48 protein-coding genes, 1 tRNA gene and 3 pseudogenes (2 of these 52 cut by a window edge) are annotated in these 57,671 nt (G+C 40.5%); 34 read left to right on the forward strand and 18 right to left on the reverse strand.

Features of this window, described 5'->3' with window-relative positions:
- The 5 genes and pseudogenes from benA to AC2SLL_RS00255 all read right to left on the reverse strand — a co-directional run.
- Window positions 1-412: the 5' end (the start) of a benzoate 1,2-dioxygenase large subunit gene (gene benA, locus AC2SLL_RS00235; RefSeq protein WP_486529667.1), read on the reverse strand. It extends 962 nt beyond the left edge of the window; the window shows 412 of its 1,374 coding nt (coding positions 1-412); it begins with the start codon at window positions 410-412; the stop codon falls past the left edge of the window.
- A gap of 245 nt (window positions 413-657) precedes the next feature.
- Window positions 658-1,587, reverse strand: a complete 930-nt coding sequence (gene catA / locus AC2SLL_RS00240; protein WP_486529668.1) for a catechol 1,2-dioxygenase — start codon at window positions 1,585-1,587, stop codon at window positions 658-660.
- Window positions 1,588-1,816: 229 nt separating this feature from the next.
- On the reverse strand, window positions 1,817-2,107 hold the full coding sequence (gene catC, locus AC2SLL_RS00245) for a muconolactone Delta-isomerase (RefSeq protein ID WP_486529669.1): 291 nt from the start codon (window positions 2,105-2,107) through the stop codon (window positions 1,817-1,819).
- 91 nt (window positions 2,108-2,198) lie between these two features.
- Window positions 2,199-2,510: pseudogene (locus AC2SLL_RS00250) on the reverse strand (enolase C-terminal domain-like protein); the annotation flags it as partial.
- A gap of 54 nt (window positions 2,511-2,564) precedes the next feature.
- Window positions 2,565-2,729 (reverse strand): annotated as a pseudogene (locus tag AC2SLL_RS00255) (hypothetical protein); the annotation flags it as partial.
- Between the two features lie 176 nt (window positions 2,730-2,905).
- Here AC2SLL_RS00255 and AC2SLL_RS00260 point away from each other — a divergent pair.
- From AC2SLL_RS00260 to AC2SLL_RS00305, 10 genes are all read left to right on the forward strand, one after another.
- A complete protein-coding gene (locus AC2SLL_RS00260; RefSeq protein WP_486529670.1) occupies window positions 2,906-3,823 on the forward strand; it encodes a LysR family transcriptional regulator in 918 nt (305 codons plus the stop codon).
- Window positions 3,824-4,198: 375 nt separating this feature from the next.
- Complete coding sequence (locus AC2SLL_RS00265) at window positions 4,199-4,858, forward strand: IS1595 family transposase (protein ID WP_486529671.1); 660 nt, start codon at window positions 4,199-4,201, stop codon at window positions 4,856-4,858.
- Window positions 4,859-5,355: 497 nt separating this feature from the next.
- Entirely contained in the window at window positions 5,356-6,642 is a 1,287-nt protein-coding gene (locus AC2SLL_RS00270) for a molybdopterin molybdotransferase MoeA (protein WP_486529672.1), read from the forward strand.
- Between the two features lie 459 nt (window positions 6,643-7,101).
- Window positions 7,102-8,145, forward strand: a complete 1,044-nt coding sequence (gene moaA / locus AC2SLL_RS00275; protein ID WP_486529900.1) for a GTP 3',8-cyclase MoaA — start codon at window positions 7,102-7,104, stop codon at window positions 8,143-8,145.
- Window positions 8,146-8,314: 169 nt separating this feature from the next.
- Window positions 8,315-8,848, forward strand: a complete 534-nt coding sequence (gene moaB, locus AC2SLL_RS00280) for a molybdenum cofactor biosynthesis protein B (protein ID WP_486529673.1) — start codon at window positions 8,315-8,317, stop codon at window positions 8,846-8,848.
- Window positions 8,849-8,862: 14 nt separating this feature from the next.
- Window positions 8,863-9,633, forward strand: a complete 771-nt coding sequence (gene mobA / locus AC2SLL_RS00285; RefSeq protein WP_486529674.1) for a molybdenum cofactor guanylyltransferase — start codon at window positions 8,863-8,865, stop codon at window positions 9,631-9,633.
- Between the two features lie 178 nt (window positions 9,634-9,811).
- Window positions 9,812-10,351 carry a cyclic pyranopterin monophosphate synthase MoaC gene (gene moaC, locus AC2SLL_RS00290; RefSeq protein ID WP_486529901.1) on the forward strand — a complete coding sequence of 180 codons (540 nt, stop codon included), beginning with the start codon at window positions 9,812-9,814 and terminating at the stop codon, window positions 10,349-10,351.
- A 26-nt stretch (window positions 10,352-10,377) separates the two neighbouring features.
- Window positions 10,378-10,620, forward strand: coding sequence for a molybdopterin converting factor subunit 1 (gene moaD / locus AC2SLL_RS00295; RefSeq protein ID WP_486529675.1), 243 nt, complete (start codon window positions 10,378-10,380; stop codon window positions 10,618-10,620).
- A 70-nt stretch (window positions 10,621-10,690) separates the two neighbouring features.
- Window positions 10,691-11,248, forward strand: a complete 558-nt coding sequence (locus AC2SLL_RS00300; protein ID WP_486529676.1) for a molybdenum cofactor biosynthesis protein MoaE — start codon at window positions 10,691-10,693, stop codon at window positions 11,246-11,248.
- A 161-nt stretch (window positions 11,249-11,409) separates the two neighbouring features.
- Entirely contained in the window at window positions 11,410-12,309 is a 900-nt protein-coding gene (locus AC2SLL_RS00305; protein WP_486529677.1) for a HesA/MoeB/ThiF family protein, read from the forward strand.
- Window positions 12,310-12,399: 90 nt separating this feature from the next.
- Here AC2SLL_RS00305 and modB read toward each other — a convergent pair whose 3' ends face one another.
- The 3 genes from modB to AC2SLL_RS00320 form a co-directional block, all read right to left on the reverse strand.
- Window positions 12,400-13,104 (reverse strand): molybdate ABC transporter permease subunit, encoded by a 705-nt coding sequence (modB, locus tag AC2SLL_RS00310; RefSeq protein WP_486529678.1) that lies wholly within the window; start codon window positions 13,102-13,104, stop codon window positions 12,400-12,402.
- A gap of 355 nt (window positions 13,105-13,459) precedes the next feature.
- Window positions 13,460-14,350: a molybdate ABC transporter substrate-binding protein gene (gene modA, locus AC2SLL_RS00315; RefSeq protein WP_486529679.1), complete on the reverse strand. Its 891-nt coding sequence runs from the start codon at window positions 14,348-14,350 to the stop codon at window positions 13,460-13,462.
- Between the two features lie 209 nt (window positions 14,351-14,559).
- Entirely contained in the window at window positions 14,560-15,348 is a 789-nt protein-coding gene (locus AC2SLL_RS00320) for an IclR family transcriptional regulator domain-containing protein (protein WP_486529680.1), read from the reverse strand.
- Between the two features lie 67 nt (window positions 15,349-15,415).
- Between AC2SLL_RS00320 and AC2SLL_RS00325 the strand changes: the two genes are divergently transcribed.
- The 8 genes from AC2SLL_RS00325 (at window position 15,416) to AC2SLL_RS00360 (ending at window position 24,636) form a co-directional block, all read left to right on the forward strand.
- A complete protein-coding gene (locus tag AC2SLL_RS00325; RefSeq protein WP_486529681.1) occupies window positions 15,416-16,789 on the forward strand; it encodes a lyase family protein in 1,374 nt (457 codons plus the stop codon).
- A 491-nt stretch (window positions 16,790-17,280) separates the two neighbouring features.
- On the forward strand, window positions 17,281-18,348 hold the full coding sequence (locus AC2SLL_RS00330) for a TRAP transporter substrate-binding protein (RefSeq protein WP_486529682.1): 1,068 nt from the start codon (window positions 17,281-17,283) through the stop codon (window positions 18,346-18,348).
- Window positions 18,349-18,717: 369 nt separating this feature from the next.
- Window positions 18,718-19,890, forward strand: coding sequence for a bifunctional 3-oxoadipate enol-lactonase/4-carboxymuconolactone decarboxylase PcaDC (gene pcaDC, locus AC2SLL_RS00335; protein ID WP_486529683.1), 1,173 nt, complete (start codon window positions 18,718-18,720; stop codon window positions 19,888-19,890).
- Between the two features lie 55 nt (window positions 19,891-19,945).
- Entirely contained in the window at window positions 19,946-20,674 is a 729-nt protein-coding gene (pcaH, locus tag AC2SLL_RS00340; RefSeq protein WP_486529684.1) for a protocatechuate 3,4-dioxygenase subunit beta, read from the forward strand.
- 3 nt (window positions 20,675-20,677) lie between these two features.
- Complete coding sequence (gene pcaG / locus AC2SLL_RS00345) at window positions 20,678-21,301, forward strand: protocatechuate 3,4-dioxygenase subunit alpha (RefSeq protein WP_486529685.1); 624 nt, start codon at window positions 20,678-20,680, stop codon at window positions 21,299-21,301.
- 79 nt (window positions 21,302-21,380) lie between these two features.
- A complete protein-coding gene (pobA, locus tag AC2SLL_RS00350; protein WP_486529686.1) occupies window positions 21,381-22,571 on the forward strand; it encodes a 4-hydroxybenzoate 3-monooxygenase in 1,191 nt (396 codons plus the stop codon).
- Window positions 22,572-22,645: 74 nt separating this feature from the next.
- Window positions 22,646-23,503 (forward strand): LysR substrate-binding domain-containing protein, encoded by an 858-nt coding sequence (locus AC2SLL_RS00355; protein WP_486529687.1) that lies wholly within the window; start codon window positions 22,646-22,648, stop codon window positions 23,501-23,503.
- A gap of 104 nt (window positions 23,504-23,607) precedes the next feature.
- A complete protein-coding gene (locus tag AC2SLL_RS00360; RefSeq protein WP_486529688.1) occupies window positions 23,608-24,636 on the forward strand; it encodes an ornithine cyclodeaminase family protein in 1,029 nt (342 codons plus the stop codon).
- Between the two features lie 327 nt (window positions 24,637-24,963).
- Here AC2SLL_RS00360 and AC2SLL_RS00365 read toward each other — a convergent pair whose 3' ends face one another.
- Complete coding sequence (locus AC2SLL_RS00365; RefSeq protein ID WP_486529689.1) at window positions 24,964-26,148, reverse strand: sugar transporter; 1,185 nt, start codon at window positions 26,146-26,148, stop codon at window positions 24,964-24,966.
- 260 nt (window positions 26,149-26,408) lie between these two features.
- On the opposite strand from AC2SLL_RS00365, the gene AC2SLL_RS00370 reads away from it, so the two are divergent.
- The 5 genes and pseudogenes from AC2SLL_RS00370 (at window position 26,409) to AC2SLL_RS00390 (ending at window position 29,865) form a co-directional block, all read left to right on the forward strand.
- Window positions 26,409-27,617 (forward strand): polymorphic toxin-type HINT domain-containing protein, encoded by a 1,209-nt coding sequence (locus tag AC2SLL_RS00370; protein WP_486529690.1) that lies wholly within the window; start codon window positions 26,409-26,411, stop codon window positions 27,615-27,617.
- Between the two features lie 16 nt (window positions 27,618-27,633).
- Complete coding sequence (locus tag AC2SLL_RS00375; protein ID WP_486529691.1) at window positions 27,634-28,278, forward strand: hypothetical protein; 645 nt, start codon at window positions 27,634-27,636, stop codon at window positions 28,276-28,278.
- 453 nt (window positions 28,279-28,731) lie between these two features.
- Window positions 28,732-28,917, forward strand: a pseudogene (locus AC2SLL_RS00380) (toxin C-terminal domain-containing protein); the annotation flags it as partial.
- On the forward strand, window positions 28,917-29,456 hold the full coding sequence (locus AC2SLL_RS00385; RefSeq protein ID WP_486529692.1) for a hypothetical protein: 540 nt from the start codon (window positions 28,917-28,919) through the stop codon (window positions 29,454-29,456). The pseudogene AC2SLL_RS00380 and the gene AC2SLL_RS00385, both read left to right, overlap by 1 nt.
- Before the next feature lie 19 nt (window positions 29,457-29,475).
- The gene (locus AC2SLL_RS00390) at window positions 29,476-29,865 is read left to right on the forward strand and encodes a hypothetical protein (protein WP_486529693.1); all 390 of its coding nucleotides are present in this window, start codon (window positions 29,476-29,478) and stop codon (window positions 29,863-29,865) included.
- 225 nt (window positions 29,866-30,090) lie between these two features.
- On the opposite strand, the gene AC2SLL_RS00395 is transcribed toward AC2SLL_RS00390, so the two are convergent.
- From AC2SLL_RS00395 to betB, 4 genes are all read right to left on the reverse strand, one after another.
- A tRNA-Val gene (locus tag AC2SLL_RS00395) sits at window positions 30,091-30,167 on the reverse strand.
- Between the two features lie 83 nt (window positions 30,168-30,250).
- Complete coding sequence (gene betT / locus AC2SLL_RS00400) at window positions 30,251-32,263, reverse strand: choline BCCT transporter BetT (RefSeq protein WP_486529694.1); 2,013 nt, start codon at window positions 32,261-32,263, stop codon at window positions 30,251-30,253.
- Between the two features lie 176 nt (window positions 32,264-32,439).
- Window positions 32,440-34,143: a choline dehydrogenase gene (gene betA, locus AC2SLL_RS00405; protein ID WP_486529695.1), complete on the reverse strand. Its 1,704-nt coding sequence runs from the start codon at window positions 34,141-34,143 to the stop codon at window positions 32,440-32,442.
- A 124-nt stretch (window positions 34,144-34,267) separates the two neighbouring features.
- The gene (gene betB, locus AC2SLL_RS00410) at window positions 34,268-35,770 is read right to left on the reverse strand and encodes a betaine-aldehyde dehydrogenase (protein ID WP_486529696.1); all 1,503 of its coding nucleotides are present in this window, start codon (window positions 35,768-35,770) and stop codon (window positions 34,268-34,270) included.
- Window positions 35,771-36,362: 592 nt separating this feature from the next.
- Between betB and AC2SLL_RS00415 the strand changes: the two genes are divergently transcribed.
- From AC2SLL_RS00415 to AC2SLL_RS00425, 3 genes are all read left to right on the forward strand, one after another.
- Window positions 36,363-37,109, forward strand: a complete 747-nt coding sequence (locus tag AC2SLL_RS00415; protein WP_486529697.1) for a hypothetical protein — start codon at window positions 36,363-36,365, stop codon at window positions 37,107-37,109.
- 694 nt (window positions 37,110-37,803) lie between these two features.
- A complete protein-coding gene (metE, locus tag AC2SLL_RS00420; protein ID WP_486529698.1) occupies window positions 37,804-40,152 on the forward strand; it encodes a 5-methyltetrahydropteroyltriglutamate--homocysteine S-methyltransferase in 2,349 nt (782 codons plus the stop codon).
- A gap of 369 nt (window positions 40,153-40,521) precedes the next feature.
- Window positions 40,522-42,393, forward strand: coding sequence for a calcium-binding protein (locus AC2SLL_RS00425; protein WP_486529699.1), 1,872 nt, complete (start codon window positions 40,522-40,524; stop codon window positions 42,391-42,393).
- A 319-nt stretch (window positions 42,394-42,712) separates the two neighbouring features.
- Here the strand turns inward: AC2SLL_RS00425 and AC2SLL_RS00430 are convergent, their stop codons facing one another.
- From AC2SLL_RS00430 to AC2SLL_RS00445, 4 genes are all read right to left on the reverse strand, one after another.
- Complete coding sequence (locus AC2SLL_RS00430) at window positions 42,713-43,285, reverse strand: DUF3124 domain-containing protein (RefSeq protein ID WP_486529700.1); 573 nt, start codon at window positions 43,283-43,285, stop codon at window positions 42,713-42,715.
- A 65-nt stretch (window positions 43,286-43,350) separates the two neighbouring features.
- Entirely contained in the window at window positions 43,351-44,676 is a 1,326-nt protein-coding gene (locus AC2SLL_RS00435; protein ID WP_486529701.1) for a TrkH family potassium uptake protein, read from the reverse strand.
- A 135-nt stretch (window positions 44,677-44,811) separates the two neighbouring features.
- On the reverse strand, window positions 44,812-45,468 hold the full coding sequence (locus tag AC2SLL_RS00440) for a potassium channel family protein (RefSeq protein ID WP_486529702.1): 657 nt from the start codon (window positions 45,466-45,468) through the stop codon (window positions 44,812-44,814).
- Window positions 45,469-46,240: 772 nt separating this feature from the next.
- Complete coding sequence (locus tag AC2SLL_RS00445; RefSeq protein ID WP_486529703.1) at window positions 46,241-47,983, reverse strand: proline--tRNA ligase; 1,743 nt, start codon at window positions 47,981-47,983, stop codon at window positions 46,241-46,243.
- Between the two features lie 373 nt (window positions 47,984-48,356).
- Between AC2SLL_RS00445 and AC2SLL_RS00450 the strand changes: the two genes are divergently transcribed.
- Entirely contained in the window at window positions 48,357-49,088 is a 732-nt protein-coding gene (locus tag AC2SLL_RS00450) for a DUF4230 domain-containing protein (RefSeq protein WP_486529704.1), read from the forward strand.
- Between the two features lie 252 nt (window positions 49,089-49,340).
- Here AC2SLL_RS00450 and AC2SLL_RS00455 read toward each other — a convergent pair whose 3' ends face one another.
- Window positions 49,341-50,975 carry a cryptochrome/photolyase family protein gene (locus tag AC2SLL_RS00455; protein WP_486529705.1) on the reverse strand — a complete coding sequence of 545 codons (1,635 nt, stop codon included), beginning with the start codon at window positions 50,973-50,975 and terminating at the stop codon, window positions 49,341-49,343.
- Between the two features lie 157 nt (window positions 50,976-51,132).
- Between AC2SLL_RS00455 and AC2SLL_RS00460 the strand changes: the two genes are divergently transcribed.
- The 7 genes from AC2SLL_RS00460 to AC2SLL_RS00490 form a co-directional block, all read left to right on the forward strand.
- Complete coding sequence (locus AC2SLL_RS00460) at window positions 51,133-51,765, forward strand: phosphoribosylanthranilate isomerase (protein WP_486529706.1); 633 nt, start codon at window positions 51,133-51,135, stop codon at window positions 51,763-51,765.
- A gap of 473 nt (window positions 51,766-52,238) precedes the next feature.
- Window positions 52,239-53,489: a tryptophan synthase subunit beta gene (trpB, locus tag AC2SLL_RS00465; RefSeq protein ID WP_486529707.1), complete on the forward strand. Its 1,251-nt coding sequence runs from the start codon at window positions 52,239-52,241 to the stop codon at window positions 53,487-53,489.
- A gap of 109 nt (window positions 53,490-53,598) precedes the next feature.
- Complete coding sequence (locus AC2SLL_RS00470) at window positions 53,599-53,853, forward strand: hypothetical protein (protein WP_486529708.1); 255 nt, start codon at window positions 53,599-53,601, stop codon at window positions 53,851-53,853.
- Window positions 53,850-54,251: a type II toxin-antitoxin system VapC family toxin gene (locus AC2SLL_RS00475; protein ID WP_486529709.1), complete on the forward strand. Its 402-nt coding sequence runs from the start codon at window positions 53,850-53,852 to the stop codon at window positions 54,249-54,251. Before AC2SLL_RS00470 ends, AC2SLL_RS00475 begins: the two co-directional genes overlap by 4 nt.
- Before the next feature lie 69 nt (window positions 54,252-54,320).
- A complete protein-coding gene (trpA, locus tag AC2SLL_RS00480) occupies window positions 54,321-55,151 on the forward strand; it encodes a tryptophan synthase subunit alpha (protein ID WP_486529710.1) in 831 nt (276 codons plus the stop codon).
- Between the two features lie 135 nt (window positions 55,152-55,286).
- The gene (accD, locus tag AC2SLL_RS00485) at window positions 55,287-56,177 is read left to right on the forward strand and encodes an acetyl-CoA carboxylase, carboxyltransferase subunit beta (RefSeq protein WP_486529902.1); all 891 of its coding nucleotides are present in this window, start codon (window positions 55,287-55,289) and stop codon (window positions 56,175-56,177) included.
- A gap of 260 nt (window positions 56,178-56,437) precedes the next feature.
- Window positions 56,438-57,671 carry the 5' portion of a bifunctional folylpolyglutamate synthase/dihydrofolate synthase gene (locus tag AC2SLL_RS00490; RefSeq protein WP_486529903.1) on the forward strand. It continues 83 nt past the right edge of the window, so the window shows 1,234 of its 1,317 coding nt (coding positions 1-1,234); the start codon lies at window positions 56,438-56,440; the stop codon falls past the right edge of the window.

Raw genomic sequence — 57,671 nt, forward strand, 5'->3', positions numbered from 1 at the left:
CATCACGTGGGTCTTTTACTTTGAGTAGTTTTCCTGAATTATTAAAGGTCCAACCGTGGAATGGACATGTATAGGTCGCCTTATTGCCCTTTTTATGGCGGCATAACTGAGCACCACGGTGTGAGCAGGCATTAATCATACAATGCAACTCGCCTTCTTTATTGCGGGCAACAATGACTGGTTGTCGACCAATATATGAAGTATAGTAATCATTATTATTTGGAATCTGGCTTTCGTGAGCAAGATATACCCAATTACCCTCAAAGATATATTTCATTTCAAGCTCAAAAAGCGCTTCATTAGTAAAGGCACTACGGTGCAAGCGATATATGCCTTTATCATGATCTTCAACTAAAAAATCATCAATTTTAATCTCTGATCCTTCAGGAACAATATCTATACGCTGTTGCATAATCTACTTCCTTTGTAATGTTTGGCTGAAATTTTAGACAAATGCTTTTGAACTAAGTTTGATATATAACTTAGTTTGATATTAGGTAATCAATTTAATAGGTTGTACGTGAGAAATTATCTATTATCTGTTGACTCTGTCGTCTGGAATATCTTGAATAAGCCTAATAGATCTCAAGCAGGGCTATTAGGCTTTAGTTATCAGACAACATTTATAGATACAAATATAAATATAGATACGAAAGGTTAAGCTTGTGCGCGTCGACGCTTAACCTCAGCACCTTGTACCGGTACGTCGATATCTTTAACCAAATGGAAGTCAAAATCGATGCTGGCGTAGGGCTTATCTAAGCCTTTTTCTTTTAGCTTTTCAGCATCGTCAATCATCTTGATTTCTGGCACTAAGCCTTCACGGCTCGCAAAAGCAAAGTCATCCCATAGATACTCATCACCATCAATGTTAATTTGGGTGGTTAGTTTGCGATGACCCTCTGCTGTGGCAAAGAAGTGAATGTGTGCTGGACGATGGCCATGACGACCTAAAGCATCTAAAAGCTTTTTGGTCATGCCTTCTTCTGGTACGGAGTAGCCTAGTGGTACGATGCTACGGAAACCATAATTGCCGTTTTCATCAGTAATAATGGTGCGACGAAGGTTAAAGTCAGACTGCGACTCATCAAAGAAGGAGTAGTTGCCTAGGCTGTTGGCGTGCCATACTTCAACCTTAGCATTTGGAAGAGGTTTTCCATCTTCGCCATAAACCGTGCCTTGCATGAATAATACAGTGCCATTCTCAAGGTCTGTCCCGTCATCAAGGCGCGCAAATCCTTTTTCTACAGGAGCGCCCGCTACATACAAAGGCCCTTCAATAGTACGAATCGTACCCCCTTCTGGGTCTAGACCTGCCTCTTTCATGTCTTCTTCAATCAATAAGTCCATAAAATGGTCTAAGCCTAAACCTGGCGACAACAAACCCGCTTCTTTACCTAGGTCCGCAAAGTATTCCACACCCGCCCAATACTCATCAGCAGTAATTTTTAGATCATTAATGGCCTGCATGAGGTCGGTTAATAAACGTAGTGTAATCTCTTGAACACGCGGATTCACTTGTTCTGGATAATCAATTTTCCCTTTAACGAACTTTTCTGCTAGCGCTTCAATTTGCTGGCGTTCCATGTCTTTCTCCTTGTGGTAACCACTTTAGTTAAATCGTATTGAAAATGAGTACTCAATACTTCGCTTGTAAGTTAACTTTAAACGTTACAGCTGGGTGGCATACAGCCCTTTTTCCACACCAATTCTGTTAGTTATTTCAATGTTATCGGTAAGCTGAAATCAATGGATGATTAAAAACTTAAAATTACTCTTTTAATAATTTAACAATAGGTAAAATTACTTCCTATCTTTAGCTATCATCGTCACGAATTGAAGAGGGATGGCGTAACAGGGGTGTTACCTCTACCTTCATGAACGGGTATAAAGGCAGTGACATCATAATTTCATGCAACTCTTCATTACTATCAACATCGAAGATACTAAAATTAGAATATTCACCAGCCAAACGCCAGATATGTCTCCACTTTCCTTGTTGTTGTAGCTTTTGTGACAGTGCCTTTTCTTCAGCTTTAAGCTGTGCCACTTTCTCTGCATCCATTGTTGTTGGTATTAAAACGTCCATACGTACGTGATATAACATATCGATCTCCTTTTAGCGGTCATTTACAGTTCAATATAAGCGTTTGTTTAGTTTAAAGGCCTATTGTTTTGGTTGCCATTATGGGCCAGCTTCAAAGGTTGGCCTGTTGTGCCAATCTGTAAACTTTTTCCTTATCGACATCAATACCAAGCCCCGGGGTGTTAGGGATGTTTAAACCAAATTCCTTATAATCCAGTGGCGTTTTGAGAATGCTTTCGGTTAATAAAAGCGGTCCAAACAGTTCGGTATCAAAGGCAAGAGAAGGAAATGTTGAAAAAGCATGAGCAGAAGCAATAGTGCCAATAGGCCCTTCTAGCATCGTGCCACCATATAAATCTATGCCCGACATCGTGGCTATTTGACCAATTAAACAGGCATTTTTAAGGCCACTATTGGTTTTGATACTATGCGGGCTTTCTTCAGCATAACTAAGTCCGCCGATAGTTGTGGCTTCTCCCCAACCTTCAAAACCATCATTGGTCTGGATATGTACCAACACTAAAACTTGTTCATTCATGACCGTACACGATAATTTATGAGCGCGTATAGTGGGTACAGCACAAGTAAGGTGTTTATAGATTGAATGTTCACTTTGGCATCCTTGCAACTGAATAAGTATCATATTAGATGCGATACTAGGTGTGATAAAAGTCCTTTTATTAATACCTACTATAGATATTACTAGTATGGTTGTCTAAGACTTATTTTAGTAACATAATATACCTTTTAGGTATAATGCAGCGGTCTAAAAATCTAATATTTACTGTTTAGTCCACTTTTAAGATAAAGGATAGCCGTATGGAGCTACGACACTTACGTTATTTTGTTGCTGTGGCTGAATGTAAAAGCTTTAATGCAGCCGCTAAGAGGTTATATATCTCACAGCCACCATTGAGTCGCCAGATTAAACAGTTAGAAGACGAAATGGGCATTGAGCTGATTAGTCGTAGTCAAAGACCTTTGCAATTAACAGAAGCTGGGGAGTTTGTTTATGAACATGCGGTACAAATATTGGCTAAAGCAGACAATTTGAAAAGTATGACGGCACGCATGGCTAATTTTGATAAGACCATCTCAATTGGTTTTGTCTCTTCCATACTCTCAGGTTTTTTGCCAAAGGTTATTGGATCTTTTAGAGCACACTACCCAAATGTGCAAGTAAAGTTGCATGAGCTGAATTCATTTGAGCAAACTGAGGCATTAAAAGAAGGGGTAATAGATGTGGGTTATGGTCGACTCAGATTAGAAGATACCTCGGTTAGACGAATTTTATTGCGCAAAGAAAAATTAGTAGCGGCTGTACCCTCAAGCCATCATTTAGCAAATAACCCTAAACGAAAATTAGCGTTATCAGAGCTGGTTAACGAACCACTTCTTTTATATCCCCGTAAACCAAGACCCAGTTTTATGGATCAAGTTTTAGAGTTATTTGAGCAAAGACAATTTACCCCTAAGTTTTATAAAGAGGTTCGGGAGCTACAAATTGTATTGGGTCTGGTTGCTGCTGGAGAAGGGGTGGCGCTTGTACCAGAAACAGTGAACCATGTGCGTAGTACTGAGATACAGTACATGTCTTTTGTCGATGAACAGATTACATCCCCGGTTATGATGAATGTACGCCACTTTGATAAATCAGAATTGCTGACTACCCTACTTGATGTGACTTATGAGAACTATGACAAATATGGTTTTATCTATCAAAGGCAGTATATCTAGGACAGTACAAGTAGGACAGTACAAGTAGGACAGTACAAGTAGGACATATCAATCGACCCCTGTTTTTTTAAGGGCATGTTTAAGCACATGCGTTTGACATATTGGTTATTCGCTATTTAGTACAGTAGTAATATTCAATAATATAGGTAGGATTATTACCTCTCAACTAGCTCAATGATAGTCACACCTTAAGTATTCTAATTTCAAAAATCTTGTTATTTCTAAAATGGAAAAAAAGCTGATACCTCTGAAATAGATTTGTTTATAACCGCTTATTAAATGGACTGTTTAAAACAGCTGATACTCTCATTTAATGTCCCATTTGTAAATATTCAAGGCTCTAGACTAGCAGGAACCATCTGATAGACTTGAAACATGAACTATAACAGTAAGTTAAGTCAATATAAGATTAAAAAAATCATAAAATGTTTTAGCATTGATATTGACGCTACTAAAACTGCTTTATTGCTTCATATAAATCGTAACACCATTAACCGCTGGTATGGTATTTTTAGACAAGAGATTTATGAGTATCAAGTGAATCAAAAGAATCTCTTATACGGCTCTATCGAAGTTGACGAGTCATACTTTGGTGCTAAACGTCAACGCGGCTATCACGGCAAACTAAAACGTGGTCGTGGTACGTTAAAACAGCCTGTCTTTGGAGTATTTGAGAGACAAGGTCGTGTCTACACTGAAATAGTACCAGACTGCAAGAAAGCCACATTACAAGCGGTTATCAAAGGTAAAGTCGAACTCGATAGCGTTATTTACTCTGATGGTTGGCGTGGCTACAACGGTTTAGTTAATGTAGGCTATGCCAAGCATTTTAGAGTACATCATGGATCTAATGAGTTTGCACGTGGTACTTGTCATATAAACGGTATTGAGTCTTTTTGGAGCTTTACCAAACGTAGGCTAGCTAAGTTTAATGGTGTGACTGCTAATTTCGAGCTTCACTTAAAAGAGTGTGAGTGGCGGTGGAATCAAGATGTTGATGATCTACAGCGCCAGCTTTGCAACTTGATTAAGTGATTTATTTTAACCTTTGCTAGTCTAGAGCCAAACCAATTATAATAAAAATTTTACCTTCGGCTGTATATTGAATTCAATTTAAATTTATAGTCACAGAACTCTAAAATGGGTACAAGGCAGATAGGCGAAAACTGTACAAATAGTAAGTTGAGCGAGTCTAAAAACGTAGCCGTTTAGTGGTTCTTTGACTATACTACAAGGCGATCGAGTGTAAGCAACTACTTATTAAGAAGTAGGCTTAACAAGGTTTAGCCGAGATGACATAAGCTGAAAAATCAGATGAATGTATAACTTAGGTCGTACTAACAGGTATAAAAGGGCTGTTAGGGAGGATGGTTAAGCTTTAATGACAGTATAACCAGCAGTAACTTTATCTGCATGCCCCGTTTTCTGTAATATTTACAATCGCTTATTAGTCCAAGTTAGCCTATAAATGGTAGACTAAATAGCTGAGAATATATTGGATAGCTATAAGATTTTTTAAAGAGAGTTTCGTGATGATTACTGTGACCGAGCTAAAAGCCGCTATTACTGACCGTGTTATCACATACAATGAGACGGATTTTCCGTTAGTCAATAGACCAACCGAAACCCGTGATTTGCTAGCCAGTCAAAACCATATTTTAGCGACAGCGGTGGTTGCTGATTTTGATGTTCCTCGTCAAAATTTATCGGCTATGGACGGTTATGCTATCGCTATAGGCAGTGTAATTGAGAAAGGTGCAGACATTGAGATTGTAGGCGAGTCGCAGGCAGGGGCACCTTATATAGGGGATCTAAAAGCTGGGCAGGGCGTACGCATTTTTACCGGTGCCGTAGTACCGAGTAGTTGTGATACGGTAGTCATGCAAGAAAATACAAACTTTTCCGATATTAAACACAGTATCGATAAGTCACAAGCCTATGCGATTGAGCTGACCACAACGGTGTCTATTGATAAAAATATTCGCAAACAAGGTGAAGAGATTCAGCGCGGCGAAGTGGTTTTACATCCCGGTAAACGCCTTAATCCAGCAGATATTAGCTTATTGGCGAACTTAGGAGTGGCAAAAGTAGAGATCTACAAGCCATTGGTTGTAGGTATTGTAGCAACTGGTAATGAGCTGGTGGCTGTGGGCATGCCGTTAGAGACGACTGCGCAAATTTATAATTCCAATACCCCGACGCTTAAAAGTATGCTGGCGCAATTGCCGATAGAAATTAATGATTATGGGATTATTCCGGATAATTTAGAGATGACTCGCAAAGCGATACAGACTGCGATGCAAGAGTGTAATGTGGTGCTATCTACCGCTGGCGTATCGGTTGGTGATTATGACTTTTTAACCACAGTAATCGAAGAGCTGGGACAGATTAATCATTACAAGGTGGCAATGAAACCTGGTAAGCCATTTGTGTTTGGGGAGCTATCAAAGGACTTGAACATACCTACACTATACTTTGGGCTACCAGGTAACCCGCTCTCGACAGTGGTCGGTATGCTACAGTTTATTATGCCGACTTTATGGCGCTTGTCTGGCGCTAATGAGGCTGATATTCCCCAGTCTTTATCCGTGCTAGCGAGACTGGGTAAGGATGTGAGGAAGTCGCCTGGGCGCACCGATTTTCAGCGTGGTATCTTAGAGAAAAAGCATGGTGCTTATGTGGTTATACCGGCTGGCAAACAAGACTCACACAGGATTAAGCAATTAAGCTTTGCTAACTGTTTGATTGTGTTAGCGCAAGAGATGGGTAATCTTTCTGCTGGAGAAGAGGTAGAAGTGGTGCCTCTACCTTGGTCTTAAATATGGGTTTTCGACGATAGGGGTCTTAGGTAATATGGGCTATTGGACAATAGGGAGTTTAAACGATTAAAGTTTAAATGACACGGGTTTTAAGACAGTATGAATTGTTTTAAAACCATCAGCTTAATGTTCTCTTAATTACAAAGTCCTATTAAGCTCAAAGTCCTACTCATAAGGGTTTTAATTTTCAAGATATCTCTTAATATGGGAGTATCGAAGTATAGTTATAGCAAATACTTATCAGATATTTAACTGCTATAATGATAGTTTAGTTTAAGAATGTTCAACACGGCTAAAGATTACATTTTTAGTTCACAACTTGAGGCAACGCTTAACGCACACTAATAAGTTAACACACGGTAATCAAATATGAACCATCTTACTTCGACGCTGGGCAGTGCGCAATTGTACTTGCCTGAATTCAACGAACCACTATTTGATGGTCCTATTAATAAAACCATGGGTAAATTAACTCATAAAGCGGTTAATATATCTTCTAAACAACAACCTATATCCCCTGCTCATGACAGCACACTAACCGATGGTTTCTCCCGTCGTCTTACCTACTTGCGTCTATCTATCACTGATTTCTGTAATTTCCGTTGTGGCTATTGTTTGCCCGAAGGGTATCAAGGTCGCCGACCTGATAACGAGTTGACTCACAGTGAAATTGAAACGCTTATCCAAGCCTTTGCTAAAGTGGGTACGAAAAAAGTACGTCTCACTGGTGGAGAGCCCTCCATTCGCAAAGATGTGACTGAGATTATTGATGTGGTAAAAGCAACCTCAGGCATCGAAAAGGTAGCGATGACCAGTAATGGTTATAAACTGGGTAAACATATTGCAAACTGGCAACATGCTGGACTAAATCAGTTAAACATCAGCATAGATAGCTTTGACCCCGCCACTTTTAAACAAATGACAGGGTTTGGTATATTACCCCAGCTATTAAGGGATATAGATACGTTGCTTGAAACGACCGATATCAAGTTAAAGCTAAACGGTATCTTGATGGAAAGCACTGCTTATGACACGTTAATCTCGGCATTGGACTATGTTAAAACGCGGCCAATAACCTATCGTTTTATTGAGTTTATGCAGACCAGTGATAACCGTGATTTATTTTTTGCCCAGCACGCCCAATCGACTTTAATTACTAATTATTTGATAAACAACGGATGGACTGCTCAAGATAGAGGGTTGACCGATGGGCCCGCCATAGAATATAGCCATCCTGATTATATAGGCCGGATTGGGATGATTGCACCTTATGCCCCGCATTTTTGTGACAGCTGTAACCGCTTACGAGTCAGTAGTCTTGGTAAGATTCATCTGTGTTTATTTGATCAAGGCAGTTATGATGTTCGAGACTATCTACAACGCCAAGATGTGAATGGACTTATTGAAGTACTACACGGGTTGATGCCTATTAAGCCAGAACATCATCATCTTGCTGAAGCGAATAGTGGCATTATGAATAATTTGTCGATGATAGGGGGGTAAGGCTTATCTTGACAGTAAGCCGCTATTGATAGTTATGAAGATGATAGTTATGAAGAGATTAGCGGCGAATATGAAAGATGAGAAGCGTTATTTGTTTAAAAATTGCGACAATAAGCTCTGTATAACTCAAAAAATAATATACTCTACATTCTTTTTTTAAGGTTAGATTATGTCAAAAGAAAAAGCGTTTATCCCATTAAATATTGCGGTTTTAACCGTGTCTGATAGTCGTAGTTTGAGAGAGGATGCATCGGGTCAATACTTAGCCGATGAGGTAACCAAAGCGGGGCACATACTAGCTGAACGTGAACTTACAACTGATGATATCTATCAAATTAGAGCGGTTATTAGCAAATGGGTGGCAGATCCCCAAATTCATGCTGTGATTACAACAGGAGGTACGGGCTTTTATATCCGTGACAGCATCCCAGAAGCAGTCAGTGTGTTATTTGATAAAACGGTTGATGGTTTTGGTGAGATGTTCCGTTTGATTTCAAAAGATGATATCGGTATGTCTACTATTCAGTCTCGGGCAATTGCTGGCATGGCGAATAATACCGTTATTTTCTGTCTACCAGGCTCAGGCGGAGCGTGTCGCACTGGATGGGATAAGATTATCAAAGAGCAGCTCGATAGCCGAACGCGCCCTTGTAATTTTGTGCCGCATTTAATGCGTATTAATCCAACTCATGATCACGACTAACCTAGGTTCGTAAAGTGAGCTTTAGCCGCCGATTGAGCGACCATAATGACCAAAATGGCAACCATTTGTTTGATGCGCAAAACATCAGTGATTCAGTCGCTGGCATTTTGATATTAGCAGGTGGGCTATCCACCCGTATGGGCTCGCCTAAGGCCTTATTAAGATTGCCCTCAGGTGACAGCCTGCTTGATTATCATTTTAAACAGGCCCAACAGTTTGGTGTGCCTATTTTGATCGCAGATGCTGGAGCAGGGTATGTAATTAATGATGCATTATTAGCGCAATTTCCCACAGTATCAGTCGCACACATCAAAGACTATTGCCCAATAAAGGTAGTTGAAGGTCATAATACTAAAACCAAGCTTAAACACTCAGCAGGGCCTTTGGGCGCAATTTTGTCTGCTATGCATTATTTTGTACTTAATAAAAAAACAGCATTAATTAAAGCAAAGTGGTTACTGGTGGTCAGCTGTGATAGTTTGGTTTCTGCGGCGGATATTTGGCACCATATACAGGAGTCGTCTATCACAGAACACAAAACCGCATCTAGTAAAGACACTAAAGTTATATGTTTAAGAGACGATAACCGATTGTACCCCTTATTAGCGCTGTATCAATTAGGCTTAGCAGAAGATTTAAACGATTATTTAGACTCAGGGCAGAGGCGGGTAATGAGTTTTATTAACCCCGTTTGTCAAGCACTGACAATGCCTAAAAGTTGGTATGTTCTATCAAACTTAAATACGCCAGATGACTTTAAAACAGCTTGCCAAGCAATACGTTAAATTAGCATGTGGAACACTACTTAACTAACGATAGAACGGATTATTTAAATTTAAGCTATCCTTTAACTGATTATTTAACGCCTTATTTGACCATTCATCTAACTATTCATCACAATATTGACGCTAAGCCATTATGCCAAAAACATTGCCAAAAACATTAGAAGCTCATAACTCTACTATGAATAAAGACAACCCAAATAACGACTCTACAACAAACGGTTGTAAAGCGGTACTGTCGCACTTAGATGCCGAAGGCGATATTCATATGGTGGATGTGGGCCATAAGACCGTGACATCTCGACAAGCGGTGGCCCAAGGCTATGTAATTTTCCCCCCTGATATTTACTGGCAAATTAAAGCTGCCGATGGCATGACTAAAAAAGGTAGTATTACCCAAACTGCGCATATTGCCGGTATTATGGCTGCAAAACGTACTCATGATTTAATCCCACTTTGTCATCCGCTGCCTATAGACAAAATTGCATTAACGTTTGATTATGTCGACGCTGCTCATGCAATTAAGGTGGCCTCAACCGTGAAAGTGAACCATAAGACTGGAGTAGAGATGGAGGCGTTGACAGCTGTCAGTGTGGCCTGTTTGACGATATACGATATGACCAAAGCATTATCCCACGATATTATCCTAAATGACATTCGCTTGGTAAGCAAAACCGGTGGCAAGTCTGACTATCAAAATAGAGCCGATTATAAAAAATAGAGCTGATCATAAAAATAGAGAACATGATGAATATTACCGTATTGTATTTTGCCAGTTTTGCAGATAAAGCCAAAAAAGGGCAAGAAAACCTTCAAATAGACAGCGATACATCATTGAATCAGCTGTATGTACAATTACAAGCAGAGTATGGATTTGCTTTAGAAGAGTCACAAGTGCGCGTCGCCATCAACGATGAATTTGCAGACTGGAACGATAAACTAAGAGAGGGTGATACCATCGTTTTTATTCCCCCTGTTGCGGGTGGCTAGCCGTTTAAGTTTTATAATATTGCGTCAGTCCTATTACTATTTTTTATGCTATATATGCGAGACAAAAGCCATGTCCAACTCTACTTCCGATCTATCCATCTCTTCGCAAGTTGCTGGCAGTCAGAAGACTTTAGAGGGTGCAGAGCAAGCACATAAGCACGCCAGTCAAATATCTCATAGTATCGATGAGGCATATCAAATTGCTCAACAGCAGGGGTTTGCTTTACTCGATACTCAGATTGATGAGCAACGTTTGAAAAAGATGTTGAAAGATGAGCATTGTGGCGCTTTAGCGACTTTTGAAGGGTGGGTACGCAATCATAATAACGGTAGTGCTGTGAGTCAATTAACGTATTATGGGTACGAGAAGTTAGCCATTAACCAAGGCAAGCTCATTATTGAAGAGGCCAAATGTCGCTTTGATATTAGCAATGCCGTGGCAATTCATCGTATTGGTAAGCTTAAGATTGGTGATATGGCAGTTTGGGTAGGGGTGTCGTCAAAGCACCGCTATCCTGCTTTTGACGCTTGCAGGTGGATACTGGATGCCATTAAAGCAGATATACCAGTCTGGAAGCAGGAGTTTTACGATAACGAACCTTCAAAGTGGCTAAGTAATAATGGCTGAGTAGTAATAAAAAAGTAGTAAGAAATAAGTAGCAATAAATAAGTAGAAAGACAAGCATAAAAAAGACAAGCACAAATTAGCAATGGCTAGATTATGGCTCAATCTAACACTGGTTTGAAAATCTCTCGCTTATTAAATCACACATTTAAGGCATCTGCTTAATGAGCACAACAGTACAGCATAGTGAAGCAAGCGACTTAAAGCTAAGTCATAACCAGCTAAGTGATGATGAGCTGATGCTTTATGCTCGCCAAATTTTTCTGGAGGGCTGGGGTATTGGTGCTCAAGAGAAATTGCGAGCAAGTACTGCAATTATAATCGGTGCTGGCGGGCTGGGTTGCCCTGTTTCTGAGACACTTGCACGCGCTGGCGTAGGCCATCTATATTTGATCGATGATGATGTTATTGAGCTGAGTAATCTACAACGGCAGACGCTTTTTAAGCCAGAAGATGTGGGACGTTATAAAGCAGAAGCTGCCGCAGAGACTTTAAAACAAATAAATCCATTTATCCATATTGATTTCAAAGTAGAACGGTTACTGCCAGATAATATCGATGATATTATTCGATTATTAATGTCTGAATTGGCAGGTTCAAGCGTCGGTGCAGACGACAGTACAAAAGAGAATGCAGGTAGTAGTACAGACAAAAATGCAAATATATTGTTGCTTGATTGCACGGATAATTTTGCCATTCGAGAACTGTTGAATCAAGTCAGTGTTAACTATAACATTGCCTTATTATCAGCCTCGGCAATAGCGATGTCTGGCCAACTTGCCTTATATGAGCCTTCTAAAAAGACAGGTTGTTATCATTGTGTGTTTGGTAATGTTTTATCAAACAGCTCAGATGGGCGGGCAGAAGAACAGACTTGTGTTAGCTCTGGCGTTCTAGCCAGTACAACAGCGGTCATGGGCAACTTCCAGGCAAATGCCGCACTCTACTATTTAGGGCTAGGACACAACCCACTTGCAGGTCAGCTTTTAACGTGGGATGCGAGAAGTATGACTCAATATAACATTCGTTATCGCCAAAATAAAAATTGCCGTGTGTGCGGTTAGGGCGTGAGCTTGCTTTTAAGCGTTATCGTCTAATTGCTATCGTCTCAATCTTATGGTCTAAGGACTACTGTCTCAATTATCGTTTAATCACTATCGACGTTGAATGGCGTTATTTATACCTGCAATCAAGCCTACTAGAACAATTCCCATGATAATCAATATCAGTGACATGGTATGTGCCATATCATAATTTAGGGCTTCAACCTGTTCATAAATAGCGATAGATATGACCTTGGTTTCGCCAGCAATACTGCCGCCAATCATTAACACCACACCAAACTCGCCTATGGTATGCGCAAAGCTAATAAGGCTACCTAATACAATGCCTGATTTGGCTTGAGGTAAGGATACTCGGAAAAATCGGCGTAATCGACTCGCCTCTAACAAATAAGCCACATCACTCACATTTTTTGGGATGCGTAAAAACTGTGCATATACAGGCTGAATGTAAAAAGGGAGAGAGTATACGATAGAGCCAATGACTAACCCCTCAAAGGTAAAGGCTAATGCACTTAGGTTATGCGTGACAAGAATTTTTCCAATACCAAAATTTGGGCTCATTATAAGCAATAGATAAAAACCAATAACGGTAGGTGGTAGGACTAATGGCATGGCAATAATACCCATTACCATAACTTTTAGACGAGCCAGCCAAGGTGTTCTCGAGCATTTAGCCAGCCAATAGGCCAGTGGCGTTGCAAAGAGTAATAAACATAGGGTTGTCACGCCAGCAAGCTTTAGGCTTACCCATAAGGGTAATAGCATCTCAGACAGTTGAGCGGGTGCTGATGACATAAACAGGCTAATTATTAAAGATAAAAGAAGTTAATGAAGTTAATAAAGATAAATAAGTTATAAATGATAAAAGAAGGCCAAGACGTCTTTCATTTATTAAGCGTTGCCTTGCATATAAATATGGCGCTGATAGCGTCTAATAAATGAAAGCTTAACCTAACCTTAATGAATTGACCAGTATCTATTTTAGCTATCGTCAGTCCTAATGTTTGAATATTCAACACACCCTAATATTTTTAGCCTAATAATCTAAATGAGGACACTCGCTATTGTAGTATTGCGGGTCACACTGTTTCCTGAGCAAGGTAATTGAAGAGCAGCCACTTCAAGATAAGCGAATTCAATGGTTGATAGTTCAAGGCAATCTAATTGGCAAATACCCTGCTTGTAAGAAATGCTTTTGCGCCACTTCAGATTGAATGAATTTGGCGAAATCAATGGCAGTGGCGTGATCTTGTAAGATAATGCCATCTTGTAATATAGCAGGGTAATCGTTAATCTCAAGCGTGCGATATTGAGATTCATCAACACCTGCTGTCAATAGTTGCGATTGAGCTACCAAGCCATAATCAACACTACCGGCATGAACATATTGAAAAGCTTGACCAATATTTTCTGTCTGAACAAGCCTTTTATTCGCTATTAAGTTTTTGTAGAGGTGTTTATCTTCAAGAAAAGCTTTTGCCGATGCCCCATAGGGTGCCAGAGTTGGATTGGCAATGGTTATCTTAGTATTTGGATTGGCCTTAATAAGTTGTTTAAATGTATTCGTATTGAGTGGCTTAGCTGAACCCAAAGGCTGAGCTGGGCTATATAAAGATAATTGACCTCTGGCATAGGTAAATGGCTTCGGTGGCAATGATTCATTAGAGAGTAAGACAGAGTTAGCGAGCTTAGCGGGGTAGGATTGATTGGCAGATAAAAATAAATCGTAAGGGGCACCAGAATTGATTTGAGCGTACAACTTACCCGATGATGCGTAGGTTATCTCAATTGGATAATTGGCGGGTAGGTTGGCGTTTTGCCTGTATGATTCAATAATTTTTGGTAATACAGCAGACAGATTGGCAGCAGCGGCAATGTGTAACGTGCTGGGCTGATTGGCAGCTGATGGTTTAATGTTATTTTTAGAAGATGAATTGGGCGTGCATGAGGTCAATAACCCTGACAATGACAAAAGCAGAAGAAATAAGCAATAAAATAGAGTGGTATTGATGGTTAAAGCTTTTTTAAAAGGTAAAGACATAATTTAGCACTAATTAACGAACTGTAAAATACATAGAATAATAAACTGATAACCTATGAAAGAAGAGTGGCAGTAGCTAGACCTCGGAAACGTCTCTCAAAAATTCATCAAGTTTGACCCTGTACATCTATCAAATTATATCTGCTTTGCAACCGGAATGATATTGAATAAGGTAAAGGATATAGATGAGTTTTCAGTGTATCGAACAACTACAGATAATAGGTTTGAATATTGTTGGCGCAGTCACGTAATATAGGTAAAAAATCTTGTTCAAGGTCTTTTGGTGTTACGCGCATGGCATTTGTACTTATATTAATGGCCCCAATAAGCGTTTTATGTTTCTTATAAATGGGTACTGCTAATGATAGTAGGCCAGTGTCTAACTCTTGGTTTAAGATGACGAATTGATCTTCTTTAATTTTATTCAACTGCTGCTTCAAAATCTCAATATCCGTAATACTGTAGGGGGTATATGGTGTTAGTTCAATATCTGCTAAGAAGGCATCTCGCTCATTTTCAGGAAGATTGGCCAAGATAGCCCTTCCCATTGAGGTATAAGCAGCAGGCAGTTTGGTGCCAGGAGATAAGGTAATTGCCATAAGTCTGTGCGCTGCTGCAGATCGGGCGATATACACGATATCATGACCGTCTAAAACCCCGAATGAGCAGGATTCGCCAGTCTCTTCAGTAACTCTCTCAAGGTAGTATTGCACAATCTCTTTATGATGATTGCTGCTCAAGTAGCTGGCGCCAAAGCTTAAAGTTTTTGGTGTTAAGCTAAACTGCCGTTTGTTTTTATGAATGTAGCCAAGAGCATGCAGTGTTAACAGGTATCGTCGAGCCTTGGCTCTGTCTATTTGAGCCAGTTCCGCCACTTCGCTTAGTGTCATGCTTGAATGTTGTGCATCAAAGGTTTGCAGCACACTAAGACCTGCTGCTAATGAGGTAACAAAGTCAGGACTATCTACGGGTATTTTTTTATCTTGTTCTTTAAACATAAAATTTAATGTATATTTTGTTAAGGGAGTACACGCAGGTTTGCATAAGATACGATAAGGATACTAAATGAAAATCAGCAAATTTATCAATCAGCCTTTCTTGAGTGCTGATCTTGCCGCCGAATTTTCAGATGAAAAATTTGTTCAGTCAATGCTAGATTTCGAGTTAGCGATCATCGAAATTAAGGAGCATCATAGCCTTATTCCTCTTGGGATTCTAGAAAAAACTAAGCAAGCATTGTTATTAAGCAATTTTGACCTTGATGATATGGCACAGGCAACCTATCTCGGTGGCAATCCTGCCATCCCTTTTGTCGCTCAAGCAAAGCGCTTACTTCCTGACGAAATCAAACCTTACTTTCATAAAACAGTGACCAGTCAAGATGTCGTGGATAGTGCGATGATGTTGATGATAAAGTCTGGATTAGAGACAATCAATCAAGATCTAATTGCTATTCTCGAAGCGTGTGGACGTTTGATCAAGACGCATAGTGCAACGCCCATGTCAGGTCGGACACTTCTGCAACAAGCTCTTCCCATAACTTTTGGTGTGAAAGTATCACAATGGTCATCTGCATTAGTATCAGTAGTACCACATTTAGTAAAGTTACAAAAATCAGGGCTGTATTTGCAATGGGGAGGACCAGTAGGCGTCAGTAATGTAGAAAATGAGCAGCATCAGCTACCACAAAAGGTAGCTGCTCTTTTAGGTTTGACAGAACCTTTATTGCCTTGGCACACGAACAGACTGCCTATACATAGTATTGGGTCAACGTTAGATGCATTGGCTGGTGCCTTCGAAAACATTGTTGAGGACATATCATTGATGTGCCAATCTGAAATAGGCGAGTTAGCAGAGCCTCCTATTGAAGGTATGGGAGGGTCGTCTTCAATGCCTCATAAACGTAATCCTGTACTGTGTGCCTTAATAAAGACGGCAGCAATAAGAATGCACGGGCATTTAAGTGTGATGAGTAATACTACGGCACAGCCATTTGAGAGAGGGTTAGGTGAGTGGCATGCCTCTTGGATGCCATTGATTGAAGGTTTGGCTTTGGTAGCAGGGGCATCTAGTTACATGAAAGTTTTACTCGAGGGCTTGCGAGTTTATCCAGAACGCATGGCAGAAAATTTAGATTTAACAAGTGATGCTTATCTGATTAACCCCTTAACCCAGTATTTATCAAATGACCCTCAATTATCAAATAAACCCCAACTACTATTCGCAGTTAATCAGGCCAGCGATCAGGCGCATAAAGATCATATTGGATTTGTACGAGTGTTAAATGAGCTTATCAGCGTGCGCAACCTTAAGATTGATTTAACCGCGAAGGATTTAAAAACACTGTTATCTCCCCTTACTTATTGCGGTGCCGCTCAATGGCAATGCGAAAAAATAGGTAAAGCATTGGTTGAGTCCATAAATATATTGAGAGGCTAAGGCGTGTCCTCAATTCGTACAATTGCATTTAAATGGGCTAAAAATAGCCAAATCTTGTCATACCACGTCACATAACGGGGAAATATCTCGATATTTACCTATTATTCTCCTTTTCTGACTGCGATTTATCTTATTTTTATCTCCATTTTCAAAATGAGGACACGCCCTAGTGAATATATAAACAATTGAAAGTAAATAATATTGACAGACGAAAGGTTAAGGTATAGTTTAATTCACTATACGAACAACAGTTCTTTTAGCGAACAATAGCTATGCTGAGTTTGAGGATGGTATTGCTGCTATTGTTTAATAGTTGTTTTGTCTAACAGTTGTTTTGCTAAATGGCTACTTTGTTTAATGAGCGTGGCTATGCTCAATTACATTAAAGTAAATAGGTTATTCGTTACTATCAGTTATCGGTATCATAAGTTGTTTCGAATTAGGATATTATTATAACTCGCTTCATTTAAGTCATCTAAAGGGAATTTATGATGAACAAACTTTCTGTAATCAGTTTCACATTAGTGTCTATGTTAGGCTTCACTGGTTTAGGGGTTACGGGCTGCGCCCCCTCTACAGAATCGGCTGCAGTCAAAACAGACTCTGCCGAAACCACCACATTACGTTTCGCTCACTTCTGGCCTGCCACCTCAGCAACCCACAAAGACATTTTTGAACCTTGGGCAAAAAAGGTCGAAGCGGAATCTGATGGCAGAATTAAAGTTGAGATTTTTCCTTCAGCCACTTTAGCCAAGCCTGATGCTACCTATGATGCTACGGCTAAAGGCACTGTTGATATTGGCTCCCAGTTGCAAGGATATACAAATGGTCGCTTTCCTCTTACTCAAGTAGCAGAACTACCAGGTTTGTCTGGTTCAGCCACGCAAATGAACTGCATGCTTCAGACGCTTTATGATGATGGGGTTATTTCAAGTGAATATGAGGATACGCATTTATTGTTTATGATGGGAACGGGCCCAGGCGGTATTCATACTGTTGATAAGCCTATTGCAAAGCCTGAAGACTTAAAAGGGTTACGGATTCGTCGCCCCTCTGCCATTGCTGGCGATATTATTGAGTCTGCAGGCGGCACACCAGTAGGGTTACCTGCTCCAGATATATATACCTCACTACAGCGTGGGGTGCTCGATGGTATGAGCCTACCGTGGGATGCCGTGGGCGCATTTAAGCTGATTGAGCTGACCAATACGCATACCAACATTCCATTTTATAGCTCCGCTATTATGGTAACTATGAATAAAGATAAGTATGCGGCGTTACCCGATGATTTAAAGAAAGTTATTGATGATAATTCTGGCAAAGTAATGGCCGAAATGGCAGGTAAAGTTTTTGATGGTCAAGATGCGAGATTTATGGCGGATGCGAAAGCTAAAGGTGATGTGATCATTGATATTGCTGACCCCCTAAATGACCCAGCATGGAAAATGCCTCTACAAGCGGGTACAGAGAAGTATCTTAGTGATGTAGAGGCGCTTGGCTTAGATGCGAGAAGCGTCTACCAAAAAGCGAAACAAGCAAGCGTGGCTTGTCAGTCTTAACCACAATTACCTATTTTAGAAGTTAATTGCAAGGTTTATTGGATTAATCAATCGTGTAGCCGACGATTTATATTAAGGCATGCATAGTGGCACGCACAATGGCTTGCCTTATATCTATTTTAGACCTGTACCTATTTTAAAGCCTGTACCTACTTTAAAATAAGGTAACTAATCGAAATTGTATAAGGTTGTCTATTGTATAAGGTTATACATACCGTTATAGAGACAAAAATTTATTTATATGTCTTTATAGATCTTTGAATGTAGCTTTATCCATAAAACTACATTATTTAAACTCTCAAGGCAGTTCACCCTTTGCCATGATTGAGCAATGTATTGCGTGATGGTCATACGAGAGGGAGATGAACAATGAATTTTTTAGCAACAAAACAGCATCTAGTTGCGTATCAAGATAGTGGCGAGCGTTATTTGCCTGCCTTATTTATGGCACATCCATTAGGCATGAGCTGCAATGTTTGGGACGTTGTCTGTGACCAGTTACATGGTCATTATCGCTGTATCCGTTGGGACTTACCCGGCCACGGTTATAGCGATAAAGCGGCTGAAGGCATTTCAATAGAAGTGATGGCTGAAGACGTGCTAACGCTGGCTGATGCGTTAGAGATTGAATGCTTCAGTTTTATCGGTACTTCAATCGGCGGTGCAATAGGCCAAACATTGTGTCAAATTGCACCTCAACGTCTAGAGGACGTTTGGCTCACCAATACAGGCCCTATTATCGGTACTAAAGCAGGTTGGAGCGCGCGCGCGGATAAGGTGCGCCGGTTAGGTCTTGACGAGATTGCGCCAGAGATAATATCACGCTGGTTTGCCCCTGATTTCATGACACAGTATCCTGATTTGGTTAAGGGTTGGCAATTGCAATTAGCAAGAACAGACGACGAAAGCTATGCCAAGCTTTGTGAGGCCTTATCTGAGGTTAATAATTTGAATAAATTAAAACACTATGATAAGCGCGTATCATTAATGGCAGGGTCTGAGGATGTATCTACGCCACCTTCCTCACTGGAGACACTGAAAGACGAATTTGTTGATGCCCGCTTAATTATTTTGCAAAAGGTGGCACATGTTCCGTCAGTAGAAAATCCCAAAGCTCTAGTAGAGCATATACATCACAACCCTGCTCGTGAGAGGGCAGGGGAAAACGGCATTACTTATGAGCAAGGACTGACTCAGAGAAAGCGCATATTAGGCGATGCGCATGTTGAAAAGTCCACCAAAAATGCGACCTCACTAGATAGCCCTTTCCAGAAGTTTATTACACGTACGGCTTGGGGCGAGCTGTGGGGTGATAACAGTTTGACTTTTCAACAACGCAGTATGATTACCACCGCTATCTTAGCATCGCTTGGTCGTGATGATGAGCTAGAGCTTCACCTAAGAACCGCTAAACGACTTGGCATAAATGAATCACAGCTTCGACAAGTCCTTATGCATGTGGCTATTTATGCAGGAGTGCCTGCGGCAAATCATGCCTTTGGCTTGGCCAAAAAAAATGGATGGGGTCAACCTCTGTCTTAAATTTCTAATCTAAATCTAACAGAATGACAGGACAATATTACAGGGAGTGTAAAAAATGAGTAACGCTTATCCATATTTTGTGTCTAGGGATAGGGCTTGGCAACCCGCACAATATACACCGCGCTATAAAACCTCGGTGTCTCGTTCGCCCAAACAAGCATTAGTCAGCATCCAACAAGCTAGCCCCTCTGAACGCAGTGGTCCCATGTTTAGTGGATTGGAGATGGGTGCGCATGACAATGATTTATTAATGAATTATCGTACAAAAGGTATGCCAGCAGGGCTGCCAATTGGCGAAAGAATTGTCATGCACGGCCGTGTGATTGATCAATTTGGCAAGCCAGTACCCAATACATTGGTTGAAATGTGGCAAGCCAATGCAGGTGGCAAATATCGTCATAAAAAGGATGGTTACCTAGCGCCTTTAGATCCTAATTTTGGTGGGGTGGGGCGTTGTCTGACCGATGCCGATGGTCGTTATATCTTTCGAACGGTGCGTCCCGGCCCATACCCTTGGCCAAATGATATTAATACATGGCGCCCCGCGCACATTCATGTGTCGGTTATGGGGCCTTCGATATCTACAAGATTGATTACTCAGATGTATTTTGAGGGCGATCCATTGATTCCCCTGTGTCCAATTGTACAAGTCTTAAAAGATCCTGATGCGGTTGAAACAATGATTGCACGTCTGGATATGGCGATGAGCAAGCCTATGGACTACCTAGCATATCGTTTTGATATCGTTGTGCGTGGCGCATTACAAACCTATTTTGAGGAGTAAAACATGTGTAGCCAATATAAATTACAAGATGACACTGGATTATTACGTGAAACAGCCTCTCAAACAGCAGGTCCATTTGTTCACATTGGATTGGCGTTAGAAGTTGCTGGTTTAGCGCCTCGATCTGATGAAATATGGCGAGATTTAGCTAAAGAAGGGGCGGAAGGTCAACATATTGAGTTTGTTGGCTCAGTCTATGATGGCAATGGTGAGGTAGTTCGAGACGCTTTGATTGAAATCTGGCAAGCTGATAGTAAGGGTAACTATATCAGTGAGTTTGATAACAACAAACCATTTAATGGCTTTGGTCGTAGTGCGTGTGATTTAGACGGTAACTTCCACTTTAATACAGTTAAACCAGGTCAAGTTGATTTTAACGGTAAATTAATGGCACCTCATATAAACCTGACCATTTTTGCACGCGGTATTAATATACATTTACAAACAAGAGCGTACTTTGAGGATGAACAATCGGCAAATAATAGTTGCCCAGTTTTAAATCGCATTCCATCGGAGGCGCGACGTAACACACTCATCGCAGTAAAAGAAGAAGATACAGGTAAGCCTCGATATCGTTTTGATATTTATTTACAGGGTAATAACGAGACAGTTTTTTTTGATTATTGAGCCTTAGTTTTAATTATTAAGCCTTATATGTCGGCTTAAATGCATTTAAGTTTCAAATTAAAAATGTGAGAGGGAACTCATGAATAACAAAACACAGGTAGCGATTATCGGTGCAGGCCCATCAGGATTGTTACTGGGCCAATTATTAACAAATGCGGGTATTGATAACATTATTCTAGAAAGGAGATCTGGCGACTATGTTTTGAGTCGAATTCGTGCTGGTGTACTTGAGCAAGGTACGGCAGACTTACTTCGTGAGGCGGGTGTTGCTGAGCGTATGCATAAGGAGGGTATTGTCCACACGGGTACAGACTTTAGCTTTCAAGGAGAACACCATCATCTTAATTTAGAAAAATACAGTGGTGGAAAACGTGTCATTGTATATGGTCAAACGGAAGTTACCCGCGATTTAATGAACGCTCGTAAAAAGGCGGGCGCTACGACAATTTATGAGGCCGATAACGTCACACTACATGATATCGATTCTGAGAACCCATATGTAACCTATTTGCATAATGGAGAGACGCATCGCTTAGAGTGTGATTATATTGCTGGCTGTGACGGATATCACGGTGTATCGCGACAATCGATTCCACAAGATCAGTTGGTAGAGTACGAAAAAGTCTATCCGTTTGGCTGGCTAGGTTTGATGAGCGACACGCCACCTGTCAATGAGGAGCTTGTCTACTGTGCGCATGAGCGCGGATTTGCCTTGTGTTCGATGCGTTCTGAAAGTCGAAGTCGCTACTATATACAAGTCCCTGATACAGATACCGTTGATGATTGGGATGAGGAAAAGTTTTGGAAAGAGCTTAAACGGCGTATTCCTAAAAAAATGGCAGATAGATTGGTTACGGGTCCTGCGTTAGAGATGTCTATTGCACCACTTCGTTCCTACGTTTGCGAAACCATGCAATATGGCAAGTTGTTTTTATTGGGAGATGCCGCGCACATCGTCCCACCAACTGGGGCTAAAGGTCTAAATCTAGCCGCCAGTGATGTCGAAACCGCCTTTCGTCTATTTAGTAAAATATATGACGCAGGTCGCACAGATTTAATTCCACGCTATAAAGAAGTTTGCTTGGCAAGGGCATGGAAAGCGGTGCGCTTTTCATGGTGGATGACCACGCTATTGCACCGCTTTGAGAGTGACAGTGAGTTCGACTTTCGAGTGCGACAAGCTGAATTTGATTATTTTATAAGCTCTGAGGCGGGCAGGGCAACAATCGCAGAAAACTATGTTGGACTACCATTTGAGGAACTAGAATAAAATCGTTGTAAAACTATGTTCAACAAACCCTAATCGACACTTAGTCAGTAAGTTAATTGATGAGAAAAGAAAGCATGTCTAACTCACAAAACATTTTGACTTACAGAAAATACCCCTCAACGACCGCCATGCAATGTTTTGAGACGGCCGCAAGGCATTTAAGCTTTACCAATGCCGCACATGAGCTTCATATGACTCAAAGTGCAGTGAGTAAGCAAGTTGCTCAGCTTGAAGAGATGATTAACATACCTCTTTTTTATCGTACTTCTCAGAGTATCTCATTGACACCCTCGGGCAAGCGTTACTACTTAGAAGTTGTTGATATTTTAAAGCATATCGAGACTGCGACAACCTCCATAATGCCACATAGTGACAATGTGGAGATTTTAAAAATTACCTCACATCCGACGTTTTGTGCGCGTTGGCTTATACCCGCTTTAGCAGGATTTCAGGAAGCGTATCCCAATATAAACTTAGCGCTAACAGAACAGATTGGACCTTTTTTTTCAGATGATCATGACACTGATATTGCTTTTTTATACGGTGATGGCGTGTGGTCTGGTATGGAGTCAATAAAGCTGTTTGAGGAGTATTGTGTCGCTGTTTGTGCGCCAAGTTATCTGGATAATAAAACACCCTATAATAGAGAAATTGATAAATTTACCTTACTGCAATTGAGTTCACGACCTAGCGCTTGGTACGAATACTTTAAACAACAATCCATTAGCGTTGAAGGTACCTTTGTGGGCCCTAAATTTGATTCATTCTATGCTTGTATATCAGCTGCTTTACTAGGTTATGGTGTTGCCCTTGTGCCGTTACGACTGGTTGAGCCTGAGATAGAAAGTGGCAAACTTGTTAAAGCATGGGACTATTCGTCTAAAGGTATTAGCACATACTATATGTCTTATCCGCTTTCTTTGGGTAAATGACAGTAAGTTAAAGCAGTGAGTTAATGCGTCAATTTAACAAGGTAAGTTAAGAAAGGTAAGTCCTATCAACCCCTTATTTTCAAAGATTTTTAAAAGGTATAGCTATGCAACTATTGGATATTGACACCATCAAGCAACAACTGACAATGCCAATGGCAATAGAAGCTATTGAAACGCTTTTAAGGGTTCAAGCAAAAAATAGTGACTGGGTAAAAAGCCCTGAACGTATTGTTATTCCCACTTTTAGCGCAAGTGATGTGAATACAACGGGCTCGCATTTATCGATGCCTTCGGTCGTTTTTGATGGAGAGCATGAATATGCCGTCGTTAAGCTAGTCACAATATGCCCAGATAATCCAAAGCGTAATAAACCGACGACTATGGCAACAATCAGTGTCATCAATAATAGCACAGGAGAAACGCTTGCCTTCATGGATGGGGTATATGTGACCCAAGTAAGAACTGCCGCATTATCTGGCATTGCTACCAAATACATGGCAAAAGCAGACAGTGAGGTTGTAGCAGTGGTCGGAACGGGTGGTATGGCTTATGAGCAACTTAATGCCGTACTGACTGTCTGTCCAGATATCAAACAGGTTAGATTATGGAATAGAACCCGTAAAACGGCCGAAGACTTCCAAGATAAATTTATTCAAGAATATCCACATTGGCAGGTTAACTTTACAGTGTGTGATGCTCTTGATGAGGCCATTAGTGATGCAGACATCATCAACTTAGCCACACGAGCCACTAAAGGTCTGTTTGAAATATCGCAAGTGAAAGATGGTGTGCACATTAATGCAGTAGGCGCTTATCAACCTGAGATGAAAGAGGTTAGTGATTCAGTGATTGAAGCGGCATCCTATGTGGTTATTGATGATGCCGAGGGTGGATTGCATGAAGCAGGCGACTTGATACAAGCAGACAGGGCTAATAATTGCGCTTGGACATGGCAGGAGTTGAGTGGCAATTTGGCAGACTTGATTAGTAATAATTTAGTCATTGATAAGAATCTAAACAAAGGCATTACCTTGTTTAAATCGGTTGGTGCAGCAAGCTTTGATGCTGCGGTTGCCCTTGAGCTCGCTAAAACAGCTCAACAAGAAGGCTTAGGGCAGACTTTTGAGTTATAACAAAACAGCATTTAGGTTTGATTGCCTTAGCAACACTGATTAACAGCAACACTAATTAACAGCAACACTAATTAACAGCAGCGCTGATTACCAGTAGCACAATGACTGCTGCAACACACTAATATAATAACTTTTATAATAATTGTTCTAATTAGATTTGTGCTATTTATCAGAATGTTCAAGTTATGGGAAAGATCTCGGCAAGGTAACGCCCACATACATAAAAACTCAAGCAAAAATACTAAATTACAGCCTCATTTAACCATAATTAACTCAATTGAATGTCCTAACACTCCTTAATAGATCTTAATAAACGGTGTAGTTTCATCAGCGTAGTCGAAAGCGTTGAATCATAAAAACCGTCAGCCACAAGGCCATAAAACAGACGCAGGCGCCAATGTAACCTACACTCGATAAGGAGATGTTTGTTACTACATAACCCCCTAGCAAAGCACCAGCGCCGATGCCTAAGTTAATGATGCCTGAAAACATAGACATAATCATATCTTGAGCTTGCTCATCGATCATGAGGATTTTGGCCTGAATGGATATGATAAGTAGCATCAACGCTGTGCCCCAAACCAACGCACTGACGCTAAGCGCCCATATCGAAAAAACAGCCAACAAAAGCGTAACCATAGACAGTAGCATGATTACAGTAGATGACATCATTAAGGCCGTGTTATGCCTGTCTCCCCAACGACTAAATATGATACTGCCAATAACTCCTGCACCCCCAAATAATAAAAGCACAAAAGTAGCCGTGTTATCACTGATAGAGCCGACCTGACGCATAAAAGGCTCAATATAAGAGTAAGCGGTGTAATGCGCCGTAAAGATAATGAAGATGAGCAAATACAGGCTGACCAATAATGGGTTTTTGAGTAATTCAGGTACTTTTTTTAGCGAACCCTCAAACATGCTAGGCAACTTAGGCAGTAGTTTCGCTTGTAGCAAAAATACGATAAGACCAATAAACCCAATGCCTGCGAAGGTAGTACGCCATCCAAACCATTGACCAACTAAGCGCCCTATGGGCACACCTAACACCATCGCCAAAGACGTGCCTGTAGCAATCACACTAAGTGCCAATGCTTTTTTGCCTTCTGGCGCCACACGAATGGCTATCGAGGCGGTAATTGACCAAAAGATAGCATGCGCTAGAGCAACGCCAACTCGGCTAATCAATAAAACCTGAAAGCTCCAGGCATAAACCGATAAGATATGACTAACGACAAAAACTGCAAACAGAGCTAACAGTAAACGTCTGCGCTCAATCTTACTGGTTAGTAGCATCAAGGGTAACGACATCGCAGCAACTATCCAAGCATAAAGCGTAATCATCCATCCCGTTTCAGCCGTGGTAATAGAAAAGTCATTGGCAATATCAGAGAGAAGCGCAACAGGCACAAACTCTGTGGTATTAATCACAAACGCACTGATTCCCATTAAAGTGACACGAAAGTACTGGGTTCGTTGAGAATCTGTTGTTGTGTCAAGGTTATTAATCATAAAGTGGTTATAACATCCAATGTGGTAGAGAAATAATAACGTGATGAACAGGAATATTGGCCTTGCTCATAGTTCAAGCAAGCAGTGCGCTGAATTCTACTACATTTACGGTACGCTAATAAGACACATTTACCAACAGCTTACATACCCTTTTAGTGGATGTCTTTGCAGGAGAAGCATTTAGTAAAAGAGCTAAAAGGTATTGATGTTGATACTGATGACTTTGCCCGCATCTAGCCCATAAGCTTGCGGCGGCTGGTGTGGGCTGTATTGCAGCAAGTGCCAAGAAACAAGACTGTGATGCAGGTGCACTAGGTGCAGCTATTGGTGAAAGTATTGTAGATTATTATATAGATAATAATATGCAGGATCTAATTAATGCTGATCTTATGCCGCAAAACTACCTTGATAATTTGACTAAAAAAGTCAGTTTAGCTACTGGAGTTGTTTCTGTATTAGCTGGTACTGATGTAGATGTAGCTGTACATAGTGCAATAATGGCTATTGAGAATAATGGCTCTTATAAGTCTGCTGAAGAGGTAGAACTCAGTGAAGGTATGCTGCAAGCTTATGCCGTAGCAGCAGGAATTGTAATTACTCCTTTAGGACTGGCACAAACGTATCACGAATACAATAATGCTAAAACAGATAGAGAACGAATTCAAATTTTAGTTTCATTAGGGCTTCCAGCAGCTAAGGCTACTAAACTTGCTGCAAAGGTTAATGTACTGGAAAGAAGCTGCTTCGTGGCGGGTACGCTTATTGAAACAATAGACGGTCTAAAACCGATCGAAACCATTCAACAGGGCGATTTGGTTTGGTCACGTCATGAAGAAACTTTAGAATATGGCTATAGACCAGTCACTGGTATAGCCAGTTTTGACGATAAAGAAATTTATGAAGTTGTGGTTCAAGACAGCAACGACAATACCGAAACCTACCAAACCACAGAAGAGCATCCATTTTGGGTAGTGAGTGCAGGATGGCTGCCTGCTAAGATGTTACAGGCAGGAATGACGCTTGTTAACCGTGATAATGAGCAAACACTCAAAGTCGTAAGCCAAACCAAGCTGGATAAAACCGATACAGTATATAACTTTGAGGTAGATGAATTCCATACTTATCATATCGGTAAGTTTGGCGTTTGGGTGCATAATGCTTGTGTAAAGAGATTCGGTAATTTAAGTAATACTACAAATGATAGAATTCAACAGCTTGCTAAAGGCTATAATGATATTACTGTAGGTAACAGCGTTGTTAATCTTGAAAGGGTTGGTAATCGTAACAGAGGTGGAGATTTTGCGTGGTTATCAGCAGGAGGAAAAGTAATTAAAGATACTCCAGATATCAAAATTAGCTTACTACCTGATGGTTCAAAAGTGATTTCTCGTTTAAAAAGTAGTAGTGGTCATTCAACTATTGAGATTCAAAGTGCTACAGGTAAAGCACTAATAAAAATACGCTATTGATTTATAGGAGTTAAATATGAGAGAAGAATATAGTGAACCATGGTTTCCAAAAGATGAAAAAGTAAAGGAAATTTTTTTAAATACTAACAATGAAGACTTGAAAAAGGTTAGTGAGGTATTGAATAATGTTCAAACCTTTATTCCTATAATTAATCCAGTTTTTGCATTAGTTAAAAACTGGAAGATTGCATTAGTTTCTCCTGAAACTTTAAATGAAAATATTGAAGACTGGGATGAGTGTTTTTTTAGTAGGTTAGAAAATATAAAGAGTGAATTTAATGATCAAGAATTCTACTGGACATGTTTAAGTGATTTGGAAGACTTATCCCAAGAAACTTATTCCTACCAAAAATTTTATCCTTGTGGTGTAGCAAAAGCACCATTAACTTTAGATAACTATATTAGAGTTCGTTCATCGCTTCCTTACGTATGTACTGAAACGATTACATGTTTTAATTCAAACCTAGATGTTTTGGTTTATCAAGTATCTGGAGAATATATTCTTGTAGCAGCAGATAGTTTTTTATTAGAAAAACTATTCTTAGAAAGTCAGTATAAGGGATGGAACATATTGGATAGTGAAAAATTTTTCTACGGTGATTTAGATATCATATTAAGATTTGCTAAAGCTATTTATGAAAGAAGTAATATGATTTTTTAGGCGTATAATTCTTAATATATATAAACTTATAGTCAATATAAGGATATCAGTAGGTAGATAATAGCAATACCAAAACCTACCAAACCACAGAAGAGCATCCATTTTGGGTAGTGAGTGCAGGATGGCTACCTGCTAAGATGCTTCAAGCAGGAATGACGCTTGTTAACCGTGACAATGAGCAAACGCTCAAAGTTGTTAGCTAAACCAAGCTGGATAAAACGGATACCGTATATAACTTTGAGGTAGATGAATTCCATACTTATCATATCGGTGAGTTTGGCGTTTGGGTGCATAATGCTTGTTATACATACCTTAAAAACACAGAGATTCCTACATTTACAGTAAACAGCACTCAGCTCGGTAGAAAATTAGGAAAGCATGTTCAAGATTTTGGGGGTGATGTTACTAAGAAAGCTGATAGAGATATGATCACTAAAAAAAGTCGGCGGGCAAAAAGTATTATATAATAAAAAAGGGTCGCCTAAGTATTTAGTACGTTCTAATACAAGTCATAGTGGAGATGTTTTTAAAGGTTTTAATAATGAGAGTGCTGCAATTAAAGCAGCTGAAATAGGAAGCTCAGATACCAAAGTTAGGACAGGTAGTTATGATATTCATTTAAAAAGGGTAGCAGATTAATGAGTAATCAGTTTTATTTGATTTCAAGATTTAAAGATGATGATGCTTTAAATGCAAGAAAATGGGATAATATTTCTAATTATATCGAAAGGTTTGGCGTTGACTGTATAGATGAATATTTAGTAATTGAAAATAAATTTGTTACATTTTTAAAAATGTTTTACGATGAATTTTCAACAAAGCCTAAAAAATACTATGATTGTCATTTTTTAGCATCTCATATCATAGTAAATGATTCAGAAGGTAGAGACCCTAATCTTTATTACGGATTGGGAGATAATATTGATGAAAGGTTAAAAAAACTGGCTAAATTGAATATGAATTATATCGTAGAAGAGGACGTTATTTTCTTATTGACTTGCTGGATTAGAAATTTGTGTTTGATTTATCTATTTGATGTATCTACAGGAAGCTTTTTGAGAGCAACAGATGCAGATTTTTGCTTTACGTTAATGCTACATGAGAATTTTGAGGTAGCTGATATATTTCAACCTATTGAGCATGTATATTTTGACAAGTCCTTAGATCCAAGTGTTTAAATGAGGACAACATTAGACGGTGGATTCAGGCTCAATCGAAACAACGGCACAGTTACCCAAGTTTAACCAAACTCAGACCATCATTTCACCAAACGGGGTCGTTGTCCAAATTCCCGTGGAAGTTAGCCTTAATGAGAACAACCAAGCAAAAAACAGAATTAACCTAGGCCAAGATGACTTAGGTAAGATCGCATTAGAATTATCAAAGCAGTCTGGCTATGGGTATTTAGCAGACTTAGAAAAACGCGGTCATATTAACTGGCAACAAGTTGATCTGATTCAGAAAAACTGGAATTATGAACAAGAAGGGTTAACCCCAGCGGCAGCAGCTTTAATAGCCATTGCGGTAACTGTTGCGACAGGTGGTGCGACTCTTCGTCTTGCATTGTGGCAAAGCGGTGAATTTTAATTCGTCCAGATAGTCAATTCCCATAAATACTATGATATAACTCATCAGCGGATAGGTTATAAAGACGTTAAGCACGGCTTTTAAATCTTTATGACCTATTATCTTTGCTAAAATCTCGACAGGTAGCTTTTTAGTATTAACTAATCTACTAACTAATAGGTAATAGTCTAAATCTTTAGATATTAAAAAACCCCTGCAACTCAGTGAGTTACAAGGGCTAAATCTTGGTAGGCGTAACTAGATTCGAACTAGCGACCTCCACCATGTCAAGGTGGCGCTCTAACCAACTGAGCTATACGCCTATAGAGGTTGAGTATTTTAGCAAGTTTTCAATGCTTTGCAAGTTTTTTTATAAAAATAAAGTGTTTATGTTTAGATAATGATTTTAACGCTCAAGATGCAGATACTGCATATGACGCTCATATTGATTTAATATATCGACCAACACTTGCTCTTTGGTGTAGCCTACTAAATCATACTCCTGAGATCCTTCACCTAAAAATACTTCAGCACGATAATAGTATTCAGCCTGCTTGGTGGAGCTTGATAGCATAAAGCTGGGTCTTTCAGCTTTAACCAAATAGACGTCATAGACGAAATCATCTTCAGTGCCATGTCCAACTTTTAGGCTCAAGCCTTCAAAGCCTATTGAACCATCATGTTCAACCAGCTGTGTAGCAAGTCCGCCATTATTTAATTCCGACTGAACCTCTTGCATAGCAGGTAACACAGTATTGAGTAAGAATGCTTGTACTTGTTTTCTATTCGGGAAGCTGACGATACGTTGTAGCCTAGCTTTCCACGTTTTACCATTATTAAGAACACTTGCAGTTCCAACTGCACTGGCCTTACGCTTGTTACCCTCTTCTTTCAATGACTTCCACATTGCTATCATATAAAGTACCAAGATAACTGAAAACGGTAATCCAGCAATAACAGAAACAGATTGTAGCGAAGTAAACCCACCCGCAAATAATAAACCTAGTGTAATTAACCCTGTAGCAGCTGCCCAAAATAGTCGCAACCAAACGGGTGCATCTGCATCATTGGCCAGACCTCTTGAGCTTAAGTTAGATAAAACCAAAGCACCTGAATCTGCAGAGGTCACAAAGAATACTAATCCAATAATAACGCCGGCAAAAGATAAAATATCGCTAAATGGAAAGTACTCAAATAATGCAAATAATCCCATAGGCGCATTATTAACCGCAATTTCACCAAGTTCAGTTGCGCCATTATTGACCAAATCAATCGCTGAGTTACCGAAGATAGAGAACCAAGCGAAAATAAAGCCTAACGGAATAAACATTACCCCAAATACAAATTCTCGCAGCGTCCGTCCACGACTAATACGCGCAATAAACAATCCAACAAAGGGCGCCCAAGCGACCCACCATGCCCAAAAGAAGATGGTCCACCATGATTTCCATTCTGCCCCTGCATCCCCCTCATAGGCATAAACATCAAAGGTTTTAGCCACCACAGTTTGGAAATAATCGCCAATATTTTGAGTAAACGCATTTAATAAATATACCGTATTACCCATAAACAAAATAGCCAGTAATAACAGTAACGCCGTTATCATATTGAACTCAGACAATCGGCGTACACCGCGCTCAACCCCCGTCATCGCAGATAACCCTGCCACGATAATGACTGAAATAATAATAAGACTTTGTACTGTTTTGCTATCGGCAATACCAAATACATGCGTCAAACCCGCATTAGCCTGTAGAACCCCGATACCCAAACTGGTGGCAATCCCCATTAAGGTACACACCACACCAAAGGTATCGACGCCATCGCCTAGCCAGCCTTTGACCAACTTTTCACCAAATATGGGGGTCAGAGCAGAGCGCAAGGCCAAAGGCATATTCTTACGATAGGCAAAATAGGCTAAGGTCATACCAATTAACGCATAGATACCCCAACCATGTAGCCCCCAATGTAGGAAAGTCTGAGGCAATGCCTGACGCATGGCTTCAGCACTTTCAGGCGTTAACCCACTATGAGGTGTCAGATAATGCATTAAGGGTTCTGATGCGCCAAAAAAAAGCAGGTCAATACCGATACCTGCTGAGAATAGCATAGCGGCCCACGTCAGAAATGGAAACTGAGCCTTCTCATGGTCTTGACCTAGCTTGATATCGCCATAGCTTGACAGGCCAACGAATAGGGAAAATATACTATATGCAGCGATGACGAGCATGTAATACCAGCCTAGGCTATTAGATACCCAGCTCATACTGGCGCTTAATAAACTTTCACTATACGTAGGAAAAGAGATTGTCCAAATGATAAGTAGAATCGAGATAATCGCAGAACCAATAAAGACTGTCTTATTTAAACTTAAAACCTCTTTATGATCGGTCAAATCCTTTGAGGGGGAGCTATTCATAAAAGACCTCAGTTATGACTATTTTAATCTGTTAATAAAAAAAGGGTGTTAGCTTTTCCACTATATAAAACATAAAACCTATTTGACCAGTAGAAAAGCAACACCATTCGCAAGCATTCAATCCGTTTTAAAAAAGCGATGTTTAAGCAAACGCCTACCAGTTTAAAAGTTGAGCGTTATGCAAGGTTTGGCTCAAAATGACGTAGAGGCTCCCCTCGTATAGGAGTATTATTAGCCACATAATAGTCGGCAGTTGATCGTGGTAGCTTTCTACCCCGCATTGTATCAGCTATTTTTTCCGCCATCATAATAGTTGTGGCATTTAGGTTGCCGCTAATGATGTTTGGCATAATGGACGCATCAACAACACGCAGCCCTTGCATACCATGTACCAAACCTTCCTCATTTACCACAGCTTGCTCATGATAGCCCATTGCACAAGTACATGAAGGGTGATAGGCCGTTTCACCATGCTCGCGCACGTAATCATCTAACTGCTGATCTGTCACCAAATCATCGGTCGGAGATATCGCTTTACCACGATAAGGATCTAAGGCGGGTTGATTAATAATCTCACGAGTAATACGAATGGCTGCTCTAAACTCTCGCCAGTCTTGCTCAGTCGACATATAATTAAACAGTATACTTGGATGCTCATTTGGATCACGTGATTTTAACTTCACACGACCACGACTTGGAGAGCGTAACGAGCCCACATGAGCTTGAAAGCTATGATTATCAATAGCGTTCCGTCCATCATAACGTACTGCTAATGGCAAAAAGTGATATTGAACATTGGGATGAGTAAACTCTTCATGCGTGCGTATAAAGCCGCCACCTTCGAAGTGATTAGTCGCCCCAAGACCCGTTCCCATCAATAACCACTCAGCACCGATGGCAGGCTTATTCCACCATTTATTTGCTGGTGCAATAGACACAGGCTGGGTACATTCGTACTGCATATAGATCTCTAAATGATCTTGCAGATTATTACCCACACCGGGTAAGTCTAATACCACTGGTATATCTAGTTCTTGTAGCCACTGTGCTGGACCGATGCCTGATCGTTGTAATAATTGCGGTGATCCGATTGCTCCAGATGACACGATGACTTCACGACTGGCTTGAAACTGTTTCGTTTGTCCTTGATGCTCAACTTTGACGCCTACTGCTCTGTTGCCCTCAAAAAGAATAACGTCTGTCAATGCGCCAGTTAGAATAGTAATGTTGCTACGTGGCTTGGCTTTATCCAAATATCCTCGTGCCGTTGATGCACGGCGACCATTAGGGGTAACGAACCTATCCATAGGACCAAAGCCTTCTTGCTGATAGCCATTTAAGTCGTCAGTACGAGGGTAACCAGCTTGCACCCCTGCCTCTATCATCGCTTCATATAAAGGATTGACATTCGGCTTAGATGTGGTTACCTCGACGGGTCCGCCGACCCCATGATAATCATTTTCCCCAGCGTCACGATTTTCACATTTTCTAAAGTATGGAAGACAGTCTAAATAGGTCCAATCCTCTAAACCTTTGATCTTTGCCCAATCATCGAAGTCCAGCGCATTACCTCGTATATAGCACATGCCGTTAATGAGTGAGGATCCGCCAAGTCCCTTACCGCGTCCACAGTCCATCACCCTATTATTCATATAGGGTTCAGGTTCTGTTTTGTAGCCCCAGTTATAAGTCGTACCTTGTAGCGGCATGGCTAATGCCGCTGGCATTTGCGTCCGGAAATCCAAACGATGATCGGGACGCCCCGCCTCAAGTAACAATACGGATATGTCTGTATCTTCCGTCAACCGAGTTGCCAGCACATTCCCTGCAGAGCCAGCACCGACAATAATATAGTCAAATTCTGATTTAGTTGTGGTCATAACACTGTCCTTTTAAAGCTGTTCTCGTAGCTTTAATACATTAAACATTCAGGTCAAAACTTAAAAGCCGCTATTAAGTCGAAACAAGTAATAGTAATAAAGGTTAATAGCTTTTATTGCTTATTTAAAATACAGACTCAAATTTACCCAGTTCAATTTGCACCGACTTAGTTTGAGTGTAATGTTGCAGTGTCTGAATACCATTTTCACGACCAACTCCTGAGTGCTTGTAGCCCCCTACAGGCATTTGTGCAGGTGATTCACCCCACGTATTGATCCAACAAATACCTGCTTCAATCTGACCAATTACTCGATGAGCTCTGGTTAAGTCTTTCGTAACAATACCAGCTGCTAAGCCGTAAGTGGTATCATTCGCACGGCGTATAGCTTCCTCTTCAGTGTCGTAGCTTAAAATAGACATGACTGGACCAAAGATTTCTTCCCGTACGATACGCATGTCATCGGTACAATCAGTAAATACCGTCGGAGCAACATAAGCGCCTTTCGCAAAGTCGCCAGTCGTTACGCGCTTGCCACCGCACAATAGGGTTGCGCCACCTGCTTTTCCGTCTTCAATGTAGCTAAGTACATTATCCATGTGGCTAAAACTAACCATAGGGCCCATAGTGACACTCTCATCCATAGGATCGCCAAGTTTAATACGATTGACACGCTCAACGATAGCCTGTTCAAATTTAGCTTTTAGAGAATGTGGAACAAAGACACGGGTACCATTGGTACAGACTTGACCTGAACTATAAAAATTAGCCATCATAGCGATATCCGCCGCTAAATCAATATCTGCATCATCAAATACAATCAAAGGCGATTTACCACCAAGCTCCATGGTAATGTCTTTTAAGGTAGAAGATGCTGCGGCCTCCATCACTTTTTTACCCGTATCAACGCCGCCAGTGAAAGATACTTTTGCGATATCAGGATGATTAGTAAGCGCACTGCCCACTTCATAATTTCCCTGAACGACATTAAACACACCGTCAGGTAACCCGGCTTCTGAATAAATTTCAGCCAGTTTTAAAGCAGATAGCGGAGTAACTTCTGAGGGTTTGAAAACCATGGCATTTCCTGCAGCCAAAGCAGGTGCTGACTTCCACATGGCGATCTGGATAGGGTAGTTCCATGCACCAATACCTGCCACTACCCCTAATGGCTCTTCACGGGTATAGACAAAACTCGATTCTCGAAGCGGAATTTGACGACCCTCTAACGCTGGGGCTAACCCCGCATAATACTCAACGACATCTGCCCCCGTCACGATGTCAACGTACTTGGTTTCTGAAATTCCTTTACCGGTTTCTAGAGTCTCTAAAACGGCAAGCTCATCATTGCGTTCCCGTAATATATCAACCGCTTTAAGGAGAATACGACTGCGCTCAACGGGCGTCATACTGGCCCAAACCTTTTGACCTTTCTCGGCTGCTTTTACCGCCTGATCCACCTGTTCACTTGACGTTTGTTGAATCTTAGCGATAACCTCTCCCGTAGCTGGATTGATGGTATCAAATGTTTTAAGCGACGTATCTACGGGTAAATAAGCACCATTTATATACGCTGTTTGAACCTTTTTAAACGTTGTAAGCTCATTTTTAAGCTGAGAAGCAGTCATTATTAGCCCTTATCATTAAAAAAATTTTAAGTATAAAATAAATAAAAAATAATAAACACTTACCCTTAAGATAAGCACTCTTGCCCTTCATACGTTAAGACGTTATCTAATTTTGGCGAAATAATAAGACATTGATTGACATTACCTAATAAAACTTTACCTAAAGAAACCTTGCCTCAAAACAGTGATTTTGAGATTAAGCCTTATAGAGTTTAATAGATCAATAATAAGTTAAATTTAAATATGACGACATTTTTAATTTTTTCAATAAATAAAGAATTTATTATAGCAAACTTAAATTTATCCACTTACACGCCCTATTAAAAACTAAATATTTAATATATTTTTATTACAGACACTTGAGTCTCAAGCTTTCATAATAGTCACAGCAAAATTTATTATTACCCTACATAATTATTTTATATCTTATCCCGTTCTCAACTTATTTAAATTCGCTGTATGCTGGTGCTTTTAGACCAGCAAATCATGACCTTTAATTAAAAATGCTGGACTAAAGCCTCAGCCTACGTTAAGAGTTGAGAATGAGGTATATCTTATAAATTTTACAACTTTAAAAAACAAGGAATGACAAATGTCAGATAACATCATTGATTTAGGATCAGGATTCTGGAACATACGTGGGTCATTCAAAATAGGGGGGCTATTAGATATTGGCACTCATTGCTCACTGGTAAAATTAAATTCAGGCAAGTTTATTTTTCTTGATAGCTATACGCTAGAGGGTAATGTGCGTGCTAAAGTAATGACACTAACTAATAACGGAGAGAAGGTTGAAGCTATATTAAATCTTCATCCTTTTCACACGGTACACTGTGCGCAGATGGCAAAAGACTTCCCAAACGCTGTGAACTATGGGAGTAGTCGTCATCATACGAGAGTACCCGAAGTACAGTGGGAGAATGATTTTGTTGAAAGTGAAGCAGTGGCACAGCGTTATCCTGAACTTGAGTTTTCTATCTGTCAAGGTATTCACTACATTCATCCCAACGAGATGATCCATGCTGGTTCATTACTGGCTTATCATTCAGCCAGCAAAAGCGTGCACGTCGATGATACTTTAATGACCCCGCCGGCAAAATTTCTGAAAGCAATTCTGCCCTCGCTAATGATACATCCTACTACCAAACAGGCTTTAAAAGATGAGCCTAATGCGGGTCAGCAATATTGCGACTGGCTAGAGAGCCTTGCACATGAATGGTGTGATACTCGTAATTTCTGTGCAGCACACTCAGATGTGGTTAACTTTAAAGAGGGAGAGTTTAAATTATCGTTACTCAAAACAGTCGACAAAGCCCGCTCAAAACTTGAAAAGGCTTGATAGCTTAACCTGCTTTGATTTTATAGCATCCATTATAAGCATCAAGTATAAGCATAAGGAGGCATTGACGCTTACTATTGTCTGCTTATTGTCAAATTATTGCATTAAAGTGCTTAATTAAACGTCTACGATATCATTTTTGCGAGCCATACTATCGTATTGCTTGCGCTAATCTACTGAACATAAATTTAAATTACTTTGACCCTTTATTGAGTTTATGAAAAGGCGTATTTCACTGTTAGCATAGTCGATGATTATTTTGATTATAGTAGTGATAGCCTTGCCCTAAGTGTTGCAATATTCTTAAGTTATAAAGCCATTTTATGGTTCTTTTTTATGGTTCTTTTTTACGGTTATTTGATTCGTTAAGGTAGATAAAATATTCCAATTATTTTTGAATAGATGAATAAGTGATCGCTATTTTGGCATAAGTAAATAGTATTCAGATGTTAAGTAATTGCTAAGCTCATCTATTAAGCCCATCTATATAATAGTGCTTCACACTTACTACTTCACACTTACTATAGGTTATTTAATCATATCATTTAATCTCAGGCAAAATTAACTATGAGTGAATACTATTCATCCTATATTGAATAACCTGATTTTTATTCAATGATAAACTCTATTATGATTACTCCATATAATAACTCATTTTATCACTAGCTAGTGAATATGATTAATGGAGTAGGTTATGAGTACCAATTCAGACCCCAAAGCAACGCTGATCAATGACACTTTACATCATGTACCGAGCCATATTTTAGGTTATCCACGTATTGGTAACCAACGTCAAACCAAATTTGCACTTGAGCATTATTGGAAAGGCAAAAAAGATAAAGCCGCAACTCGAGACACACTTTATCGGGTGTTTACAGATAATATCCAAGAGCAAATTGATGCTGACCTTGACATCATTACGACGGGAGATTTTGCTCATTACGATTTAGTACTAACTCAAGCGGTAGCCTTTGGTGTTTGCCCGCCACGTTTTGAAGGCGCCGAAATCCTAGAGCCTTTTGATCGTCAGTTTTATTTTGCTCGTGGGCGTGACCATACTAATCAGTTTGAAGACACCGCTGCTTGGCAAATGACCAAGTGGTTCGACACAAACTATCATTATTTAGTACCTGAACTCGGTGCAGACGAATCATTCTCAAATATTGATTTTAGCGAAATCTTTAAGCAAGTCGATGACGCGCAGGCAGTCTTAGAAAAAAACAATCAATGCGATAAGCCATTAAAAGTGGTACTGGTTGGTCCAGTAAGCTTTTTATATTTGGCGTCATCAGAGCTTGAGAATAAGGTAGAGCATTTAGCAAACCTACTGCCCGTATATGCTAAATTGTTAAACGAGTTGGGCAAACGTGGTGTGGATTGGGTGCAAATGGATGAGCCAATTTTAGCGTTAGATTTGGATGCTAAATGGCAGCAAGCATTTGAACGTGCTTATAATGGGCTACAACAGACTCCACCACAGCTCATAGTTGCCTGTTATTTTGATACGTTAGGTAATAATTGTAATATTGCATGTAACCTCCCTATTAGTGGTTTACATATCGACTTAACGCGTAGTGCTCGCCCTAAGCAGTATGTATTGCAAGTGATTGATCATTTGCCGATACATAAAATATTATCGTTAGGTGTGGTAGATGGGCGTAGCGTTTGGACGACTGATATTGCTAAATACCAAAACATCTTAGTTGAAGCTAATGAGCGCATGAATAGTAAGAAAATAGGTGAGCATGACCGTCTTTGGGTAGGTACTGGCTCATCACTATTGCATCTTCCCGTTGATATAGATTTTGAAGAAGTACCTAGCGAGCTTGCAGGAAAACTTGCTTTTGCGAAACAAAAGCTCAAAGAGGTAGTGACTTGTGCCCAAATTGCATCAGGTACTGCAGCTGATAGTGAATCAGCAACACATACCATTAACTTAACACCGCTAAGTGAAGGGGCACAGTCTCGACAGGGTGAGTTTAAAGAGCGTTATACCACTCAGCAAGAGGTACTAAACTTACCGTTATTACCGACCACAACCATTGGTTCATTTCCGCAAACCAGTGAGATTCGCCGAGCACGTCGCCAATGGAATAAAGGTGAGATCGGTAACAGCGAATATCAAACTCTTATTAAGCAGGAAATTGAACGCTGCGTGACTCAGCAAGAGAATCTCGGTCTCGATGTACTGGTTCATGGGGAGGCAGAGCGTACTGACATGGTTGAATATTTTGCTCAATATCTGGATGGATTTTGGTTAAGCCAAAATGGCTGGGTGCAGAGCTATGGCACACGTTGTGTTCGTCCGCCAATTGTTGTGGGTAATATTAGCCGTCCAAGTGCGATGACAGTAGAATGGACAACCTACGCTCAAAGCTTAACAGATAAGCCAATGAAGGGCATGCTGACCGGTCCTGTAACTATTTTAAACTGGTCATTTGCACCAAGTGATGTGAAAACACGTGATATTCTACGCTTGCAGATAGCCGAAGCCATTAATCAAGAAGTGAATGATTTACAGCAAGCCGGTATCAAAATTATTCAAATTGATGAGCCTGCATTTAGAGAAGGTTTGCCCCTTAAAACGGCCGACCAGTCACATTATTGGAAGGAGGCGGTAAACACTTTTAAGCATTCCGCCAGTAGTGCAAAAGCTGAAACACAGATCCATACCCACATGTGTTATTCAAGCTTCCATGATTGCTTGCATCACATTCAAGAGATGGATGCAGACGTCATTACCATTGAAACGGCACGTTCAGGACTACAATTATTAGATGCTTTTAAGTCTACCGAGTCAGGAAAAGAGGGCGGATATCGAAACGCTATTGGACCAGGTGTCTATGATATTCATAGCCCACGCGCGCCAAAAGCTGAGGCCATGGCGGTGGTAATTGAAGAAGCTAAGCAATACATTCCTATTGAGCGTTTATGGATAAACCCAGATTGCGGTCTAAAAACCCGCAATTGGGAAGAAGTGAACGAGCAGCTCAGCAACATGGTTGAAATGACTAAGGCAGTGCGTCAAAAGTATGTCGCATGATTTATAAGCAAATAATATAGATTTATAATATAAATAAATACCAACCAGTCATTAATATAATTCTTTAAACCCTACTCAATTGATTCAGTTAGGGTTTTTTTATATTTACGAATAATGTAGGTTGATTGCTACCTATCTGAATGTCAGGCATAATTTTATTAGTTAATGGTTTCAGGGATGAAACGTTAGTGACTTGAATGCCATTTTTATATAGGTGGGTAAAACCATAGGTTTTAATATTGTCCGCTTTGCGCCAATGGTATTTGACTTTTCAGCCGCTTAATAGATTCCCTGTCAGTTCTAAAAAACCTCTTAACTGAACTTAGATTCAAGTCAATTTGATAACCCTAAAACGTAAGGATACAGTACATGGGCATGTTCGATTATAAAAACTATTCAAGTGATGAGTCCAAAAAGTTAGTGGACGATGCAAATCGCCTCTCATCATATACCAATACCTCAAGTTTCTTAGGCTTCATTCCAGCTGATGAGGTGCTAAATACGCTAGATGATATTACTGGCGACTTATTTCCTAGTGATACAAATATTGGAATTCCTGATGGATGGCGCGAGCTATCTCCCAGTGATTTAGGGGTAAGTGATGATTTGCTGGATAAATCCGGCTACTTCACAATTGAAAGCCTCTATACCGGCACTACGGTAGAGGGCCCTCAAGCTAAAATTTTCGGTCAATATGATGATTCTGGTAAATTAATACGCATAAACTTAAATATATCGGGTACGAATGATTTGGCTGATGTATTCGATTATTTCAATCTAAATACCCGTGAAGGTAAAGAGCTTTTTGAACCTATTTTAAAAATTGTAAAAGATTATGCTTTAGAGAATGGCTTAACCGGCAGTGATGTACTTATTAGTGGTTACAGCCTTGGGGCTGGGGTAACTAACGTTATTGCTGCAGAGCGCTTGGTGCTGTCTGAGGGTTTTTTTGCTGATTCTGATTATATGGCTTTTGCCGTTCCTACTTTGTATGATAACCCAGATGTGGTTTTTAACTATGGCTATGAAAACGACGTCGTTCATCGAGTTGCAGGCGATGCGCCAGATTTTTTATCTGCTGTTCAAGCTGCTGATTTTGGCTTAGTTAACCCTGATAAAGCCTATGAGAGTTCAACAGATAATATCGTCCTATTTAATGATGTATATGCCTCTGCCCTTTGGGATGTCAGCTTATTTTCATTATTGAACATTCCAGTCGGCTGGTATGCACATATTAATGGATTCACGACAGATGCGATAACCCGCATTGCTGAGTCTACTTTTTATGATTATACCCAAAAAGACAGTACCGTGATTGTGGCTGACTTGACAGAAGTGCGTCGTGGCACAACTTGGGTCGAGGATGATGCGGCACATACGTCAAGTCACTTTGGTAGTGCTGCATTCCTAATTGGAAGTAAATATGGTGATTTGATTGCAGGCGGAAGTAACTTTGATTATATTGACGCTGGGTTAGGCAATGATACGATCAAAGCCGGCGTGGGCGTCGATCATGTGGATGGCGGTCAAGGGAGTGATGAAATTCGTATAGCTGGGCGTAGTAAAGACTGGAATGTCTTCAAAATGGAAGACGATACCTTGTTCTTCGTTAATAAAGATGAGTATAACCTTGTCGAGGCAGAGAATGTAGAGTCGGTTAGTTTTGATCGAGAGCTGATGAGCCACGACTATAACTATACCATCGGCGAGACAGCATTAGAGAATACCCAGCCCATCCGTAAATGGTTTAGCAAATATGACATCGAGCTTGCAGATCATATTGAAGGCAGTGACGATGATGATACACTTACCGGCGAAATAGTATTCGCTCGTGAGGGTAATGACAGCGTTAATGGAACCAATAGTAGTGATATTCTACATGCTGGTCGCGGCGATGACTTCATTATTGCCTTTGGCGGTGATGATCGTGTCTATGGTGGGCTAGGCGATGATATATTAGATGGGGGGGAGGGAAATGATACCTTGGTCGGGGGAATAGGGAATGATACTTTCATTATAAATGCCAATGCAGGATCTGATCTCATTGTCGATTTTAATAATGATGTTGGCTATCGAGATATCCTACAATTTTCATCCGACTTATTTAATGATGTTATCCAACTAGCGGCGCAAACCAGTCAAGACGGTGCCGATGTATCCGTTGCTTTAGGTAACGAAAGCTATCTTACTGTACAAAACTGCTTATTGGATGATGTACTAAGTTGTTCGATAGTCATTTAGGTAGATAGCAAGTTAGGTAGATAGTCAGGTTGATAGTCATTTAGCTCTATAACTCAGAGCAGGTTCGATTTATTGCTAAATTTCAGGCTTCTATTTTAGGCTTGTACTTATTGAGTCAATAGTTTGAGCTTAATTATTTGAGAGTAATACATAACCTCAGCATACCAATGCTGAGGTTTTTTAGTGTGCTGTTGGTTGTTAGTGCGCTGTTGGTGTGTTGAACATTCCAATATTCAAACATGCCACTGTCTATATGTATTTTTAGGTTCAGCAGTCCTAATTTTTGTACGTTCAACTGATCCTAATCTTTTGAGCTATCTTATGGATTATCTTTGGGCTTAGTTTTTTGGTCAGTGGGATTCATAGCCATGGCGGAGCTATTAAACGCAAACCCTTTATTGCTGAATGTACCAATCATGATGGTTTCTATCAACGGTTGAATATCCGTTGAGTTACTTTCTATATCAAGTACAAAGTTTGCACCAGCACCGCCAGTATCATCTAACTTTTCAACAATATAGTTCAAAGTTCCCATAGGAGGCAATTCTATAGAGTTGTTCAAATAATGGCGCACAAAATCGCCCTTGGTGTTGTAATAGTCAATTTTGGTAACATAAAAGCTATCATTCAGGCTAGTGTTACGGATACTAAGCGTTGCAGAGAGCATCACTTTGGGGTTATCTTCATCCACATAAATATTAGAATAGACGGGCACATAAAACTGTTGTTGATATGGCATATCTTTGGAGATAACATCTTCTGTTTCAAGAGCTTCGAGAGGACTTTTATTCTCTTCACTATAGACAATATTAGGATCAACTTTGGATTTATCACAGCCCGTTAATCCTATATTTAACAAGAGTAACAAACCAAACATTAAAGATGTTTTCATACGTTATCTCCGCGAATAGATAAAAAGTGATGATGCTTTGACTAAGCCTAACTGTTGGAGAAAATTTAACCCACTAGCACATTGGTTTCTGGATAATGTATTCGAGTAGCCTTTGGCATCGCAATCAGAAAAGCGAGGGTTAACGGGCCTACACGGCCAGCATACATCATAAACATTATCACAATTTGCCCCAGCTCATCTAGCTGTGTGGTCAAACCTCGAGATAGACCCACTGTGCTCAGCGCTGACACCACCTCAAACAACACATCTTCTAAGGGATGTTCTGTTTCTATAATTGCCAAAATAAATACACTAAGAAAGATAAGCAACATAGTAATACTAAATAAGGCCAATGACTTTCGAACTTGGCGCTCAGGAATACGTCTTTCAAAAATAGTGACATGGTCACGTTGTCTCAAATAAGCCCAAGTGGTTAAAAGTAGAATTATAAACGTGCCCAATTTGACACCACTGGCGGTAGACAATGAACCACCGCCAATAAACATTAAAAACATAGTCAATAGCGTACTGGCATCTGTGAGCTGATCAATAGGTATAGTATTAAACCCTGCTGTTCTCGGAGTAATTGCCTGAAACCATGCGGCTGTTATCTGGTCACTCAAGCTTAACATGCCTAGAGTATTAACGTTATTATGCTCAAATAACCAATATAAAATGAAAGCAATAATATTAAGTAATACCGTGGCCACTATTACCAGTTTAGTATTGACGTTAAATTTTTGCCACCGCCGTTTATCTATTATGTCTTTCAAGACAAGAAAGCCAAGTCCACCCATAGTAATTAAACTGGTTATAATGATGTTAATACCGGTATGTCCCACATAAGGAGTCAAGCTTTCACTGGTCAAGGCGAATCCAGCGTTATTAAAAGCAGATATGGTATAAAAGAAACCATGATACATTGCTTCAAACCAAGGCATTTCTTGCGAAAAAAGCAAGGTAAGACCGACAAAACCTAAAGCCTCAATAATAAATGAAATCGATACCACATATTTTGCCGTGGATATGATGTCGGTAAAACTGGTGCCACCTAACGCTTCACGGGCAATCTTTTGTCCAGTAATATTTAACCTGCGCTGCAAACTAAAAAAAGCAAGCACGGCAAACGTCATAAAGCCTAACCCGCCAAGCTGAATGAGTATGGCAATGACCACTTGTCCAAATCTGGTATAGTTAGCTGTATCCACAACTGCAAGCCCTGTAACTGTCACAGCTGAGGTTGCCGTAAAGGCGGCATCTAAAACAGTAATAGGATCATGGGTTGCTAATGGGAGTTTTAACAGACTGCTACCCAAAGCAATCAAAAACAAAAAACCAATGGCCAATATCATTGGTGGAGACGATAATAATTGCGTTGATTTGTTTGGCATTTTAAATACCTTTATTTATACCTTTGAAGGTCTACATATACTATTTAAAAAAACATAATAAAGCCCAAAATCTAATTTTTAGCAGCTGATTAGCCGCTATTTATCCGTCCCAAATGTCCAGCCCTCAACTCGCCTTTAATACCCAACTTGAAAGTGCTTAGCTAAAGCTTTTAAAGGTTTCATTAATCCGCTAAATACAAGTTTATCAGCAGGCTGCAACAGCGTATCCTCATCAAAGTCACGTATGATTTCGCCATTTCTTACAACGATCAATAAGGAGGTATTAACATGTTTACGCTGCACATCCCCCACCTTTTGTGATTGCCAGTTTCGTGGCACGTCAATGCGAATAATAAACTCATCATTACCCAGTGATAAATACTGTTTAACCAATGGATAGTTCATCGCTTGGGCAATACGAATGCCCATATCCTGCTCAGGATGGATGATGTTTTTGACCCCAATGCTTTCCAAAATAGTATGGTGAGCATCGGTTTTGGCCTTAACCCACAGATTCTTTACCTTTAGATTAATCAAGTTTAAAGCGCACAGTAAACTGGCCTCAAGATCATCGCCTATGCTGACTAACACACCATCAAGCTGGGTTAAATTCAGCTCGTTAATAACCTCTTGATTGGTGGCATCTGCGATGACAGAATGACTTAAAATATTACTGACCTTATCAATTTCTTGTTCATCTAAATCGATTCCAATGACCTCATTGCCTTGGTTTTGAAGCTCTATGGCACATGTACGTCCAAAAGCCCCCAGCCCTATTACCGCAAATTGCATAATTTACCTCTTCAGAATTTAGTTAGTGCAAATGTCATTTTCAAAAGTACAGCACTTTTAACTGTTTAAAACGAATAAAACGTCGAAAATAAAATATCGAAAAAGTGTTAGTTCTATAATTATACCGCAATTAAAATACGTAATATTGTCGTTATATTGAATACAAGGCGTTAACACGGGGTATCAAGTTTAAACCATTTGAGTGAGTTCGATACGGTTGATAGACCTAGAAGCATTTGAGGGAAAGGCGTCAAGGGTTTAAATTGCAGTCGATTAGGAGCTGTATAGCGTTGTATAGTCCCTGGTATTCGGTGTGTATTGTTGGAGTATGGTCAAGGTTATTTATTTTATATAAGTATGAAGTCTTTAAGGAGTTCAGTTTTGACGTTTACCTGCAAGAAGTGCGTGCTTAATGACTGTAACGTGCTCAATGACTATAAGAAGACAAGCGCTTGCTTTTGTGCGAGGGACGAGCACCGAGCTAACCTATTAAAAAGAGACTACCTTTGACCCGCATATTTCTCCCTTTTATAAATGTAACGATGTTGAGGCCAGTCTTTTTTGTTTTTAGCTCTTAATCTTTTAGTTTTAAGGCTAGCAAAGCTTAATGCCTACAAAAAATGAAACGCCTATAAATGAACTAACTACAAAACCTAGCATAAAAAAAGAACCCCAATCGAGGTTCTTTTTCGCATTGAACTAAACTTCAAACTAAACGTCGAAGCTAAGCCAACTAAAACGCTAAGCCAACTAAACGCTAAATGAGCAAAAACTAAACACTCACTTTAGCAATCACTTCATCGCGGGTTAATAGCTGTTTCTCGCTATCTGCACGGCTCACATACTCATATTTATCTTCGGCACGATTGTCTGAAAGGTTACGGTCAGACACCACAATACGATGTGGAATACCAATGAGTTCAAGGTCAGCAAATTTAACACCAGGGCGCTCGTTACGGTCATCTAGAATCACGTTAAGCCCTTTCGCTTTTAGTTCCTCGTATAGGGCTTCGGCAGTATTCATAACCGTGTCTTCTTTTGATTTCATCGGTACGATGGCAATATCAAACGGTGCAATAGAGTCTTTAAGCTCTGGGGTTTTGGTCCAGATAATGCCGTTGTCATCATGGCTTTGCTCAATCATCGCAGCGATGATACGGCTCACACCGATACCATAGCAGCCCATCATCAAGGTTTCAGGCTTGCCTGTTTCCCCAGATACGGTGCAGTTTAATGCCTTTGAGTACTTATCGCCCAATTGGAAGATATGCCCCACCTCAATACCACGCTTAATGCTCAGTGTGCCTTTGCCATCAGGGGAGGGGTCGCCTTCAACGACGTTACGGATATCAACGACATCGGTAATGGTGGCATCACGATCCCAGTTCATGCCAGTAGTATGCATGTCATACTCGTTAGCACCGGATACAAAATCGCTCATGGCAGCCGCGGCACGGTCAACATACACTGGCATATCTAAATCGACACCAATGTAGCCTTTTTTCAGCCCTGCTTGTTGCATTTCTTCTTCAGTAGCAAAGGTTAGTGGTGTATCAACCTCTGCGATTTTCTCTGCTTTAATCTCGTTTAATGTGTGGTCGCCACGCACCACCAACGCTACTAGTTGAGCATCGCCCTCGCTGCCATCGTCATTGATATGATGACCTTTAACGATGAGTGTTTTTACCGTTTTTGATAAGGGGATATCAAGGAACTCTGCCAATGCTTCATTGGTTGTGACTTTAGGGGTGCTAACATTTTTGCGCGCCTCAGAGGGAGCAGGGCGTTTATCATGACAAACGGCTTCGGCGAGCTCAACGTTAGCGGCAAAGTCAGAGCCATTAGAGAAGGCAATAGCATCTTCGCCACTGTCTGCCAACACATGAAACTCATGCGAGGCAGACCCTCCAATTGAGCCAGTGTCAGCTAATACCGCACGAAAGTTTAAGCCCAAACGGTTAAAGATACGGGTATAAGCAGCGTACATATCTTCATAAGTTTGCGCCAATGATGCTTGATTGATATGAAACGAATAGGCATCTTTCATAGTAAATTCGCGGGCACGCATGATACCAAAGCGGGGGCGAATCTCGTCACGGAATTTACTTTGAATTTGGAAGAACGTAATGGGTAACTGTTTATAACTGCGTAGCTCGCCACGTGCTAAGTCAGTGATGACTTCTTCATGAGTCGGGCCAAGCACAAAGTCGCGATTATGGCGATCGGTAAAACGCAATAACTCAGGGCCGTAATCTTCAAAACGTCCAGATTCTTGCCATAATTCTGCCGGCTGAGTCATTGGCATCAGCACCTCTTGTGCTCCGATGTTTTGCATTTCTTCACGGACAATTTTTTCAACTTTTTGTAAAACCCTAAGCCCCATAGGCAACCAAACATATAGCCCTGAGGCAAGCTTACGAATCAGTCCAGCTCTTACCATCAATTGGCTTGATACAATATCAGCATCGCTTGGGGTTTCTTTTAGTGTGGCAAATAAAAATTGACTGGCTCTCATAACAGACTCAACTTAACTGAATAAATACTAAATAAATGATGAATGTAAATGGTTAAATATTATAAATACCACTGATGTTAGCGCATAATTTTCGCTAAAATATAAATATATGCAAATTTATTGCTTCAAGGCTTAAATAATAGCGTTCAATCCACCTATGTTAGGTAAAGTCGCGCTTTGACGCAATACTTTTCTGATTTCTTATTGAATTATTGACCAGAGGTTCAATCTGCCTTAGCTATTTCAACATAAAAAGCTTGTTATTCAGCCCACTGCCATCATTAATAAGATATGGCTTAATACAAAGCAGTATACAAAGCAGTATGCAACTTTAAACTGTCCCAAATTGCTTAAACGAAACAGGTGTGCCTATATGATTAACCCTAAATCTCAATCTGCTAAAGTTACCACTAAGTCCTCGGGTGTCTGGGTTAAGCTTTTGATGTTGCTGATTATCATCGGTTTAGCGGTTGCATTATGGGCACAATTTAATAAAGAGGCCACCACCCAAGTTAAGGCAGTCAGCCGAGAAGGGGTGGTCAGCCGGATTCAAAACCTTAACCGCTTAGAAACCGTGTCTTATAATGTTGATACTGTCATTACCAGTGAAAAACAAGGCTCATGGCAACGGCTATGGACGGATGAGCAAAAGGGCTTGTTTATTGCCCGTGGTCGTGTGGTTGCAGGGGTTGACTTGAGCCAGATTAGTGAGGAGATGGTGCAAATTAGCGAGCCGACTGAGGCGCAGATTGAAGCCGCTAAACAAAAAGCAATTATCGATGGCAATGACAATTTACCCATTACCATTATGCCGAATATTTTAATAACCCTGCCGCCCTCACAAATCTTTAGCGTGTATCTAGATGATATCGAGGTATATGACTGGCAGGCAGGCGTGTTTGGCATGCTAAACGCCAATCCTGATATATTAGCCGCCGCTCAAAAGAGTGCTAAGAGCGAGGTATTAGAACGTGCCTGCAAAGATGGGGTCATGAGTCAAGCCGAGCAAAATGCCAAAACTCAAATGCAGCAGTTATTTGCCATGACGGGTGCAGAAGTTACCGTGGCGACTCAAGGAGCAGGTGCTTGCCAACCGGTTGATTGATAGGTTTATAGCTCAGAGGAGGGTATACTTCAAAAAGGGGTTGAAGCCAATCACGCTTTGCACTCCTATCTACCGTTTTGGGCGAGGCAGCGGCTACGATTAAGCGCGTCTCTTGCGTCACGTAGCCACTCTAAATCTAGCCGCTGCAACTCGCCAAACCGCTAGTATATCCGCTGCAATCGTGGCTAAAAAGCCTTGCTAAACCATAGCCATACTTACTAAGTGAGCACTTTCTATAAACCCTATATCCAATTATCCCTTAAACTGCTCGATGGCATACAGTCGGGCTTTTTTATGCTCAATCATTGGTACTGGATAATCCACATGAGCAAACTCGCCAGTGGGGCTAAGTACTTTACGCAGCTTAATCTCATCATGCAATATCTTCGTGGGAACCTCTTTTAATTCGGGTAGCCATGTTTTAATAAAGATAGCATCTTTATCATGCGTTTTGCTTTGGCTAAAGGGGTTCATAATTCTAAAGTAGGGCGCAGCATCGGTACCAACTGAAGCGCTCCATTGCCAGCCACCATTATTAGACGCAAAATCGCCGTCTATCAGTTTTTGCATAAAGTAGCGTTCGCCCCAGCGCCAGTCTATCAACAAGTCTTTGGTCAAAAACATAGCGGTTACCATGCGCAGTCGGTTATGCATAAATCCCGTTTGGTTTAGGCAGCGCATGGCTGCATCAACTAGGGGTACACCAGTTAAGCCTTGACACCATTTGGCAAAGTCCTCTTTATCGTAAGACCAGTTTATGCTTAGGTCGGTTGCCTGTTTATAAGCTTGATGCTTGACGATATCGGGTCTATCCATTATCACATGTCGGTAAAAATCTCGCCAAGCCAGCTCGCTTATCCAGCGAGAAATATCTTGCGAACTCCTTTGCAAATTGCCAACATCAAGTGCTTTTTTTGCTTGTAAATAGCATAAACGTGGGCTAAGTGAGCCCACTGTTAGATAAGCTGCTAACTGGCTGGTAGCAGATAGAGAAGGTTGGTCTCGACCGAGATCATAGCGATTAATATCATCAGCAATAAAGTGATCAAGTCGGTGGCAGGCGGCGACTTCTCCAGCAGGGTAGTTAGAACGGCAAGACGCTAGTTGAGCGTGATGATTTGCTGCATCTAAATCACGATTGTGCTCAAATAGCCTAAGCGTTTTCTGATGCAAGTGTTGAATGGTCTTTAATGTTTGCGATAAAGACTTATCCTCTTTTTTTAACGGGCTGTTAGTTTCTGCATTTAATGTATTCTCAATCTCATATAAACAGACTGGGCTGGCATCTAAAATACTTTGCCAACGGTTATAAAATGGCGTGAATACCTTATACATATTCCCATCACCGGTTGTCACAGAGTTTGGCGGCAAGATACATTGATCGTGATAGCGGACAAACTGAATATTTTGTGAACTTAGCCTTTGCTCGATAATATGGTCACGAGCCATCTCGTTTACTTCATATTCATAGTTACTGGCAATATGGACAATATTATGTTGCTGACAAAAGGTCTCTACTTTATCAATGCTGTCGCTAAAACTTGAGCTTTGCAATAAGTCAAGTTCAATGCCCAGCTGTACATATAGCGCAGTCGCCAACTTTTTTAGAGTTCTAAAGATAAAATCCAGTTGCACCACTGACATATCATGGTTGAGCCATTGTTCAGGAGTAATAACAAATAAGGCTTTAATAGTTGTCTTAACTGGCGTCTTTATTTTTTCCGAATCTATCTTATTTGCAGCCGCCTGCCTTAAGTCTGCTTGTTTAGCTGTTTCAATTAAATGGGTTAATGCCGTATTATCATGAAGTCGGAGGTCACGGCGGAACCATATCACGTAATTTTCGGTGGAGGGAGATAAACTAACTGATAAGGCGGACTGAGTCATCACGAATTCTCTGAATAAAAGCTTTAAATTTGCCAACATTAAAATTAGCTAAAAGTATGCTACGATAAAGATTATTTGACAATCTATTTAAATGTTCAACAGTCCCTAGAGATTAATTTTGATAGGGTCTTAAATACGGACAGCGATTAGAGGGCATATGCACGTTAAATTTTGCGGATTTACTCAAGCAGACGATGTCAAGCAGGCGGTAGCGCTTGGCGTAGATGCATTGGGTTTTGTGTTTTATCCACCGAGTCCGCGTGCCGTCACACCTGAGCATGCCAAAGAACTCATTAAGCAGGTGCCTGCGTTTGTGAGTGTTGTGGCTTTGGTGGTTAATATGGGTGAAGATGACCTTGTGGAATTGGCGAACACTGTGCCTTTTGACGTCATTCAATTTCATGGTGATGAGACGGCTATTGAATGCCAACAGTTAGCCAGTAGGGTAAACAAACGTTGGATTAAAGCCTTGCGTATTAATAAAGAAACCCTAAATTTAAATAGCATTCAACAACAAATCAACGACTATGCTCAGGCTGGCGCTAGTAATATATTGCTCGATGCCTATCACAAAAATGCTTACGGTGGCACTGGTGAGCGCTTTGATTGGTCGCTGGTACCAAAAAATGCAAGCTTACCCATTATCTTGGCGGGTGGATTAACACCTGAGAATGTTGCTGATACCCTAGCATTACCCATTCAAGCGGTGGATGTAAGTGGCGGGATTGAGTCGGCAAAGGGCGTTAAAGATAGTATTAAGATGAAGATGTTTGTTGAAATGTTTAAATAGATGTAGGTTTAGTTAGCAGAGTATAACGCATTTAATCCACTAAGCGATTTTGGAGAAAACTATGGCTAGTGGAATATCCTGTAATAAAGATGAAATACTCGATGTCCACTAAATAATATCAATAAAAGAGTGCGAGTTTTAAAAAAACACTTTTGTAGTTTGTAGCCTGAGACATAAAACACTGGAATGTTTCAGTTGTTTATACTACTAAAACTAAAACAGGTTTAAAAAATCCTTCTATAAGCCAAATAAGTATGAGTTAGAGTTGTATCAAAGGTACAATCTGCTAAGCCAACTATAAACGGATGGCAACATTAGCTAAAAAAATAGGCTAAAAAACAAGGTGCTGCACAAAACAAGCCTTCAACAGACCCTAAATATTGCTTTGAATATTTAACGTTTATAATTCATTAAATAGATAGAATTTTAGTTAGAAAATTTACCCCTTATTTTAAGAAATAGAGTGAACGTTTATGAATAATTTTGCAAATATACCTCATAATGATGAGTTATCAGATGATGTGACTGATTTTAGACAGTATCCTGATGCGAGTGGGCACTTTGGCATTCATGGAGGACGTTTTGTTTCGGAAACGTTAATGGCGGCGTTAGAGGAGCTGGAGACGCTTTATTATCAGGTTAAGCAAGATCCGAAGTTTTGGGCAGAGTATCATAATGATTTGGTAAATTATGTGGGTCGTCCGACGCCGTTGTATCATGCAAAGCGTTTGAGCGATGAGCAAGGAGGTGCGCAGATTTATTTTAAGCGTGAGGATTTGAACCATACGGGCGCGCACAAGGTCAATAATACGATTGGTCAGGCACTACTGGCGAAAATGAGCGGTAAGAAGCGTATTATTGCAGAAACGGGCGCAGGGCAACATGGCGTAGCAACGGCAACGATTGCAGCGCGTTTGGGTCTTGAGTGTATCGTTTATATGGGCGCTGATGATGTTGAGCGTCAGAAGATGAACGTGTATCGTATGCGTTTGCTGGGTACAAAAGTGGTACCTGTGACGTCGGGGTCGCGTACTTTAAAAGATGCGATGAATGAGGCGATGCGTGATTGGGTAACCAATGTTGATTCGACCTATTATATTATTGGAACGTGTGCAGGCCCGCATCCTTATCCACTGTTGGTGAGAGACTTTCAGGCGATTATCGGTAAAGAGGCTAAGATTCAGCATTTAGAGAAAACCGGTAAGTTGCCTGATGCGCTAGTGGCGTGTGTGGGGGGTGGCTCGAATGCGATTGGTCTGTTCTATGATTTTTTGAATGATAGTGATGTGAAGATTTATGGGGTTGAGGCGACGGGTGATGGGCTTGAGACGTTGCGTCATTCTGCACCGCTTGCAAAGGGTCGGGTCGGGGTATTACATGGTAACCGTACTTATTTGATGGCGGATGATGATGGTCAGATTCTTGAGACGCATTCGATTTCGGCTGGATTAGACTACCCAGGTGTGGGCCCTGAGCATAGCTTTTTGAAAGATATTGAGCGGGTTAATTATGTGGGTTGTACGGATAAAGAGGCGCTTGAAGGCTTCCATGAAGTGACCCGTAAAGAAGGTATTATTCCTGCTCTTGAGTCGGCTCATGCGGTGTATTATGGTTTGAAATTAGCGAAGACGATGACCCCTGATCAAACGATTATTGTTAATATGTCGGGTCGCGGTGATAAGGATTTGCATTCGGTGATGCAGGCGGAAGGGATTGAGCTTTAGAATAGTTAATTTATTTTAAACCCGTCATGGCGCTAACTGTCCAGAATGTACTATCTACGCTGAGTTACCCTTTTACAGATTAAAATTCACTCAACTATAGGAATAATTTATGCAAACGATTACTATAAAAGTTGAAGATGAGGCGGTGGATAAGGTTTTAGAATTGTTGTCTCGTTTGCCGAAAAAGCAAGTTGAGGTAATATCGAAGCTTAACCAAGATGCTCCCAGTTATGTGGACAAGCAATCTGATAAACTTGCTGGTATGTTTGCTCATTATGTGACCCATAGGGTAACAGATGAGCAGGTCAATAATGCCATTACTCAAGGTGTTACTAAGCGAGCAATGGCGGGTAAAGGTCAATGATTTACGTTGTTGATACCAATGTCATGTTACGCTATTTACTGAATGATGATGAGCGCCAAAGTGAAATAGCGTCTCGTTTGTTATCTAATGCATCATCAGAGTTTAAAATACCTACGTATGTCCTTAATGAAATTATTTGGTTTTTAAGAAATACCTTAAAAGTTAAGCGTTCAGAATTGATTGATTTAATCGAAACCCTGTTATCAAGAGAAAACTTTACTTTAAAAGTTGATGAAGTAGCAGTAGGTTTAGATTTTTTAAAGTCTGGTGGTGACTTTGCCGATGGTGTCATTGCTTATCAAATCAGTCAGTATGACAATGCCAGTTTATTAACCTTTGATAAAAAGGCGCAAAAGATAGCTTGTGCGTTGGATATAGCGGTCACTGAGCCGAAATAAATTTGGATAAAGATATTAATTTGCATAAAGATATTAAAAAATTAATCGATACAAATAATTGAGAAAATAATGACCCGAATAGAAAAAACCTTCCAAACCCTAAAAGCCCAAAACAAAAAAGCCCTTATCCCGTATGTGATGGCGGGTGACCCAAGTCCTAATACGACCGTTGGCTTACTGCATGATCTAGTTAAGCATGGCGCTGATATGATTGAGCTGGGTTTGCCCTTTTCTGATCCCATGGCAGATGGTCCAACGGTTGCCACAGCTGGTGAGCGTGCTTTAGCGGGTGGTACTAGTACCCGCCAAGCGATTGAGATGGTAAAAGAGTTTCGCAAAACTGATAGCGATACGCCTATTATCTTAATGGGCTATCTCAATCCTGTTGAAATTATTGGCTATGATAACTTTACTAAGCTTTGCGAAGAGGCTGGCGTAGATGGGCTACTTATGGTTGATTTACCCCCAGCAGAGGCAGGCACCTTTACCCAGCATTTATCCGAACATGCGATGAATGAGATATTTCTGTTATCGCCCACCACCTTACCTGAGCGCAGAGCACAAGTACTAACCCATTGTAGTGGTTATATATATTATGTGTCGCTTAAAGGAGTAACAGGGTCTGCCACTTTGGATACAGAAGATGTGAATGAGCAAGTACAATCGATTAAGGCTGAGACAGATCTACCAGTATGTGTCGGTTTTGGTATTCGGGATGGAGAGTCAGCTAAGGCGGTAGGTCAATATGCTGATGGAGTTATCGTGGGTAGTGCTTTGGTGCAACAGTTTGCAGACTTAAATGCTCAAACAGATGAAGCAACCATTGCGGTAGCGCAAGGCAAAATGATGGCAACGATGGATGAGCTCAGAGCAGCTATTGATAGTTTGAGCAATACATAAAGTAATACCTAATAGGCAAAGTGGGTATTTATCTGTTAATATTGAGTACACATGTAAACTGTGAATATCAACAACTCAAGAAGTGAAGTCAAGGATATGACCAAAACAGCGCAAGTTTTAGAAAATGAAGGTAATATGACAAGTTCAGATGTGATAGCAAACAATGCCTCTACTGGGTCTACGTGGTTTGATCGCCCTGTACCATCCGTTAAGGTTCAGAATCAAGCTCAGCTAACCGCAGTTGAGACTGAACCATCTACACAGTGTCCTGAGTGCCATTCAGTAACAACCAACACGGCTCTTATTTTTAACAGCTATGTCTGCCCACATTGTGATTTTCATATGGCATTAACTGCCCGTGAACGTCTAACAGGCTTTCTTGATACGGTAGAACGAGAGCTGGGTCAAGAGTTTATAGCAGGCGATCCTTTAAAGTTTGTTGATAGTAAGCCGTATCCGGAACGCATGCAGCAAGCTCAAGAAAAAACTGGTGAAACCGAAGGCTTATTGGTAATGCAAGGTAAGCTTAGAGATATGGATGTGATTGCTTGTTCGTTCGATTTTCGTTTTATGGGCGGCTCAATGGGGTCTGTGGTTGGTGATAGATTTGTACAAGCGGCAGAAACAGCATTAGAGAAAAAAATACCATTGGTATGTTTTGCCGCTTCTGGCGGTGCTCGTATGCAAGAAGGATTGCTGTCGTTAATGCAGATGGCGCGCACTGGGGCTGCCATTGAGCGTTTACGTCTGGCCAGTGTACCGTATATTGTTGTACTAACTAACCCAGTCTATGGCGGTGTTACCGCATCGCTTGCTATGCTTGGAGATATTCATATTGCCGAACCTAAGGCAATGATTGGCTTTGCAGGCAAACGTGTTATTGAGCAAACCGTACGTGAGACGCTTGAAGAACCGTTTCAGCGTGCAGAGTATTTGTTAGAGCATGGTATTATTGATCAAGTGGTGCATCGTCATCAATTGAATGATACGATTTATCGCTTGCTAGCCAAGCTTATGCACTTATAGATGATTTGTGTATGGATGCTGTGCGTCAATTAATGACCAAGACATCTTGCACTATAATTGCGACAGCATTCATTCATTACTAAGTATAGCTATGCTGTGGTAAGTATCAATGGTTTGATTTTATGATAAAGTTAAAGCTAGGCTATTTATATCGATTGACCTTGGCAGAGAGTTAAACTGTATCCCTCTCAGAGTTAGAGGGAAACCCATAATTATATCGTTATAAGTCGAGATGTTCAGTGTCCAATAAACCTGTAGGTATGTCCAAACCCATTCCAACCAAAGCCAGTTCATTATCGGACTGGCTTAACTATATGCAGCAAATTCACGTTTCTGGCATTGATATGGGTCTGTCAAGAGTGATGCCAGTTGCAGAGCATTTGGGTTTGGTGCAATCTGCTAAAGATGATGCTTTTGTATTTACTGTCGCAGGGACAAATGGTAAAGGTTCGACCACAGCGGTTATTAGTGAGATTTGTCAGCAAGCAGGTTATAAAACGGCTTTATATCAATCCCCCCACTTGCTTGATTTTAATGAGCGTGTGCGCATTAACGGTTTGCCTGTAGGAGAGCAAACGCTTGTCGATGCCTTTGCTGAAGTGGAACTAGCAAGATTGGTTTGCGCATTAACCTTATCGTTTTTTGAAATGACTACCTTGGCTGCCATGCTCATTTTCGCTCAGGCTGATTGTGATGTTTGGGTACTTGAGGTGGGTCTCGGGGGCAGATTGGATGTCGTTAATATCATTGATCCTGATTTAGCTATAATTACTAATATTGGCATCGATCATGTGGATTGGTTAGGCGATACACGTGAAAAAATAGGCCATGAGAAAGCAGGTATCCTGCGCGAAGGTATTTCGCTTATTTATGGTGAAGACGATATGCCGCAATCAGTAAGAGATAGGAGTGAAGAGCTTAATTGTGCTATTTATCAACTTGGCATTGATTATGATTACGTCTATGACAACAGTATAAAGCTAGATATGTGGCAATTTAGTAGCGCCAGTGTTACCTTACAATTACCAAAACCAAAGTTGTCATTAGTCAATACCGCCAATGCAGTTGCGGCGGTATTAGCCAGTCAATTAACTATAGAGCCATCGCATATTCAAGCCGCTTTAACTTTGGTTAGGCTTGATGGTCGATTTGATTATCGTCAGCTTGCAAATCGGCATTGGGTGTTTGATGTGGCTCATAATGATCGTGGTATGAGTTTTCTCCTCATGCAATTTTTATCTTTTTGGCAAAGCCACTTACAGCAGTACCCTTCAGCACATCTTCATCTTGTGTTCTCGATGCTATCAGATAAGGATATTGGTAGAGTCGTTGACTTGTTGGTGGCGTCAGGTTTGCCAATTGAAATGTGGCACATTGCTGAAATTGATCATCCGAGAGCAGCAGAGATAAAGATTTTGCAAGAGACTTTAAGCCAGAGACAAGTAACGGACACAACTTTATATGATTCGTTAACTGCTGCAACCTATGGTGTTA

The organism is Psychrobacter sp. CX97 (genome assembly GCF_057396285.1).

What these genes read in the sequence shown, in the direction of transcription:
- catC (WP_486529669.1), bottom strand. Translation starts at nt 2,107, where the DNA reads ATGTTATATCACGTACGTATGGACGTTTTAATACCAACAACAATGGAT.
- AC2SLL_RS00270 (WP_486529672.1), top strand. Translation starts at nt 5,356, where the DNA reads ATGATTACTGTGACCGAGCTAAAAGCCGCTATTACTGACCGTGTTATC.
- moaD (WP_486529675.1), top strand. Translation starts at nt 10,378, where the DNA reads ATGAATATTACCGTATTGTATTTTGCCAGTTTTGCAGATAAAGCCAAA.
- betT (WP_486529694.1), bottom strand. Translation starts at nt 32,263, where the DNA reads ATGAATAGCTCCCCCTCAAAGGATTTGACCGATCATAAAGAGGTTTTA.
- AC2SLL_RS00415 (WP_486529697.1), top strand. Translation starts at nt 36,363, where the DNA reads ATGTCAGATAACATCATTGATTTAGGATCAGGATTCTGGAACATACGT.
- AC2SLL_RS00320 (WP_486529680.1), bottom strand. Translation starts at nt 15,348, where the DNA reads ATGTTTAAAGAACAAGATAAAAAAATACCCGTAGATAGTCCTGACTTT.
- AC2SLL_RS00355 (WP_486529687.1), top strand. Translation starts at nt 22,646, where the DNA reads ATGTCTAACTCACAAAACATTTTGACTTACAGAAAATACCCCTCAACG.
- AC2SLL_RS00425 (WP_486529699.1), top strand. Translation starts at nt 40,522, where the DNA reads ATGGGCATGTTCGATTATAAAAACTATTCAAGTGATGAGTCCAAAAAG.
- AC2SLL_RS00305 (WP_486529677.1), top strand. Translation starts at nt 11,410, where the DNA reads ATGAGCACAACAGTACAGCATAGTGAAGCAAGCGACTTAAAGCTAAGT.
- moaB (WP_486529673.1), top strand. Translation starts at nt 8,315, where the DNA reads ATGTCAAAAGAAAAAGCGTTTATCCCATTAAATATTGCGGTTTTAACC.
- AC2SLL_RS00375 (WP_486529691.1), top strand. Translation starts at nt 27,634, where the DNA reads ATGAGAGAAGAATATAGTGAACCATGGTTTCCAAAAGATGAAAAAGTA.
- betB (WP_486529696.1), bottom strand. Translation starts at nt 35,770, where the DNA reads ATGACTGCTTCTCAGCTTAAAAATGAGCTTACAACGTTTAAAAAGGTT.
- modB (WP_486529678.1), bottom strand. Translation starts at nt 13,104, where the DNA reads ATGTCATCAGCACCCGCTCAACTGTCTGAGATGCTATTACCCTTATGG.
- modA (WP_486529679.1), bottom strand. Translation starts at nt 14,350, where the DNA reads ATGTCTTTACCTTTTAAAAAAGCTTTAACCATCAATACCACTCTATTT.
- betA (WP_486529695.1), bottom strand. Translation starts at nt 34,143, where the DNA reads ATGACCACAACTAAATCAGAATTTGACTATATTATTGTCGGTGCTGGC.
- AC2SLL_RS00455 (WP_486529705.1), bottom strand. Translation starts at nt 50,975, where the DNA reads ATGACTCAGTCCGCCTTATCAGTTAGTTTATCTCCCTCCACCGAAAAT.
- AC2SLL_RS00330 (WP_486529682.1), top strand. Translation starts at nt 17,281, where the DNA reads ATGAACAAACTTTCTGTAATCAGTTTCACATTAGTGTCTATGTTAGGC.
- AC2SLL_RS00300 (WP_486529676.1), top strand. Translation starts at nt 10,691, where the DNA reads ATGTCCAACTCTACTTCCGATCTATCCATCTCTTCGCAAGTTGCTGGC.
- moaA (WP_486529900.1), top strand. Translation starts at nt 7,102, where the DNA reads ATGGGTAAATTAACTCATAAAGCGGTTAATATATCTTCTAAACAACAA.
- metE (WP_486529698.1), top strand. Translation starts at nt 37,804, where the DNA reads ATGAGTACCAATTCAGACCCCAAAGCAACGCTGATCAATGACACTTTA.
- pcaG (WP_486529685.1), top strand. Translation starts at nt 20,678, where the DNA reads ATGTGTAGCCAATATAAATTACAAGATGACACTGGATTATTACGTGAA.
- pcaH (WP_486529684.1), top strand. Translation starts at nt 19,946, where the DNA reads ATGAGTAACGCTTATCCATATTTTGTGTCTAGGGATAGGGCTTGGCAA.
- AC2SLL_RS00360 (WP_486529688.1), top strand. Translation starts at nt 23,608, where the DNA reads ATGCAACTATTGGATATTGACACCATCAAGCAACAACTGACAATGCCA.
- AC2SLL_RS00445 (WP_486529703.1), bottom strand. Translation starts at nt 47,983, where the DNA reads ATGAGAGCCAGTCAATTTTTATTTGCCACACTAAAAGAAACCCCAAGC.
- pcaDC (WP_486529683.1), top strand. Translation starts at nt 18,718, where the DNA reads ATGAATTTTTTAGCAACAAAACAGCATCTAGTTGCGTATCAAGATAGT.
- AC2SLL_RS00450 (WP_486529704.1), top strand. Translation starts at nt 48,357, where the DNA reads ATGATTAACCCTAAATCTCAATCTGCTAAAGTTACCACTAAGTCCTCG.
- AC2SLL_RS00365 (WP_486529689.1), bottom strand. Translation starts at nt 26,148, where the DNA reads ATGATTAATAACCTTGACACAACAACAGATTCTCAACGAACCCAGTAC.
- accD (WP_486529902.1), top strand. Translation starts at nt 55,287, where the DNA reads ATGACAAGTTCAGATGTGATAGCAAACAATGCCTCTACTGGGTCTACG.
- AC2SLL_RS00470 (WP_486529708.1), top strand. Translation starts at nt 53,599, where the DNA reads ATGCAAACGATTACTATAAAAGTTGAAGATGAGGCGGTGGATAAGGTT.
- AC2SLL_RS00430 (WP_486529700.1), bottom strand. Translation starts at nt 43,285, where the DNA reads ATGAAAACATCTTTAATGTTTGGTTTGTTACTCTTGTTAAATATAGGA.
- AC2SLL_RS00325 (WP_486529681.1), top strand. Translation starts at nt 15,416, where the DNA reads ATGAAAATCAGCAAATTTATCAATCAGCCTTTCTTGAGTGCTGATCTT.
- AC2SLL_RS00475 (WP_486529709.1), top strand. Translation starts at nt 53,850, where the DNA reads ATGATTTACGTTGTTGATACCAATGTCATGTTACGCTATTTACTGAAT.
- pobA (WP_486529686.1), top strand. Translation starts at nt 21,381, where the DNA reads ATGAATAACAAAACACAGGTAGCGATTATCGGTGCAGGCCCATCAGGA.
- moaC (WP_486529901.1), top strand. Translation starts at nt 9,812, where the DNA reads ATGAATAAAGACAACCCAAATAACGACTCTACAACAAACGGTTGTAAA.
- AC2SLL_RS00260 (WP_486529670.1), top strand. Translation starts at nt 2,906, where the DNA reads ATGGAGCTACGACACTTACGTTATTTTGTTGCTGTGGCTGAATGTAAA.
- AC2SLL_RS00440 (WP_486529702.1), bottom strand. Translation starts at nt 45,468, where the DNA reads ATGCAATTTGCGGTAATAGGGCTGGGGGCTTTTGGACGTACATGTGCC.
- AC2SLL_RS00385 (WP_486529692.1), top strand. Translation starts at nt 28,917, where the DNA reads ATGAGTAATCAGTTTTATTTGATTTCAAGATTTAAAGATGATGATGCT.
- AC2SLL_RS00265 (WP_486529671.1), top strand. Translation starts at nt 4,199, where the DNA reads ATGAACTATAACAGTAAGTTAAGTCAATATAAGATTAAAAAAATCATA.
- trpB (WP_486529707.1), top strand. Translation starts at nt 52,239, where the DNA reads ATGAATAATTTTGCAAATATACCTCATAATGATGAGTTATCAGATGAT.
- trpA (WP_486529710.1), top strand. Translation starts at nt 54,321, where the DNA reads ATGACCCGAATAGAAAAAACCTTCCAAACCCTAAAAGCCCAAAACAAA.
- catA (WP_486529668.1), bottom strand. Translation starts at nt 1,587, where the DNA reads ATGGAACGCCAGCAAATTGAAGCGCTAGCAGAAAAGTTCGTTAAAGGG.
- AC2SLL_RS00435 (WP_486529701.1), bottom strand. Translation starts at nt 44,676, where the DNA reads ATGCCAAACAAATCAACGCAATTATTATCGTCTCCACCAATGATATTG.
- AC2SLL_RS00460 (WP_486529706.1), top strand. Translation starts at nt 51,133, where the DNA reads ATGCACGTTAAATTTTGCGGATTTACTCAAGCAGACGATGTCAAGCAG.